The following is a 56,260-nucleotide window of genomic DNA, read 5'->3' on the forward strand; positions in this document are numbered from 1 at the left end:
CCTTTGCCAGATCGATGCCGATTGTCGTAATCTTCATGATGACGCCCCCCTCGATGTCGTGGTGAGTTGACACTTCCACTTTGGCACATCGATGCCGTTTCGGGAGGGGGCGTCCATCCCATTGCCTAAAAAAACGGCCGGATTGGCTGTCGGCATGCCGGCCGTCGATGGATGCACATCAGGCTGCGTGCGACAGCTCCTTGGCTTGCGCAGCGCAAATTTCGATAGCACTAGACTGTTCCGGCAAGGGCTTCCCCGGTGAGGTGCAGAATGCGTACGCGGCGTTGGCAGCGGCGCGCGGTCGTCCCGGCGCAGTGCAAAATACGTATGCTTCGTTGGCTGTTTGCCGCGGCTGCCCCGGCGAAGTACAGAACGCATATGCAGCGCTGGCGGCTTCGAGTGGCTTTCCGGGCGAGGTGCAAAATGCAGTGACGGCAGCTTTGCGCGGCGCTCCCGGCGACGTGCAGAATGCGGACACGGCGTGCGCGGTCGCCTGGGCACCGAACTCTGCCTCGTAGATTGCGCGCATGCGTTCGCCGCCGGCGGCGTGGTCGGCTTCGTTCGCACCAGCGCCGATGCCGACGTAGGGGTAGTGGTGCAGGAAGTAGCCGAACAGCGCTTCGCAGTCGCGGGCGTATTTCTGCGTGTCGAGGATGTGATAGTGCCAGAAGGTGTCGACGTCGACGGTCGGCGAAGCCTCCGCGTCGGGGTATTTCTTCATCAGGAACAGGAAGCGGCGGTATTCCGTTTCCACTGCATTGGCCCGCACTGTGGACCAGCCTTCGCCGGACGCCACGTGCATCAGTTTCATTTTGATCGGGGCAAGATCAAGCGTTTCGAACGCTGCGAATTCGTTGGTCGACATCGTTATCACCTTTTGTTTTGAACTGTTTAAGTAGGCATTTCTATTTTTATCCCTAGTTTGAAGCGGTACTCCAGAAGATCCTCCTGAGCGAACGGTCCGGGTTAATCGGTAGCCAAGGACAGCGTCTTGACCGGTGGCAGTGATAACAATTGTCCTGCGGTCGGTCAGGCTGAACGTTGCGTTCAATCAAGCAATAAACTGCTGTGTAGCTACACGACAACACTGATGGGAGATGGTGTGCGGCGCCTGCCTCAGGCCAATGCCGACACCATGAAATCGCTGGCGAAGCCGGTGCCGATGGACGCTCCCGCCATATGTCGATTCAATGGAATGGTGACCACGATGGTGGTGCCGGTATCGGGGCCGCTGCTGATCGAAAAGCTGCCGCCGAGGATGTTGACGCGTTCCTCGATGCCGACCAGCCCGAAGGAGCCGTTGCGGGTGCGGCTGCCCGGCTGCATGCCGACGCCGTTGTCGCGGATCGTCATGGTCAGCATCTCGGCGTGCTGGTGCAGGTCGATGCGTACCTTGGTGGCGCGCGCGTGCCGCGCCACGTTGTTGAGCGACTCCTGCAGGATGCGGAAGAAAGCGGTGGCGCAGTGGTCGTCCAGGTGGTGCTCGCTTTCGTCCTCGACCAGCTCGCATTCGATGCCGGTGCGGCGCGCGAAGTCGCTCACCTGCCAGTCCACCGCCGCGTTCAGGCCGAGGTCGAGCACGTTCGGGCGCAGGTCGTTGATGATCTGGCGCACGCTGCGGATGGTCAGGTCGATCTGGCGCACGGTGGCGGCGGCGCGTTCGTGCAGTCGTCCATGGCGGTCGCGCGTGCGGTTGGCCAGGAACTCGGCCTCGATCTTCAGCGCCAGCAGGTTTTGCGCCAGCTCGTCGTGGATCTCGCGCGCGATGCGCTTGCGTTCGGCTTCCTTGATCTGTTCCGCATGCGCCGCGAGCTGGCGCAGTTTCTCGTTGGTGGCCTGTAGCTTGCCCTGGCTGGCGCGCAGTTCGCGCGTCATGTCCTCGGCCATGCGCAAGGCGCTGCGGCGCGAGGAGGCCAGGGTCTGGAACAGCGCGTAGAGCAGGGCGGTGCTGAGGGTGCCGGCGAGGGCGGCCAGCCAGGGGTAGTAGAAATCGAAGCGCGTGTACAGCGCGGACTTGTCGATGCTGAAGTCGGCGCGCCAGTGGCGCTGGTTGAATTCGATCGGCAGGCTGGTCCTGAGGAGGCCGGCTTCTTTGGCCATTGGCGGACGGGTTGTTTCGGTCGCCCGGCTATCGTAGATGATCGCGCTGGGCTGGCTCTCGCCCGGCTCCGCCGGCACGTTGTCGAGGTCGGAAAGTACCAGGCGCGCGCCATCGATCGGGAATCCCTCGAGTACGCCGGTGACCATCCTGTTGACGCCGAAGCCGATGCCGACAGAGCCGATGTAGGCTGCGCGGCGCTGGGCGACGGTATCGGCCGGCATGTCGCTGCGGTATACCGGCAGGCGCATGGCGAGCACGTTCTGGATCGGGCCGGGCATGACCCTGACGCGGATGCCAGAAGCGGCGATCGTGTTGTTATCACGCGACTCTGACGCCGTACGACGAGCATAACTGCGCGCTTCCAGGTCGAGGCCGAGCTTGTCGAGCGTTTGCGGGGTGGCGGGCTCCATGTAGACGAGGATCGTGTAGCTGTCACGGCCGGGCACGGCACGCAGTTCCCTCGTCGGCTCGGGCATGCCATACGCGCGCAGGCGGCGGCGCACGTCGGCGTCCACGGCAGGCAGCTCGGCCGGGCCGACGGTGCGCGCAAAATTCATGACCTCGATGCCTGGGAAATTGCGGGGCGTGTCGAGTTGCTCGACGTATTCGCGGAATTCGTCGGCGCTGGCCGTCGGCTTGGCGTGGAACAGCCCGGCCATGCCGCGCAGGACGTCGGTATAACTCTTGATGCGGGCTTCGATCGCGAGCTGGGCGGTGCGCGCCATGCCGCGGAAGCGCATCGTGGCATCGCTTTCGATCGCCGTGGCGGTGGCCATGTAGAGGGCGGTGCCGACCGTGATGGACAGCAGTGCCCCGGTCAGCATCGTCGTCGGCATGGCGACAAGATGGGTGGAGGGACGGCGGGGGGGCATGGTCCGTAATCTCGTTTGCTAAGTGAATTCGTCGCGATAATGCGACACACATTCACAAGCTAAGCCTCTTTACGGAACGAAGAACCTATCAGGTTTGGTAGGTATAGCAGATCTGCAACGAAATAGACAAGATGTAAAGATTTTGTCCCGGAAATGAAAACCGAAGGGGAACGATGCCGGGTGGCATGGTTCCCCTTTGTTTTGCATGCAGGCTACCAAGCACATGCTCGGCAGCCCGGCGCGGGAAGAATTACTTCCCCCAGCTGTCCTTGAGCGTGGTCACGCGGTTGAACACCGGTTTGCCCGGTTGCGAATCCACACGGTCCGCCACAAAGTAGCCGTGGCGCTCGAACTGGAAGCGCTGGTCGGCCACCGCATTCTTCATGCCCGGCTCGAGGTAGGCCGTCACGGTCTCGAGCGCGTTCGGGTTGAGCGCGGCCTTGAAGTCCTTGCCGCCGGCGTCTGGCTGCGGTTCCGTGAACAGGCGGTCGTACAGGCGCACTTCGGCCTCGAGCGCGGTGGCCGCGCTGACCCAGGTGATGTTGCCCTTGACCTTGTAGTTGTCGGCGCCCGGCGTGCCCGATTTCGAATCCTCGAAATACTTCACGTGCACTGCCGTCACCTTGCCGTTCTCGTCCTTGTCGTAGCCGGTGCACTCGACCACGAAGCCGTACTTCAGGCGCACGCGCGCGCCCGGCTGGTCACCGACCGGCGGGGTGAAGCGGTGGTAGCCCTTGGCCGGGGTTTCCATGAAGTCTTCCTGCTCGATCCACAGCTCGCGCGTGAACGGGAACGTGCGCACGCCCATGTCCGGGTGGTGCGGATGGACCGGCGAGCTGCACTCGACCGACTCGCCTTCGGGGAAGTTGTCGACGATGAGCTTCAGCGGACGCAGCACGGCGATGGCGCGCGGCGCCTTCGGATCGAGGTCGTCGCGCAGCGCGCCTTCCAGGGTGCTCATGTCGATCCAGCCGTCGGCCTTGGAGACGCCGATGCGCTCGCAGAACAGCTGGATCGATTCCGGCGTGTAGCCGCGGCGGCGCAGGCCGACGATGGTCGGCATGCGCGGGTCGTCCCAGCCGGTGACTACACCCGTATCCACCAGCTCGCGCAATTTGCGCTTCGAGGTGACCACGTAGGTCAGGTTCAGGCGCGCCATCTCGTACTGGCGCGGCACCGGACGCGGGAAGAAGCCGCCGTCGGCCAGCGTCTCCACCAGCCAGTCGTACATCGGGCGGTGGTCCTGGAACTCGAGCGTGCAGATCGAATGGGTAATCGACTCCAGCGCATCCGAGATCGGGTGCGTGTAGTCGTACATCGGGTAGATGCACCAGGCGTCGCCGGTACGGTGGTGATGCGCATGGCGGATGCGGTACAGCGCCGGATCGCGGTTGGTCATGTTCGGCGAAGACATCGCGTCTTCGCTCATCTTCGCGCGCAAGATGTGCTCGCCGTCCTTGTACTTGCCGGCCTTCATGTCGCGGAAGAGTTGCAGCGATTCTTCCACCGGACGGTTACGGAAGGGCGAATTGGTGCCCGGCGTGCTGAAGTTGCCGCGGTTCTTCGCCATCTCTTCGGGGCTCTGGCTGTCCACGTAGGCCTTGCCTTCGCGGATCAGGTATTCCGCCATCTCGTACAGCTTGTCGAAATAGTCGCTGGCGTAATGCAGGTATTCGCCGTCGCCCTGTTCCCAGGTAAAGCCGAGCCACTTCACGGAATCCATGATGGTGTCGACGTATTCCTGGTCTTCCTTCTCCGGATTGGTATCGTCGAAGCGTAGGTGGCAGCGGCCGGCGTAGTCGCGCGCCAGGCCGAAGTTCAGGCAGATCGACTTGGCGTGGCCCACGTGCAGGTAGCCGTTCGGCTCCGGCGGGAAACGGGTGATCACGGGCGGCATGCCTTCGCGCGCATGGGTGCCTGCCGCCAGGTCGTTTTCGATGATGGCACGCAGGAAGTTCGACGATGGGGCATTGCCCGCAGCCGCCGGGGGTTTTTTTTCGTTGCTCATGAAAAAGTTTTGGATAGGTAAGTTACGGACATTTTACCGTAACGAAGGGGGTACTCGGCCCAGTATGTGGTGAAGCGCACGGTACGTCGTCTTGGCTGACTTCATACTTGGGGTAACTCGGTCCGATCGCAAGGCTCTGCCATGAAAACCCTCGCCACCCATCCGGAACTGGTCCGCGCCTGGCTGCTGGCCCTGGCCGGCATGCCGCTGCCGCCGCAGCCACAGCCGCCGGCCCATCCGCAGGCGGCGCGTCCCGTACCGCCGCCGCTGCAGCCGGTCCGCCGCTGAGCGGCAGGGCTTGTGCAGCCCGTTCTGGTCACATTCTCGTTTTCTATAGGATAATCTCACTTTTGCCGCTTTGCGTTTGCTTGCGGCATTTGCTTTTGCGGCTTTAGATTGTCGCCAATTCTCGGGAGAATTCCAGTTGGAAAATTTATACGCGATCCTCGGCGTCGCCCCGAATGCCAGCGACGACGAGATCAAAAAGGTCTACCGCTCGCTGGCGATGCGCTACCACCCGGACCGCAACCAGGCGCCGGGGGCCGAAGCACGCTTCAAGGCCGTCACCAAGGCCTACGAGGTCCTGTCGGACCCGGTCAGGCGCGCCGAATACAACCAGAGCGTCAACCACCGCATCGTGCTCGACGCCGAGGCCGAAGCCTTCGAGCTGTGGCGCTCGCTGTTCGCGCTGAACGGCGTGAATCTGCAGCACTGAGCTACAGCAACGAATCAACAGGACACATAATGAAAAACGTACATCCCGAATTCTCGTTCCAGTCGCGCGAACTGGACGGACAAATCGAGGGCACGCTGGGCGATCCGCCCAACAAGAAGAACTACGACATGATGGTCGGCGCCCTGGTCTCGGAATACGCGAGCGGGTCGGGCCTGGACGACGTCAACCTGATGGCCTTCGCGCTCGTTGATTGCATCAGGTTCAAGGACCCGAAAGGCCTGCTGCGCGAGGCCGCCGACTACGAAAGCGACGATCCGGCGCGGGTGTTCGCGATGGCCGAGTGCGAGGGCGAACAGGGACGCGCCATGCTCGATGCGATGACCGCCAATTACCCTGAGCTGGCGCGCCAGGCCATCATCACGGCCTTCCTGTACAAGAACCAGGGACGCTGGGAAGACGAGGACCGCGACTTTGCCCGTCTCGGCGAAGGCGACGAAGGCGACGACGACATGGAAGACAGCGCCGCCACCGACGACTTCACCCAGCTGTTCGATGCGGATGGAGAGCGCGAATGAGCGACGAGAACAAAGCCAACCTGCCGGCATTGACGAAGCAGGTCAGCGAACTGGTGCTGGCCGGCTCGCTCGAGCACGCCGAAGAGGCGTTCTCGCAGGCCGCCGACGAGCACGGCGACTACGCGGTGGTCGAAGTGCTGTCGACCCTGCCGCCGCAGGTCACCGCGCTGCACCTGTCCGGCTTCGACGGCGCCAAGACCTCGCTGGCGACCATGCTGGTGCCGCCCAGGGCCTGGGCAGAGAGCCTGGCCTACATTGCCGCCACCTGGCCGGATAACCTGATCGAGGACGATCCGGAACGCATCGCCGAGAACCTGTTCAACCACGTGCACGGCATCGTCTACGCCAATGACGACGAAGACCGCCGCCACGAACTGCTGCAGGAGGCCTCGGCCACCGACCACGGCGCCACCGTATTCGCCATCCTGTGGTCGCTGGCGCCGAAGGAGATCCTCGAACTGGCCGGAGAGATCCTCTCCAAGGGCCGCTACGTCACCGCCCAGACCAGCGGCGACAGCGACATCGCGCCGCTGGCGGTCGACCTGGCCAAGGCCAGCGAGGACGGCTGGGAGCGTTCGCTGCTCGAGCTGTTCCCCGAGTTCCGCCACAGCGCCGAGATGGCCGACGTCGAGCTGCCGGACGATCCGGACGAAGAGTCGCCCTTCATGCAGCGCAGCACGCGCGAACTGCTGTACCGCCTGCGCAAGCAGGTGCCGACCGTGCGCAGCATGCCGCGCCGCGGCACCCGCCGCAGCATCGGCACGGACATCTTCTCGTGAGCGGGGCGCCAGGTACGATGCTGCCCGCAATCGTCATCGAGAAACCGCCGCGCCTGGTGCGCGCGATCAAGCTGCTGGCCACCGACGCCACGCCCGAGGAAGCCGCGGTGCTGGCGGACGAGCTGTCCGGCATCACCGCGATGGTGGCCGAGAAGTTCACCAACGACCGCACCGCCGAGGGCATCCAGCGCGCGCTGCTGCTGACCGTGGGCGGGGTCTCGCTCGGCCTCGAGCACCTGCTCGAGGCCGATGACGACCTCGAGGCGCTCGACTATCTGATCGAAGACGGCCCCGAGCTGATCTTCCAGCAGGGCTTCCGCCTGGTGAAGGAACTGGCCGCGCTGCCCGAGGACAGCCTGGTGGGCGAGTACGACGTCGATCCGGTGTATGCCCAGCGGCGCCTGAAGGAGCTGTTCATCGACCTGTGCACGGCCGACCCGGGCGAGACCTGGTCCGGCCACGAGCGCTACCTCGGCCAGCTCAAGCAGCGCCAGGGCGTGCAGGCGATCGTGCGCGCCGCCCAGTGGCTGCGCCGCCACCACTACGCGGGCCCGATCAACGATCCGGACCTGAACGCCGAAGGCGTGATCGCGCTGGCGATCATCTTCGCGGTCGAGGGCGGCGGGCGCATCACGGCGCGCACCGGGCAGAAGGAATTCGAGCGCTTCGTGAAGTCGGTGCGCAAGAACAATCCGGACTTCGAAGCCGGCTGGGCCGCGCTGATGGCGCAGATCCCGGCGGCGCACCAGCCCATCATCGCCGAGCGCATCGCCACCTACCGCGAGCACTGCACGGTGCTGCAGCACCTCGGCAGCAAGGCCAGCATGAAGCAGCTCTTCACCGAGCTGGAAAGCTACGCCGGTTCCGAACTCGATCCGGACCTGCCATAACCGGGCCGGCCGTGGCGCTTCTTTCATGAACCTTGTGCGCGGACCGATCGCGGCGGGAAGCCCTGAATTCCGCCGCATCAACCGCGCCATGGCCTTCGGCGGCTTCTCCGTCTTCGCGCTGCTCTACTGCGTCCAGCCGCTGATGCCGCTGCTGGCGCAGGACTTTTCCCTCACTCCCGCACAAAGCAGCCTGGCGCTGTCGGTCTCCACCGCCACGCTGGCGCTGGCGCTGCTGCTGTCCGGCAGCGTGGCCGAGCGCATCGGGCGCAAGCAGCTGATGGTGGCCTCGATGGTCGGCGGTGCGCTGCTCACGCTGCTGTCGGCCTTCGCGCTCGATTACGCCCAACTGGTTGGCGTGCGCATGCTGCTCGGCCTGGTGCTGGGCGGCCTGCCGGCGGTGGCGATGGCCTACCTCAGCGACGAGATCGAAGGAAGCTCGCTCGGCCTGTCCATGGGCATGTACATCAGCGGCAGCGCGTTTGGCGGCATGAGCGGGCGGGTGCTCTCTTCGGTGATCAGCGACTTCGTCTCATGGCGCATCGCGGTCGGGCTGCTCGGTGTGGCCGGGCTGTACGCGGCCTGGGAGTTCTCGCGCAGCCTGCCGCCCTCACGCCATGGCGAATCGAAGCGGGCGAAGGGACCTGGCATCGTCGATGGCTTGCGCATCCACCTGGCGGACGAAGGCCTGCCCTGGCTGTTCGTGCTGCCCTTCCTCCTGATGGGCTGTTTCGTCAGCCTGTACAACTACATCAGCTACCGCCTGCTGGCGCCGCCCTTTGGCCTGAGCCAGAGCGCGGTCGGCGCGGTGTCGCTGCTGTATTTGCTCGGCATGTTCAGTTCGATGTGGGCGGGCAAGCTGGCCGACCGGCTGGGGCGGCGCAACGTGCTGTGGCTGTTCATGGGGGTGATGATCGCGGGGCTGCTGGTGACCCTGCACGACTCGGTCATCGTCATCGTGCTTGGCACCGGCCTGGCCACCTTCGGCTTCTTCGCCTCGCACTCGGTAGCCAGCAGCTGGGTCGGGCGGCGCGCCCGGCCGCCGCAGGCGCTGGCTTCGGGCATCTACCTGTTCTGCTACTACCTGGGCTCGAGCGTGGTGGGCTGGCTGACCGGCTACGTATGGGAAGGGTGGGGCTGGCCGGGCGTGGTGGCCGTGCTCGGCGCGCTGCTGGGCGTGGCGATGCTGATTGCGCTGCGGCTGCGCCGGCTGGCGCCGGCCGCTGCAGTCCCGTGAAATCGGCTGCCGGCACGAGCACTGATGTTCTTCGTGGCAACACATTTTTATGCTGCAATGCATGCATACCCTGGTATGGGGTTGGTATCAGATGGCTTACCGATGAAATAATGCCTGCGCCCTGATGACAAGACCCGGAACATGCAGACATTCTCAGCCCTCCTTGCCAGCCTGATGCTCCATGCCGCCCAGCCCGCCGTGGCCGCCGAATGCATGGACCTGTCCGGCACTGGTCTCAAGACCGCCGGCGGGCGCCTGGCAGCGGAGCGATCGGCCTGTGGGTCGGCCCGGGATCGGTCGCCCACTTTGCCGAGGTCTGCGTGATGCGCTGAGCGCTGCCCCAGGCTGGACGCGCGCACGCCAGAAATGCGTGCTTGCTATCCCTGCCGGGAGGACTAAAGTGATTGCTCCGAGCGGTTCACCGCATTACTTTCAGGAGGTCAATCATGTTGCAAGCTGCCGAAATTCAACAACGTTTCAGCCAGATCCAGCAGACCGTCAACCAGGCTGAAGAGGTTACCCGGAACGACCAGGGTGCACCGAGCGAGATCCGCGACTGCATCCAGAAGATCGCCCACGAAATGCCGCAGGCCCAGCGCGTGATGCAGTCGAACGACCAGTCGCGGATCGTCGAGTGCATCGACCGGCTGGAAGAGATGGGCGACGAAGCCAAGCGCATGTGCCGCAGCCAGCAGCCGTCGCCGCAGGTGGCGTCGGTGGTGACGCGGGTGCATGATGTGTTGTCGGATTTGAAGCATCAACTGCATTGAAATGCAGTTCGTAGGGTGGGCGGCTTTTCCGCCCACCCTACACGACACCTTTACCGCGCAATGCGGCAATCGCCCCTGCATCCAGGCCCAGCACATCGTGGAGCACTTCATCGGTGTGCTGGCCCAGCAGGGGCGGGGCCTGGTCGCTGGTTGCCGGCGTGGCCGACATCCGGATCGGGTTGCGTACCAGTTTCACCTTGCCGGCCGTCGGGTGCGGCAGTTCGATCGCGACCTGGCGCGCCTGCACCTGCTCGTTGGCGAACACCTCCTTGATGTCGTTGATCGGCCCGCAGGGCACGCCCTTCGCTTCGAGCAGGGCGATCCATTCGTCGCGCCGCTTTTCCTTCACCATCTGCGCCAGGATCGGCACCAGCACGTCGCGGTTCTGCACGCGCAGCGGGTTGGTGGCGAAGCGCGGGTCGCTGCCCAGTTCGGGCCGGCCGCCGGCTTCCACGAACTTCTGGTACTGGCCGTCGTTGCCGGTGGCGACGATGATGTGGCCGTCGAGGCAGGCGAAGGTCTGGTAGGGCACGATGTTGGCGTGCGCATTGCCCCAGCGCTTGGGCGGCTTGCCGCTGTTGAGGTAGTTGCTGCCCATGTTGGCCAGCATCGCCACCTGCGTGTCGAGCAGGGCCATGTCGATGTGCTGTCCCTGCCCGCTGCGGTCGCGGTGGGTCAGCGCGGCCAGCACGGCAACCGTGGCGTACATGCCGGTCATCAGGTCGGTCAGCGCCACGCCGGCCTTTTGCGGGCCGCCGCCCGGCAGGTCGTCGCGCTCGCCGGTGACCGACATCAGGCCGCCCATGCCCTGGATCAGGAAGTCGTAGCCGGCCCGGTGGGCGTAGGGGCCGTCCTGGCCGAAGCCGGTGATCGAGCAGTACACCAGGTCGGGCTTGATTGCCTTGAGGGTGTCGTAATCCAGCCCGTAGCGCTTGAGGTGGCCGACCTTGAAGTTCTCCAGCACCACGTCGCAATGCTTCACCAGTTCGTGCAGCAGGGCCTGGCCTTCGCTGCTGGCAATGTCCACCGTCACCGAGCGCTTGCCGCGGTTGGCCGCCAGGTAGTAGGCGGCCTCGCTGGTATCGCGGCCTTCGGCGTCCTTCGCGTAGGGCGGGCCCCAGGCGCGGGTGTCGTCGCCGTTGCCGGGACGTTCGATCTTGATCACGTCGGCGCCGAGGTCGGCCAGGTTCTGCGAGCACCACGGGCCGGCGAGCACGCGCGACAGGTCGAGCACGCGGATGTGGCCGAGCGCCTTCGGCAGCGCGCTGGAAGGGGAAGCAGCTTGCGTCATTCTGTTCCTGCAGGGTTGTCTGGACAAGCTCCGGATTATAGCTGCCCACGCGCGATGGTTCGTACCGAGCGCGTATTCGGCCTGAAGGTCGCGTCGATGACCTCGAGCGCGCGCGCCGGCTGGGCTTCGCCGCACATGAAGATGTCGGCCGCGGCAAAGCCGTGCTCGGGCCAGGTGTGGATCGAGATGTGCGATTCGGCCAGCAGCAGCACGCCGGTCACGCCCATGCCAGGTCCAAAGGCATGGAAGTGGCTGTGCAGGATGCGCGCCCCGGCGGCCAGCGCGGCGTCGCGCAGCAGGGCGTCGATCGCCTGCGCATCCGTCAACAGATGCGCATCGATGCCGGCCAGGTCGGCCAGCAGGTGGATGCCGGCAGGACGGTGCGGCGTGGTCACTTGTGCCCGCCGCCCGAGTAGCCGCCGGCGCCGCTGCCGTAGCTGTGGCTGCGCCAGCTGTTGCCGCCGCCGGTGCGGGCGCTCGAGGCCATGCTGACCCAGCAGACGATGGTGGTGACCAGGGTGACGACGATGGCGTAAAGAAGGAAGTTGCGGTTCATGCGGTCGGGGTCAGGATTGCTTGTCGGGCGCGAGCATCATCGGCAGGAACAGCGCCACCAGGCCGAGGGCGATCAGGAAGAAGGTCGCGGTGAAATTGAAGAGCAGCGGGATGAAGTTCAGGCCCAGGATCCACAGCAGGGCCTTCCAGGCGATGTCGCGCTGGCGCATCGGTTCCCTGGCGTTCTTCGCTGCCCCGGCGGCGGGCAACTGGAACCAGGCACGCACCTGGTCGTCCGCCACCGGCGAGGAACGCGACCAGGTGAGTTCTTCCTGCGTGTACTCGGCCGCCAGCCCGTTCTGGCCGTGTTCGTATTCGGCGACCTGCACCACGTCGCCCGCCTTGACGCGCCAGTTGAAGGCGCCCGCGGCGTACAGCACGCGCGCCGGGTATGCCCAGCTGCGGGTGTAGGCGACGCCGTCCACCTGCACGTTGCGCATGTCGGGGAGGGGCGGCGTCGGCCAGTCGTCCAGCGCCTCGGAGCGCGACCAGCCTTCGCTCGTCTCGACCAGCCAGAAGAACGGCCCCTGGGTCGAGTACAGCAGGTATTCGTCCCAGGTCTCGCCTTCGTCGTCGGCGCGGCGCAGCGCGCCCAGCACCTGGTAGGTCTGGGCGCCGATCTTCGCCACCGCACCCAGCGACAGGGTGAACCGGACACGCTCGTGCTCCTCGCCCTTGAGCAGCACCTCGACCTCGGGCGAGGACGCGTCCATGCGCGTCGCGCAGGCCGGGCAGACGCAGTTGGCCGCCAGGCCGGGCAGGTAACGGATCGAGGTGCCGCAGGATCGGCACTGCAGCACGTCGACCTTGCCGCGGACCTTGCCGGCGCTGGCCTTGATCTGCTCGTCGTCGCGCAGCAGCTGGCATTTCATGCCTTCCAGCGTCACCGCCGTGCCGGCGTACAGCAGGGGCGCCGGCTGTTCCACGTTCGCGTCGGAATAGTCGAGCGTGGCGAAACTCGGGCCGCGCCGAAAGTCGGCCACGCGCGCTTCCCAGCCTGCGCCGACGCGGAACGGCAGCTCGCCCTGGCCGCCGATGCACTTCGCCACCCGCTTGTCCGAGGCCACGTAGGGCCCGAAGCCGACGTCGTACTGGCGCGTGACCTGGATCGCCTCGAACGCGGGCCAGCCCGGCGCCGGCTCGCGCCGGGTGGTCATCACATACTGGCCGGATGCGTCGCCCAGCCAGCCGTCGCTGCCGTCGTCGAACAGCACGTACCACTCGTTCCACATGCCGGCGTCGTAGCGCAGCTGGATGCGGCCCACGACCGTGAAGCTGCGCCCGCCGTGGATGCCGGAAGTGCCGAGCTGGATGCGCGAATAGTCTTCCAGCACCTCGGACATCTTGCCGAGGTCGCGCACCGCATCGCGTTCCTTCAGGACGGTCGCGCGGCAGTATTCGCACACCGCCAGCACCGAGGCGTGCGAGCGGAAGGCGACCGGCGCGCCGCAGGAAGGACAGGCAACGGTCTGCATCAGCCGATCAGTTTCTTGAGCAGCTCGGCCTTGGTGCTGTCGTAGTCACCCTGCGAGATCAGGCCCTTGTCCAGCAGGCCCTTGAGCTTGGCCAGGCGGTCCTCGATCGACTCGCTGGCCGCTGGCACGCTGGCCGGCTGCGGCGGGGCGAAGGCTCCCTGCATGCCCTGGGCCATGGCCTGGCCGATGGCGATGCCCGCGCCGGCGCCGGCGCCGATGCCGGCGATGCCGCCTTCGTTCTGGGCCGCCAGCGGGATGCTGCTGGCCACCTGGAACTGGGTGAAGCCGCCCATCTTGTCGGCGCCCAGGCTGGCCTTCATGCCGGCCGAGATGCGCTCGTCGAGCGCGGCCTGCAGCTCTTCCGGCAGGCTGACGCTGGCGACGTTGAACTCGTCCAGTCCGATGCCGTAGCGGCCGAAGGCGGTCGCCAGGTCGCCGCGGATCTGCTGCGCCATCAGGGTCTGGTTGGCGGCCATGTCGAGGAAGGCGATCCTGGATGCGCCCAGCGAGTTGGCCATGGTGGCCAGCATCAGGCCGCGCAGCTGGTCTTCGACTTCCTCGCGGGTGTAGACGGCGCGGGTGCCGCTGATCTCGGTGAAGAACAGGCGCGGGTCCGCAATGCGGTAGGAGTACATGCCGAAGGCGCGCACGCGGATCATGTCGAAATCCTTGTCGCGGATCGTCACCGGCTGCGGCGTGCCCCACTTGCGGCCGGTCTGCACGCGGGTGCTGAAGAAGTACACGTCCGACTTGAAGGGCGAGGCGAACAGCTTGTCCCAGTTCTTCAGGTTGGTCAGCAGCGGCAGGGTGGAAGTGGTGAGGCGATGCGTGCCGGGCCCGAACACGTCGGCCACCCGGCCTTCGTCCACGAACACCGCCACCTGCGACTCGCGCACGACCAGGGTGGCGCCGTTCTGGATTTCGAAATCCTCCATCGGATGGCGCCAGGCGAGAACCCCTTCGCCTTCCTCGTTCCACTGCAGGACGTCGAGAAACTGCTTCTTGATGAATGAGCCGAGAGACATGATGGTTCCTCTTGAGGTGACTTATGCGATGTGGGTAACTAGCGGTTTCAGGAGATGCTGCCGGCGTTGACCAGGCCGATCGACAGCGAGATGGCGCCGAGCAGGGTGCCGAAGCCCAGGTTGTTGTGTTCGATCTGGTCCTTGGACATGCGCAGCAGGCGGGTGGCGACCACGAAGACCAGCACCTGGATGAGCATGGCCAGCGCGGCCCAGCCGCAGAATTCATAGTAGTCGTCGGTATGCATCAGCGCCGACGCGATCGTCACCGAAAAGCCGAGCAGGGTGCCGCCCAGCGAGACCGCGGCGGCGCAGTTGCCCTGGCGGATGAGCAGCACTTCGTCGTAGGGCGTGACCCGGGTGTACACCACAAAAAATGCCAGAACCAGCGCGATCGCCGTCGCAAGATGCAGCACATAGTTTAGGATGGCGGGCACAAGCTTCTCCAAAGAAAGTAGACAGGGTCGCAATACTGCGGCAGCTGCGATCTTAGAACAAAAGCCGTTTCATGACCAAAAGAATTCTTATACTCTCGGTATTCGTTGTCGCTTCCTGTGGCCTCGCCTACGAACTGATTGCCGGGGCATTGTCCAGCTACCTGCTGGGCGATTCGGTCCTGCAGTTTTCCACCATTATCGGCTGCTACCTGTTCGCCATGGGCGTGGGCGCGCACTTCTCGAAGTACGTGCGCGACGAGGACGTGCTGTCGCGCTTCATCGACATCGAGCTGGCCGTCGGCCTGATCGGCGGGGTCTCGGCGGCGGCGCTGTTCATGACCTTCACCTGGATGGGCGCGCCCTTCCGCACGGTGCTGTACCTGACGGTCTTCATGATCGGCGCCATGGTCGGCATGGAGGTGCCGCTGGTGATGCGTGCGCTGAACGAGCGCCGCACCGGGTTCGCCGAGATCGTCAGCCGCGTGCTCACCTTCGACTACCTCGGCGCGCTGGCGGTGTCGCTGCTGTTCCCGCTGGTGCTGGCCCCGCAGCTGGGCCTGGTGCGCACCGGCTTCCTGTTCGGGATGCTGAACGTGGGCGTGGCGATGTGGACCCTGTACGTGTTCCGCGCCGAGCTCGAGAACCTGCGCGGCAAGGCGATCCGCGCCTGCGCGGTGCTGTTCACGCTGGTGCTGGGTTTTGGTTTGTCGGACCGGATGGTGGAGTGGGGCGAGCACGGCCTGTTCGGCGACGACGTCGTGTACTCGACCACCACGCCCTACCAGCGCCTGGTGATCACGCGCTGGAAGGACGACCTGCGCCTGTACATCAACGGCAACCTGCAGTTCTCCTCGCGCGACGAATACCGCTACCACGAAGCGCTGGTGCATCCGGCCATGCAAGCGCTGCCCTGGGCCAGGCGGGTGCTGGTGATGGGCGGCGGCGACGGCCTCGCGCTGCGCGAGATCCTGCGCTATCCGCAGGTGCGGGAGGTGACCCTGGTCGACCTCGACCCGGCCATGACGCAGGCTTTCGCCACCCGGCCCGAACTGGTGAAGCTGAATGCCGGGGCACTCAAGGACAAGCGGGTGAAGATCGTCAATGCCGACGCCGGCATCTGGCTGCAGAAGGACGCCGGCATGTACGACGTGGCCATCGTCGACTTCCCCGACCCGTCCAGCTTCGCGCTCGGCAAACTGTATTCGGTTCCCTTCTACGGCATGCTGCGCAAGCACGTCGCCGCCAACGGCCTGATCGTGGTGCAGTCGACTTCTCCCTTCTTCGCGCCGAACGCCTACTGGACCATCGAGGCGACCCTGCGCGAAGTCGGGCTGCGGACCTGGCCCTACCACCTGTACGTGCCGTCCTTCGGCGAGTGGGGCTTCATCATGGCATCGCCCCAGGGCCGCTTCGTGCCCCCAGGCGCCTACCGCCTGCCGATGCGCTATCTGACCGGCGAGACCACGCGCGCCATGTTCGACTGGCCGCCCGACATGCCGCGCCGCCCGATGGTGCCGAACCGCCTGGATACCCAATCGCTGGTGCGCGCATTCGAGGAAGACTGGCGCCAGGTGATCCGCTGATGGACCGCCGTTCCTTCCTGGCGACGGCGGCCGGCGCCGGCGCCGCCGGGCTGGCGACTGCCGCCGGTTTCATGCGCTGGCAGGAGATCGCCCCGGGCGTCCACATGCCGGGGCAGGCGGAAGGGCATTTCCTGCGCGATCGCCGGGCCTTGCCGCCGCCGTCGGAAACCATCGAGACCGACGTCGTCATCCTCGGTTCCGGCATCGCCGGCCTGAGCGCGGCCTGGAAGCTCGGCAAGCTGGGACACCGGGATTACCTGCTGCTCGACGGGCCGGAAGCCTTCGGCAACGCGGCCGGCAGCCGCTATGGCGAGCTGGCCTGCCCGACTGGCGCGCACTACCTGCCGCTGCCCGGGCCGGAGTCCAGCCACGTGCGCGAGATGCTGGCGGACCTCGGCATCCTGCTGCGCGACGCGGACCAGGACAAGCCGTACTACGACGAGCGCTTCATCCTGCACGGGCCGGAAGAACGCCTGCTGCGCGACGGCGCCTGGCATGAGGGCCTGGTGCCCACGGATGCGCGCGACGCGGCCGAGCACCGGCGCTTCTTCGACGAGATGGCGCGCCTGCGCCACGTGCGCGGCAAGGATGGCCGGCACGCCTTCGTGTTCCCGCTGGCGCTGTCTTCGAGCGACCCGGCCTTCGCCGCGCTCGACCGGCTCGGCTTTGCGCAGTGGCTGGACGGACAGGGCTACCGTTCCGCGACCCTGCGCTGGTACCTCGACTATTGCTGCCGCGACGACTACGGCGCCGGCACCGAGCGCGTGTCGGCCTGGGCCGGCATCCATTATTTCGCCGGCCGCTGGGGCCAGGCCGCGAACGCGGACGAGAACGCGCTGCTGACCTGGCCGGGCGGCCTGGCGCCGCTGGCCGAAGCGCTGGCAAGCAAGGCCGGGCCGCGCCGCCGCGCCGGAACGGCAGCTTCCGTGCGTGAGGTGGACGGCAAGGTCGAAGCGCTGTGCTTCACGCTGGAGCAGGGGGAACCGCGTTCTTTCCTGATCCGCGCGCGCCGCGCGATCTGCGCGATGCCGCTGTTCGTCGCCAGCCGCGTGGTCGAGGGCATCGAGCGCTATGGTTTCGACCCGCGCCGGCACTTGCCGGACTACGCGCCCTGGATGGTGTCGAACTTCCTGATGCGCGATTTCCCGCGCGAGCTGCCCGAAGCTCAGCTGGCCTGGGACAACGTGGTGTACCAGGGTAGGGGCCTCGGCTACGTGGTCTCGACCCACCAGGACATCCGATCGCGTCCGCCCGAGAAAACCGTGTTCACGGCCTATACGGCGCTGTCGAGCCGCACGCCGGCCGAGGCAAGGCGCTGGCTGCAGTCGGCCAGCCCGGACGCGTTGCTGGACCTGGCCGCGTCCGACCTGAAACAGGCCTACGGCTGGGCCTTCGCGCCCTGCGTCGAGCGCGTGGACATCACGCTGCGCGCGCATGCGATGGCGGTGCCGCGGCCGGGCTTTCGCGGCAATGCCGGCCTGGCGGCCCTGCGCGATCTTGCCGGCCCGATCCTGTTCGCCCATGCCGACCTGTCCGGCCTGTCGGTGTTCGAGGAGGCCGCTTGGTGGGGCTGCCGCGCGGGGGAACGGTCGCTGGTCTAGAAGCCGGTGTCGCGTGCACGGCGATCGGACGAGTCGTGGCATGCTTGGCCCGCATAGTCCATCCGAAAGGAGTTTGCATGGCCCAGCGTCCAGGAATCTTTCCCACCTTCTTCCTGTCCGGTTTCGAATGCTCGAATTTCTTGTGGGGCGAGCAATGCGTGCGGCGTAACCTGGTGGCCGAGACCGCGCACGACCGGCGCGCCGCCGAGGATTACCGGATCCTGAACCGCCTCGGCATCGCGGTGGCGCGCGAAGGCATTCCCTGGCCCATGGTGGACCTGGGCGGCAGGCTCGATTTCTCGTGCATCGATCCTTTCATCGAGGCCATGAACGCCTCGAAGATCATGCCGATCTGGGACTTGTGCCACTACGGCTATCCGGATGACCTCGATCCGTTTTCCGACGCCTTCGTGGCGCGCTTCGCGGCCTATTGCCGCGCCGCGGCCGAGTATGTGATGCCGAAGGTGCGCGGCCCGCACTTCTTCACGCCGATCAACGAGATCACCTTCTTTTCCTACTGCGCCGGCGAATGGGGATGGGCCGCGCCCTACCGCCGCAGCCGGGAAGACCGGATGCGCCTGCGGGTGGCGTTGTGCCGGGCCGCGATCGCCGGCGTCAAGGCGATCCGCGACGTCGATTCGACCGCGCGCATGGTGCACATCGATCCGCTGGTGCGGGTGGTGGCGCCGCGCGACCGTCCGGACCAGGTCGAGGCGGCGCGCCACGAGACCGAGTCCGACACCTTCCTGGCCTGGGACATCATCGCGGGACGCGCGCATCCCGAATTCGGCGGTTCGCCCGAGATCCTGGACATCGTCGGCGCCAACAATTACTCCTTCGGGCAGATGGAATACCGCGAGAGCGGACCGCATGCGCCGCTGCCGCCCGGCGACGACCGCATCGCGCCGCTGTGCGACATGCTCGATACCGTCTGGCAGCGCTACCGCCGGCCGATGATCATCGGCGAGACCAGCGGCCTTGGGCATGGCCGTCCGGACTGGCTGCGCGACGTGATGGGCGAGTCGCTGGCGGCGGTGCGCCGCGGCATGGACCTGCAGGGCGTCTGCCTGTTCCCCGGCATCGACATGCCCGACTGGCATACCGGCGAATGGGTGCACAACGGCATCTGCGACCTGGTCGAGGAAAACGGCGACTTGAAGCGGGTGCCGCACCAGCCCTATGTGGACGAGCTGCGGCGCTGGCAGAAGGAGCTGAACCGCGTCACCGCACTGGACGAGGATCCCTACAGCGACCCGGTGGAGCTGCAGGACGTGATCGATGCGGCGCACCGGCTCAACATGCGGCCCGATAAGGATTGGCACTGAGGGACTGGCACTGAGGGAGCGGCGCGCTCAGGCCCGTTCCGGGGCCAGCAGCTTGGCCGTGAACAGCTCGCGCTCGTGGTCGACGATGCGGTCGATCGTGCGGTCGTCCAGTCCCATCGCCTCCAGCACGAAGGCCGACAATTGCAGGCTGGCTTCCAGGGTCTCGGGCACCACCACGCTGGCGCCGGCCTGGCGCAGGGCGCGGGCGTGCTTCTCGTCGCGCGAGCGCACGAACAGGCGCGCGTGCGGGAATTCGCGGTGGATGCCGCGCACCGCCTGCAGCGCCGAGGCCGGGTGATCCATGGTCAGCACGATCGCAGGCGCCTCGTCGGCATGCACGCGGCGCAGCAGTTCCGGGCGCGCGGCGTTGCCGAAATAGACTGGCTTGCCTTCGGCGTGCAGCTTCGACACCAGCTTGGCGTTGCACTCGAAGGCGACGAAGGGGATGTGCTGCTCGCCCAGCAGCTTGGCCAGCTGCTGGCCCACGCGGCCGAAGCCGGCGATGATGATGCGGCCGCGCGCCGAGGCCAGCGCCCCGTCGTCGGCCGCAGCTTGCTGCTCGTCGCGGGCCTGGGCGTGGCGCTCGCCGATGGCGCGGCCCAGGCGCGCCAGCATCGGCGTGAGGAACAGCGACAGGCCGACCACCAGCATGACGCGCGCCCCCAGCGTCGGATCGAGCACCTTCGAGGTCATCGCATAGCCGATCGCGACGAACACGAATTCGCCGCCCTGGCCCAGCAGCAGGCCGCCCTCGACCGCGCGGCTCCATGGATGGCCGCCGAGGCGCAGCACCACCGCCACCACCAGCGCCTTGATCAGCACCAGGCCGGCCACCAGCGCGGCCAGCAGGAGCGGCGCTTCGAAGATCTGGCGGGTGTCGATGCTCATCCCGACGGTCATGAAGAACAGGCCCATGAGCAGGCCCTTGAAAGGTTCGATCATCAGCTCGACTTCGTGCTTGAACTCGGTCTCGGCCAGCAGCAGGCCGGCGATCAGCGCACCCAGCGCCATCGACAGGCCGGCGGCGGCGGACAGGCCGGCGATGCCGAAGGTGCTGAGCAGGATCAGCGCCATGAACACGTCCGGCTGGCGGTGCTCGGCAAAGGAGCGGAACAGCTTGTGCACGACCCGGCCGCCGACCAGGTAGATCAGGCCGATGGCGACGGCGGCCTTGGCCAGGGTGACCACGGCCAACAGCGCAACATTGTCGTCGCCGCCGTTACCGCCGCCGAGCGCGCCGATCAGGAGCAGGATCGGCACCACGGCAAGATCCTGCAGCATCAGGATGGCGAAGGCGGCCTGGCCGAGCGGGCTGCCGGTGGCCTGCTGCTGGGCCAGCAGCTGCATCACGACCGCGGTAGACGACAGCGACAGCACCAGCCCGACGATCAGGGCGCTCCGGGTGTCGAGCCCATAGGCGAACAGCAGGGCGCTGCCGAGCAGGGCGGCGCTGGCCAGCACCTGCGCGGTGCCGGCGCCGAATACCCAGCGCCGCATCGCCCACAGGCGCGCGGCCGAGAGCTCGAGGCCGATCATGAACATCAGGAACAGCACGCCGATCTCGGCCAGCGCCGCGATGCCCTGGTCGCGCGGGAAGGTGAGGAAGGCCAGCCAGGGCAGCTCGCCGGCCAGCAGGCCCAGGCCGAAGGGCCCGACCAGGGCGCCGACCGCCAGAAAGCCGACCACCTGGTTGATGCGCAGGCGTTGCAGGGTCGGGATCAGGATGCCGGAGAGGATCAGGAAGAGGAGGATCTCTCGCAGGAAGGGGAAGGCGTGTTGCTCTTGCACGGTGGGTGGGCGGTGAGGTTGTTGGTGCCCGGGATTGTAGCGTGGGAGCGCGGCTGGGAGGCAAGTGGCTGCAGTAGGAGCCTGGGTTTGCGCCTGCGCGGGAACGACGGGTCGACGGAGACCGTTCAAGCATGCCTGGTCACCGCTCCCGGTCAAGGTCGTCCCGGCGCAGGCCGGGACGATGCCACTGGCATTGTCCCGCCCAGGTGTGCGTGTGGACCGCTAAGGTATCAGCAATTCCCCGCCTGCACCGCCTCCGGCGGCGTCTCTTCCTGCTGCCGGTGTCCGCTGGCCACCGGCTGGCGGCTTTCGGCGGTGTGCTGCAGCTCCTCGATCTCCGGATCGTGCACGTTGCGCAGTTCGAGGTAGCGGTCAAGCGCCTGGTCGAGGCGAGGCAGCAGGATGCCGCGCTCGCTCGTCAAGGCGCAATAGCTTGGTCGCGCCGCCGGGTAGGCGATCGTGCGCGCCTCGAGCCGGCTGGCGTCGATGCCGGCCCGTTCGGCCGCCTTCAGGGCCAGTTCGGCCCAGGTGAGCGCGCCGCCGTTGGCCAGGTGCCAGATGCCCGCTTCGCGGTCGATCGCCAGGTCCAGGCAGGCGTGCACCAGGTCCGGCACGTAGGTCGGCGTGATGACCAGGTCGTTCGAGGCGGTGAAGGACTCGCCGCGCTCCAGCGCATTCAGCGCCAGGGTGACGAAGTTGTACTGGTCCCAGGGGCCGAAGAAGGCGCTGGTGCGCACCACCAGCGCGTTCGGGTGCTCGTCCAGTACCGCCGCCTCGGCCTCGGCCTTGCTGCGGCCGTAGACGTTCAGCGGCGCCACCGGGTCCGATTCCACGTAGGGGCGGCTTTGCTTGCCGTCGAATACCAGGTCGCTCGAGAAGGTGGTCAGGTGGATGCCGTGGCGCGCGCAGGCCGCGGCCAGGATCGCCGCGCCGGCGGTGTTCTCGCGCAGGCAGCGCTCCACCTCGTTCTCCGCATCGTCCACGCGCACGTAGCCGCAGGTGTTGATGACCGCCCACGGTTGGTATTCGGCCAGGGCGCGCTCGACCGAGGCGGCGTCGGCGATGTCCATCTCCTTGCGCGACAGCAGCCGGTAGGACAGGTTGCGCTTGCGGCAGACGCGGGCAAAAGCGCGGCCCAGGGTGCCGGTGGCGCCCAGGATCAGGATCGGCGCCGCGCTGGTGCCCACCAGGCGGTGGCCGTCGGCCGAGATCGAGGTCAGTGCCGCCGGGGTGGCCACCGGCGGGTGGCACAGGAAGCGGCCCTGGCGCCGCCACCAGCCCTGGCCGCGCAGCACCGGGTGCGACAGCGGCGCGCCGCTCGACAGTTCTTTCATCATCCTGGCCAGCGCGGTCGGGCGCGGCATGGGCGAGCGCACGTCGAAGGGGCCGGGCTCGTAGTAGCCCTTGTTCTGCGTGACCAGGCTGTTCCAGTCGAAGGAACCGAGCAGCGACCAGACGGTGACGGCGCGCACGTCCACGCCGTTCTGCTGCGACTGCTGGGCCGCTTCCCAGATTTCGAGCAGCCAGCGCAGCTGGTCTTCGCGGTTGGCGTCGATGTGGGCTTCGGTGATGGCCAGGGGGATGCCGTAGCGGTCCCAGATTTCGCTCAGCAGCGGGGCGATGCCCGGGGTCGGCGTGGCCAGCACGCGCGACGCTTCGATGTCGGCGCAGGGAATGCCGTCGGCCATGCCGCGGTGGTGTTCCGGAAAGCGTTCCGGACGATGGTCGAGCCAGCGCTCCGAGGTGACGTAGTAGTTGACGCCGATGATGTCGGGCGGGCAGGGATTGTCGCGGAACCACAGGAGTTCTTCCGCCGCGATGCCGGTCTTCGTCAGGTACTTCCACAGCGCGTGCCCTTCATCGACCATGCCGCACAGCAGGTCCCAGGCCAGCCAGCGGCGCTCGTTGTAGAACTCGGCCACGTGGGCCAGCTCCGGGGTGCCGTAGGTCTTGCCGAGGTCGTCGGTCTGGACCAGCTTGGCGTTCGGGTTGACCGCGCGGATCGCGCGCATGGCCAGCACCACGGCGCGACACTGGATCAAGAGGGCTTCGATGAAGGTGCGGTCGTCGCGGCCGTGCGGGTACCAGACCCCGTACAGGCCGGCGAAGCGGGCGGTGGTGCAGGGCTCGTTGACCGGGGTGTAGTACTCGATCCAGGGATAGCGCGCGGCCACGGCGCCGGCGTACTCGGCCAGGCGCTCGGCAAAGGCCGGGTCGACCAGGCTGGTGTCGCGCGGGCCGCTGCCGTGGTGCACCAGGCCGGCGATCGGCGTCACGCCGGCGTCGCGCAGCGCGTTCAGGCGCTCGTCGGCCCAGCCCCAGTCGGCCTTGGACAGGCCCTCGGGGGCGGTACGTTCCCATAGCACGGGATAGCGGATTGCGCGGATGCCGGTGGACGCGAAACGTTTGATGTCGCAGGCGCGGCCGTGGTGGCCGTTGCGCTCGAGCTGGCTGAAATATTCGTCGCGGACACGGTTGACCGTGCATTCGAGGCCGCCCCAGAGTTCGAGTGGGCGGAGTTGGCTGTTCGTGCTCTTTTGTGGATTCATCTATTTCACCATTATTGATTTTCTAGCAACAAATTCCCTGCAGCACAGCATCCCGGGGTTAAAAATGTCGAAAGGGGAGCCGGCCCGCAGGCCATGGGCGAGGTTGCGGTTGACATCGGCGCGCCAACCTGCAACCATGCGGTCATGAATTTTCCGAAAGCACATCATCTTTTCTTGACCTGGTGGCGCCGCTCCTAGCGCGCGGCCACAGGAAATGATTTGCATTTCGACTAACGCCGCCTCGATCCGGGTGGCGTTTTCGCATCTAGCGCAGGAGGGTCGGGGCAACCAACAAGCAATAAAGGAAACCCGATGAGCTCCCCAACCCCTTCCACTTCCGCACCTGTCATCCTGACCGGCGACCGTCCTACCGGTCCGCTGCACCTGGGCCACTTCGTGGGCAGCCTGCGCAACCGCGTTGCCTACCAGGACAGCTACAAGCAGTTCGTCATGCTGGCCGACGCCCAGGCGCTGACCGACAACATGGATGACATCGGTAAGGTACACCGGAATGTGGTCGAAGTGGCGCTCGATTACCTCGCCTGCGGCATCGACCCGGCCCGCACGACCATCCTGATCCAGTCGCAGATCCCGGAACTGACCGAGCTGACCTTCTACTACCTGAACCTGGTGACGGTGGCGCGCCTCGAGCGCAACCCGACCGTCAAGCAGGAGATCATCCTGCGCGGTTTCGAGCGCGACATCCCGGCCGGCTTCCTGACCTATCCGGCCAGCCAGGCCGCCGACATCACCGCCTTCAAGGCCACCGTGGTCCCGGTGGGCGAAGACCAGATCCCGATGATCGAGCAGTGCAACGAGATCGTGCGCCGCTTCAACCGCACCTACAGCCCGAACAAGGACATCCTGCTCGAGTGCAAGGCGATCGTGCCGGAAGTAGGCCGCCTGCCAGGCATCGACGGCCGCGCCAAGATGAGCAAGTCGCTCGGCAACACCATCAACCTGGGCGCCAGCGCCGACGAGATCCGCGCCGCGGTCAAGCAGGTTTATACCGACCCGCTGCACCTGAAGGTGTCCGACCCGGGCCACCTGGAAGGCAACGTCGCCTTCATCTACCTCGACGCCTTCGATACCGACAAGGAAGGCCTGGCCGAGATGAAGGCGCACTACACCCGCGGCGGACTGGGCGACAGCGTGGTCAAGAAGCGCCTGGAAGGCATCCTGCAGGACCTGCTGGCGCCGATCCGCGCCCGCCGCGAGGAGTTCGCCAAGGACCGCGGCCAGGTGCTGCAGATCCTCAAGGAAGGCACCATGAAGGCGCGCGAAGTGGCGGCCCAGACCACCGACGAAGTGAAGAAGGCGCTGGGACTATCGTACTTCTGATCCCTGCGGCGCGGGCGGTAGCGCGCCCCGGTACCCCGGGTATCGAGGCGTAGCGCTCTTGCGATCCATGCTGGCCCGCAATGCCTTCCGGTGGCAAGCTGCAGGCTTCATCGTCATCGGAGGGTTGACCCCATGAGCAAAGGCCTGCGCCTGACAGAAAAATGGATGCAGCGCGCCCTGTGGCTGGTCGCGTTCGCGTTCGCCGCCTTCCTGATCGGCCTGGGCGGCAAGATCGTGGAAAACCTGTGGGACGTCGAGCAGCCGCTGACGCTGGAGCAGTTCATGGATCCGGCCCAGGTGGCCGCGCTGCGCGCCGGGCAGGATGCGGCGCAGGCGCGCCGCGACCAGGCCCAGCTCGCGCTCGAGCAGGCCACCCAGCAGCATGAGGTGGCACGCTCGAACACCCGTTCGGCGCGCGAGACCTTCAACAACTGGCTGGCGACGCGGCGCGCCACCGCCCGGCCCGAGCAGGATCCCGAACTGATCGACCGCACCCGCACGCTCGACGTGCTTGAGGCCGACGAGCGCAAGGCCCTGGGCGCGATCGAGGCCCAGCGCCAGGTGCTGCTCGACGCCAACCAGGCGATCGAGCGCGCGCAGGAGCGCTGGCGCCGGATGGAAGGGCCGGCGTATGCGGCCTACGTCAAGGCCTCGTCCAGCAAGGAACTGCGGGTGTTCCTGTACCGGCTGGCGCTGACCCTGCCGCTGCTGTTGCTGGCGGGCTGGCTGTTCGCGCGCAAGCGCCACGGCCAGTACTGGCCCTTCGTGTGGGGCTTCATCATCTTCGCCCTGTTCGCGTTCTTCTTCGAACTGGTGCCCTACCTGCCCAGCTACGGCGGCTACGTGCGCTACCTGGTCGGCATCGGCGTCACCGCACTGGTCGGGCGCTATGCGATCCAGTCGCTGCAGCGCTACCTGGCGCGCCAGAAACAGGCCGAGGCGCTGCCCGACGTGCAGCGCCGCCAGACGCTGCGCTACGACGCCGCCCTGGCCAGGCTGGCCAAGGGCGTGTGTCCGGGCTGCGAGCGGCCGGTCGACCTGAAGGACGCCAGCATCGACTTCTGCCCGCACTGCGGCATCGGCCTGTTCGACCGCTGTGCCTGCTGTACCAGCCGCAAGAACGCCTTCGCCCGCTTCTGCTTCTCGTGCGGGACGGCGACGAACACGTCGCTGGCCGACTGAGGTTTAATCGCGCAGGTCGGCCGGCACCTTGCCGCCGTTTGCCGCCAGCTTGTTCATGACCTGGCGATGCAGCCAGATGTTCATCGCGGCCGAATCGCCGGTGTCGCCGGTGTAGTGCAGTTCGGCGGCCAGTTCCTTGCGCGCCTGCAGGCTGCTGTCCAGGCCGAGCAGCTTGAGCAGGTCGACGATCGAGGTGCGCCAGTTCAGCTGCTGGCCGGACGACTTCTGCATGTTGGTCAGGATTTCCTCGACGTCGACCTGTTCCATCGCGGCCGGTGCGGCCTGCGGCTGGGCGTGTGGCTGGACCTGCGGCTGGGCCTGGGGAGCAGGCGCCGCGGGTGCGGACGGCGCCGGCGCTTGTGCTGCCGGCCCCTTGTTGGCGGCGTGTGCTTTCGGGAAGATCTTGCCGAAGATATTGCTTAGGATGCCCATGTCATTTCCTTCGTGGATGGTGGATTGGGAACGCATGCGTTGTGCCACATGGCCAAGCGCCAGCGCCAGCGCGGCGCCGCCGATTGCCTTGACCAGGGTCGGGTGTTCGGCATAGAACGCGCTCATGCGCTCGACGATGCCGGGATTCTGCTGTTCGGCCTGTTCGGCCAGTTCGCGCACCTGCTCGGGCGAGACCTGCGCCGCCTGTTCCGGCGTCACCTGCCCGCCGCCGAACAGCTTGCCGAAGGCGCCGCCGGCTACCGAACCCAGCAGGGACGGATTCACCGACCCCAGCAGCTGGTTCAGCATGCCGGCGCGGCCCTGCGCGTCGCTCTGTCCGAACAACTGGCTGACGACCTGCGGGAAGGGGGGAGTCTGGTCGGAACGCAGGGCGTTGGCCACGCCCTCGGCGACCGTGGCGCGCGGCGCATTCTGGGCCACGCGGTCAAAGTCGTCCGCTGCCCGGTCCTGGTTGCCGCCGCCCAGATACTGCGACAGCAAATTACCCAAATCAAATGCCATTTTCTTCTCCTGACGACATACGGTTGAATGTCGAGCGTAGGGCTGTTGTCGACACCGCTCTGTTCGCTACCCAACCGTGAAGGGATGAAAGCGGCGTTCGCAGGACTGGATCATTGGCGGCGCATGTTCTGCGCCATATGGCCCAGCGCGATGGCAAGGGCGGCGCCGCCGATCGCCTTGACCAGGGTCGGGTTCTGGGCGTAGAAGTCGCCCATCCGGTCGACGATGCTCGGATTCTCCTGTTCGGCCTTTTCGGCCAGCTCGCGCACCGCTTCGGGCGAGACCTGCGAGGCCTGCTCCGGCGTCACCTGGGTCGGGGCGTTGCCGCCGCTGAACAAGCCACCAAGGCCACCAAGGCCGCCGAGTCCGCCCAGTCCGCCGCCGCCGCGGTTGGCAAGCGACGCCAGCACCGTCGGTCCGAGCGTGGCCAGCAGCTGGTTGAGCATGCCGGCGCGCTGGTTCGGATTGCTCTGCCCAAACATCTGGCTCACCATCTGGGGGAAGGGTGGGGTCTGGTCGGAGCGCAGCGCCCCGGTGACGCCGCGGGCCAGCACATCCGGCGGTGCGTTCTGCGCCACGCGGTCGAAGTCGTCGTGGGCCTGCTGCTGGTTGGCGCCCATGGCGCCACCCAGGTACTGGTTCAATAGATTGCCAAGGTCAAATGCCATTTCGTCCTCCCTCGTTCGCACATGGTCGAAGGTCGAGGCTAGGCGCTTCGAGATCGCTTTCTCTGTTCGGTATCCAACCGTCGATGGTCAAAAGCAGTATTTTGTTTCCATGTAGACATCAACGCACGGCGCGGGTTAAGCTCCCCGTATACCCTGGCTGCCGCTGCTGCCGTTCGCCGTCGCGGCAAGCGGCGCATGACCTGACGCAGTCCTGATTCCCGCACGGAGGAGTGGAGCATGTGGCGATATCCCCGGATCCTGGCGCATCGCGGCGGCGGTACGCTCGCGCCCGAGAACACCTTCGCCGGTTTGAAACGCGGCATGGACTTCGGCTTTCGCGCCATCGAGTTCGACGTCATGCTGGCGCGCGACGGGGTGCCGGTAGTGATGCATGACCCCTACCTGGGCCGTACCGTGAGCGGCGCCGGCCACGTGTTCGACTACGACGCCTTCGAGCTGGCGCGCATGGACGCCGGCAGCTGGCTCGGCGCCGATTTCCGTGGCGAGCCGGTGCCCCTGTTCGTCGAGTTCGCACAGTACTGCAAGGCGCACGGCATCTGGATGAACATCGAGGTCAAGCCGGCACGCGGCTTCGACCGCGAAACCGGCGAGACGGTGGCGCGCATCGCCCACGCCATGTTCGCCGACGAGTTGGCGGCCGGCGAGCTGGCGCAGGTGCCCCTGCTGTCCTCGTTCAGCCTGGCCGCGCTGGAAGCGGCGCGCGACGCCGCGCCCGACCTGCCGCGCGCCTTCCTGATGAGCGAGCTGCCGCCCGGCTGGGAGCCGCTCGCGCGTTCGGTCGACGCGGTGGCGATCCACGCCAACCACCGGCACCTGACGCCGGCCCTGGCCAAGGCCGTGCGCGACGCCGGTTTCGGCCTGTTCTGCTACACGGTCAACGAGCCCGAACGGGCCCGCGAGCTGCTGGACTGGGGCGTCGAGGCCTTCTGCACCGACCGCATCGATTTGATCAGCCCCGACATGCGGTGAATTCGTCGTATAAATAAATCAAGTCCGCCCTTCAGAAAATTGACCAGTTGTCGATAAGCTCTGACAACTGCCGAAAGGAATGACGCTGATGTCATTGTCAATCAATAACAACGTGCTGTCGCTGAACACCCAGCGCAGCCTGGGCAAGCACCTCGCCGCCCAGGAAACGTTGATCAACCGCCTGACGGCGGGCACGCGCATCAACAAAGCCGCCGACGACCCGGCAGGGCAGGCCATTGCCGCGCGGATGGATGCGGGCATGCGCGGCGCCAGCCAGGCGATGCGCGCCATCAGCGACGGCGGTTCGATGCTGCAGGTGGCCGACGGCGCGCTGGCGAACGTCGCCGACAGCCTGCAGCGCCTGCGCGAACTGGCGGTGGCGTCCGGCAACGGCAGCTACGGTGCCGACGACCGCGCCACCTTGCAGCGCGAGGCCAACGAAATCCTGAATCACATCAACCAGGTCGGGGCGCAGACCGCCTTCAATGGCGAGGCGGTGTTTTCGCAGGACCGCGTCAGCATCGGCGGCGACGAGAAGAAGCGCGCAGTGCTCGACGGCCTGCGCAGCGGCTGGCTGAGTTCCTCGGAAAAGATGCTGAAGGACCTGTTCGGGATCCAGGCCGACGGGGTCAAGCTGACGGTCAACCTGGACCAGACGACGTGGACCCCGGGCGTGCTGGCCTCGGTATCCGGCACCGTGACCGGCGACGGCAAGTTCACCGACGTGCGCCTGAACATCAACATGGACCACTTCGGCACTGCCGCCACGGCGGACGGCGGCAGCGCCCCGGTGTACAGCGACCGGATCATCGCGCACGAGATGGCGCACGCGATCATGTCGCGCTCCATGAATTTTGATCCGCTGCCGCAATGGTTCAAGGAAGGGGCGGCGGAGCTGATCCATGGCGCGGACGAGCGGGTGGCCGGCGCTCTTGCAGGCGGGGCCAGTTCGCAGGACGTCGTCGACGTGGTGGCCGACGGCGGCTTCAGCTACGAAGGCGGCTATGTCGCGGCGCGCTACCTGCACGAGCGCCTCAAGGGCCTGGGCGTGGAAGGCGGGATGAAGGGGCTGATGCAGTACCTGACCCGCAACCAGGGCGCCGATTTCGACACCGCCCTTAACGTCGTCTCGAAGGGCGAGTTCGCGAGCGAGACGGCGTTCCTGGGCCAGTTCAAGAGCGGCGGCGCCAATTTCGTCGACAACCGGATGAACCTGGCCAACGCGGACACCGGCGCCATCGGCGGCTTCGATGCGGACGGCGGCCGCGTGCTGGATGCGCGCGGCGTGGTGGCCGACAGCGGCGACAACAATGCCGACGACGGCCTGGGCGGCTTCGTGGTGGACTACCCGGAACTGGGCGGCGCCACCGGCGTGCGCCGGGTGCAGGTGCAGGCGGGCGCCGGCGCGGGCGAACTGATCGACCTGCAGTTCAGCGCCATCAATGCGGCGGCGCTCGGGCTGGCGGACCTGGACATGCAGCGCGGCGCGGTGGCGCTGCTGCATTTGGACCAGGCGCTGGCGTTCGTGAACCAGCAGCGCGTGGTGGCGGGCGCTTCCAGCAACCGCCTCGACATGGCGGCCGGCGCGCTGCAGACCAGCCAGGTCAACATGGCGGCGGCCAAGGAACGCATCGAGGGCATCGACTATGCCGGCGCCTCGGCGGGGCTGACGCGCGCGCAGATCCTGCAGCAGGCCGCATCGGCGATGCTGGCCCAGGCCAACAGCCAGCCAAGGGCGGTGCTGTCGCTGTTGCGCTGACGTGCGCAGTAATCGACGGGCGTTACATGGGGCTCCGGCCTGCGCCGGGGCGGCGTGCTCGAGGCAGCGATTACCGTCGAATATCCTTGGCCTGCGGCTGAAAAGCTGTCGTCCCAGCGCAGGCCGGGACCCGATTCCGCTGCGTTCCTGCGGCGCCAGGCTCCCATCGACGGTAAATATCAGCCGAACTAATAATCCTGCAAGCTACGCTATAATCGATTTTTTATAGCGCACGCTCCCTCATTCCGCCCCTACGACATGAAATCCTCCGAAATCCGCGAAAAGTTCCTCAAGTTCTTCGAGTCCAAAGGCCACACCATCGTCCGTTCCAGCCCGCTGGTGCCGGGCAACGATCCGACCATGCTGCTGACCAACAGCGGAATGGTGCAGTTCAAGGACGTGTTCCTGGGCCTGGATACGCGCCCGTACTCGCGCGCCACCACCGTGCAGCGCTGCGTGCGCGCCGGCGGCAAGCACAACGACCTGGAAAACGTCGGCTACACCGCGCGTCACCACACCTTCTTCGAAATGCTGGGTAACTTCAGCTTCGGCGATTACTTCAAGCGCGACGCCATCAACTACTGCTGGGAGCTGCTGACCAAGGTCTACATGCTGCCGGCCGAGAAGCTGACCGTCACCGTCTACTTCGAGGACGACGAGGCCTACGACATCTGGGCCAACGAGATCGGCGTGCCGAAAGAGCGCATCATCCGCATCGGCGACAACAAGGGCGCGCGCTACGCATCCGACAACTTCTGGCAGATGGCCGACACCGGCCCATGCGGCCCGTGCACCGAGGTGTTCTACGACCACGGCGCCGACATCTGGGGCGGTCCTCCGGGCTCGCCTGAAGAAGACGGTGACCGCTTCATCGAGATCTGGAACCTGGTGTTCATGCAGTTCAACCGCGACGAAGCCGGCGTGCTGACCCCGCTGCCGAAGCCGTCGATCGACACCGGCATGGGCATGGAGCGCCTGGCCGCCGTGCTGCAGCACGTGCACAGCAACTACGAGATCGACCTGTTCCAGAATTTGATCCGCGCCGCGGCCCGCGAAACCGGCGCCACCGACCTGGAAAACAACTCGCTGAAGGTCATCGCCGACCACATCCGCGCGGCGTCCTTCATGATCGTCGACGGCATCATCCCGAGCAGCGAAGGCCACGGCTACGTCCTGCGCCGCATCATCCGCCGCGCACTGCGCCACGGCCACAAGCTGGGCCAGACCAAGCCCTTCTTCTACAAGCTGGTGGCGGACCTCGACATCGAGATGGGCGAGGCCTATCCGGAACTGCGTGAAGCGAAAGAGCGCGTGGCGCAAGTGCTGAAGGCCGAGGAAGAGCGTTTCGGCGAAACGCTCGAGAACGGCATGAAGATCCTGGAAGCCCAGCTGGCCAAGGATGCCAAGAACCTGGACGGCGCCACCGCCTTCACCCTGTACGACACCTACGGCTTCCCGCTCGACCTCACCGCCGACATCTGCCGCGAGCGCGGCGTCACCCTGGACGAAGCGGGCTTCGCCGCCGCGATGGAGCAGCAGAAGAAGACCGCGCGCGCCGCCGGCAAGTTCAAGATGGCCGCCAAGGTCGAGTATGCGGGCGAGAAGACCAAGTTCGTCGGCTACGAGTCGCTGGCCCACAACACCCACGTGCTGGCCCTGTACGCCGAAGGCGTCTCGGTTCAGGAACTGAAAGCCGGCCAGGAAGGCATCGTGGTGCTGGACACTACCCCGTTCTACGCCGAGTCGGGCGGCCAGGTCGGCGACCAGGGCGCGATCCGCGGCGGCGGCGCCCTGTTCGAAGTCGAGGACACCCTGAAGATCCAGGCCGAAGTGTTCGGCCACCACGGCGTGCTGCGCGAAGGTTCGCTGAAAGTGGGCGACACCGTGGATGCGCAGGTCGATACCGTCAAGCGCGCGCGCACCATCCGCAACCACTCGGCGACCCACCTGATGCACAAGGCCCTGCGCGAAGTGCTGGGCAGCCACGTGCAGCAGAAAGGCTCGCTGGTCGACCCGGACAAGACCCGCTTCGACTTCAGCCACTCGGCGCCGATGACGGCCGAAGAAATCGCCCGGGTCGAGGCCATCGTCAACCGCGAGATCCTCGAGAACCACCCGACCCAGGCGCAGCACATGTCCTTCGACGACGCCGTCAAGCACGGCGCCATGGCGCTGTTCGGCGAGAAGTACGGCGATACCGTGCGCGTGCTGGACATCGGCTCGTCGAAAGAACTGTGCGGCGGCGTGCACGTCACCCGTACCGGCGACATCGGCCTGTTCAAGATCGTGTCGGAAGGCGGCGTGGCCGCCGGCATCCGCCGTGTCGAGGCGGTGACGGGCGAGGGCGCGCTGGCGCTGGTGCAGTCGATTACCCGCAAGCTGAACGAAGCGGCCGGCGCCCTGAAGACCAGCCCGGACGAGCTGGCGAGCCGTATCGGCCAGGTGCAGGACCAGGTCAAGTCGCTCGAGAAGGAAGTGGCCGCGCTCAAGTCGAAGCTGGCCGCAGGCCAGGGCGAAGAACTGCTCGCCAAGGCAGTGGACGTGAACGGCATCAAGGTGCTGGCCGCGACCATGGACGGCGCCGACGTCACCGCGCTGCGCGAGACCATGGACAAGCTGAAGGACAAGCTGGGCACCGCCGCCATCGTGCTGGCCAGCGTCCTGGAGGGCAAGGTCAGCCTGATCGCGGGCGTGACCAAGGACGCCACAAGCAAGGTCAAGGCCGGCGAGCTGGTGAACTTCGTCGCCCAGCAGGTGGGCGGCAAGGGCGGCGGTCGTCCCGACATGGCCCAGGCCGGCGGCACCGATCCGTCCGGCCTGCCGCAGGCGCTGGCCGGCGTGGCCGGCTGGGTGGGCGAACGCGCCTAAGCGGCGCACGCTTGCTGTAGAGACGCCGCCTGCGGGCGGCGTTTTTTTCGGCGCTGTCATCGTTCACTATGGATGACGCCGACTGCGATGCGCAGCAATTGCTCGGCAGACGTGATCCGGTTGCCGTCGAGCCCCCGGCGCCAGCCCAGGTAATTGGGCAGGTAGCGCGAGTAAGGCAGGCCGTTGCACCGCACTGGTGCCCGCGCATGCGGCCCCGCGCGGGCGCTTGCCGCGCGCCGGTGCATAAACATGCTCCACTTCACAATCGGTTGTGGTCGTGCAACAATGTGTGACTATTTTGGTGCGCTGCGTCATACTGCCGGAAAAGGAGTAGTATTCGACTTCCTAGCACCATCTACTTTGCAGGCATGCGATGAGCGACACCACTATCGACATTGATACCATGGAATTCCAGAGAGACCTGGATGCGCGCGGACTGAATTGTCCGCTGCCGATCCTGAAAGCCAAGAAGGCCCTCGCCGAGATGGAGAGCGGGCAGGTGCTGCGCATCGTGGCCACCGATACCGGTTCCGTGCGCGACTTCCAGGCGTTCGCCAAGCAGACCGGCAACGCCTTGCTGGCCCATTCCGTCGAAAACGGCGAATTCACCTTCCTGATGCGCCGTAAGTAAGCGTGTGCACGGGCGCGCCGCACGCGTGCCCGGCGCCGCGCAAGCGCGCGCAGCCTGTGCCGTCAAGCGCGGCGCAAGCAAGCGGGGCGGGCCTGCGCCAGCCCTGTGCAATCTTCCCCAAAAACTGTCATGATCGCAATTTAGTCGGAATCCTCTAACTAAAAATCGCACGATCGTGCTTTAATTTCGACCTGAAGCCGAATTTCTCTTATAATCTAGGCCATTTTCGTCTGTCATCCCATTCATTTTCTAAAGGCACCCTATGAAAGTCCTGGTACCCGTCAAACGCGTGGTCGACTACAACGTCAAGGTCCGCGTCAAATCCGACGGCAGCGGCGTGGATATCGCCAACGTCAAAATGTCGATGAACCCGTTCGACGAGATCGCGCTGGAAGAAGCCACGCGCCTGAAGGAAGCCGGCAAGGTCACCGAAGTGGTCGCCGTGTCGGTGGGCGTGCCCCAGTGCCAGGAAACCCTGCGTACCGGCATGGCGATCGGCGCCGACCGCGGCATCCTGGTGGAGACGGGCGTCGAGACCGAGCCGCTGGCCGTGGCCAAGATCATGAAGGCGCTGGCCGACAAAGAGCAGCCGCAGCTGATCATCCTGGGCAAGCAGGCGATCGACGACGATTCGAACCAGACCGGCCAGATGCTGGCCGCGCTGCTGGGCTGGCCGCAAGCCACCTTCGCCTCGAAAGTGGTGCTGGAAGACGGCAAAGTGACCGTGACCCGCGAAGTCGACGGCGGCCTGGAAACCGTTGCCTTGACTCTTCCTGCCATCGTCACCACCGACCTGCGCCTGAACGAGCCGCGCTACGTGACGCTGCCGAACATCATGAAGGCCAAGAAGAAGCCGCTGGAAACCATCAAGCCGGAAGACCTGGGCGTCGACGTGAGCCCGCGCCTGAAGACCCTGAAAGTCACCGAGCCGGCCAAGCGCTCGGCCGGCGTCAAGGTGCCGGACGTGGCGACCCTGGTGCAGAAGCTGCGCACCGAAGCCAAAGTCATCTAATCAGATTAGGAAAAGAACATGGTCGCACTCGTCATTGCTGAACACGACAACGGCTCCCTCAAGGGCGCTACCCATCACACCGTGACCGCTGCCGCCCAATGCGGCGGCGAAGTACACATCCTGGTCGCCGGATCTGGCTGCGGCGCCGCTGCCGAAGCCGCCGCGCAGATCGCAGGCGTTTCGAAGGTGCTGGTCGCCGACGCGCCGCACTTCGCCGACGGCCTGGCCGAGAACGTCGCCGAGCAGGTGCTGGCCATCGCCGGCGGCTACTCGCACATCCTGGCGCCGGCCACCGCCTACGGCAAGAACATCCTGCCGCGCGTGGCCGCCAAGCTGGACGTGGCCCAGATCTCGGAAATCACCAAGGTCGACTCCCCGGACACCTTCGAGCGTCCGATCTACGCCGGTAACGCCATCGCCACCGTGCAGTCGAGCGACCCGGTCAAGGTCATCACCGTGCGCGGCACCGCCTTCGACTCGGCCGCCACCGGCGGCTCGGCAAGCGTCGAGCAGATCGCCGCCGTGGGCGACTTCGGCAAGTCGGCCTTCGTCGGCCGCGAACTGGCCAAGTCGGATCGTCCGGAACTGACCGCCGCCAAGATCATCGTCTCGGGTGGCCGCGGCATCGGCTCGGCCGAGAACTTCAAGCTGCTCGAGCCGCTGGCCGACAAGCTGGGCGCCGCCATGGGCGCTTCGCGCGCAGCGGTGGACGCCGGCTTCGTGCCGAACGACTGGCAGGTCGGCCAGACCGGCAAGATCGTCGCCCCGACCCTGTACATCGCGGTCGGCATCTCGGGCGCGATCCAGCACCTGGCCGGCATGAAGGACTCGAAGACCATCGTCGCCATCAACAAGGACCCGGAAGCGCCGATCTTCTCGGTGGCCGACTACGGCCTGGTGGGCGACCTGTTCGAGGTCGTGCCGCAGCTGGTCAAGGAACTGGGCTGATTCGTCCGGTGGGCGCGCAAGAATGCTGCTCCCACCTTCGATAGCGCATGCACGTCGTTCCGGCGCAGGCCGGAACCCAATTTCGAAGCGTACCTGTAGCGTTCGACGTTATCGGCAACGCAGGCAAACCTGGGTTCCCGCCTGCGCGGGAACGACGTTTTAGCTTGTAACGTACATTGGCTGTGGCGTTCGACGCCCGCAGCGCGAACCAAAGACATACCCGTCACATCAGGAGACAAAGGTGAGCTATCAAGCCCCGCTGAAAGACATGCAGTTCGTCCTGAACGAACTGGCCAACCTGGCCGAGATCAACCAGCTTCCGGGCTGCGAAGACGCGACCCCGGACACCGTCGATGCCGTGCTCGAGGAAAGCGCGAAGTTCTGCGGCGAGGTCATCGCCCCGCTGAACCACGCCGGCGACAAGGAGCCGAGCTACTGGCGCGACGGCAGCGTCACCACCTCGAAGGGCTTCCGCGAGGCCTTCCGGGCGTTTGCCGAAGGCGGCTGGCAGGGCATCCAGCATCCGAGCGAGTTCGGCGGCCAAGGCCTGCCGAAGCTGGTCGCGACCCCGTGCATGGAGATGCTGCATGCGGCCAACCTGTCGTTCGCGCTGGCGCCGCTGCTGACCGACGGCGCCATCGAGGCGCTGCTGACCGCCGGTTCCGACGAGCAGAAGAAGCTGTTCCTCGAGCCGCTCATCAGCGGCAAGTGGACCGGCACCATGAACCTGACCGAACCGCAGGCCGGTTCCGACCTGGCCGCCGTGCGCACCCGCGCCGAGCCGCAGGGCGACGGCACCTACAAGATCTTCGGCACCAAGATCTTCATCACCTACGGCGAGCACGACATGGCGGAGAACATCATCCACCTGGTGCTGGCGCGCACTCCGGATGCGCCGGCGGGCGTGAAGGGCATCTCGCTGTTCATCGTGCCGAAGTTCATGGTGAACCTTGATGGCTCGCTGGGCGCGCGCAACGACGCCCACTGCGTCTCGATCGAACACAAGCTGGGCATCAAGGCCTCGCCGACCGCGGTGCTGCAGTTCGGCGACCACGGCGGCGCCATCGGCACCCTGGTGGGCGAGGAGAACCGCGGCCTCGAGTACATGTTCATCATGATGAACGCGGCCCGCTTCGGCGTCGGCATGCAGGGCGTCGGCCTGGCCGAACGCGCCTACCAGCAGGCAGTCAGCTTCGCCAAGGACCGCGTGCAGTCGCGCGAAGTAGCCGGTTCGCCTGGCCCGGTGGCCATCATCAACCACCCGGACGTGCGCCGCATGCTGATGTCGATGCGCTCGCAGACCGAGGCGGCGCGCGCGCTGGCCTACGTCGGCGCCGGTCTGTCGGACATCGCCCACAGCCACGCCGACGAAGCGACCCGCAAGGCCAACCTGGCGGTCTACGAATACCTGGTCCCGATCATCAAGGGCTGGTCGACCGAGATGAGCGAGAACGTGGCGCGCGACGGTGTGCAGGTGCACGGCGGCATGGGCTTCATCGAAGAGACCGGCGCGGCCCAGCACTACCGCGACGCCAAGATCCTGACCATCTACGAAGGCACCACGGCGATCCAGGCCAACGACCTGGTGGGCCGCAAGACCGTGCGCGACGGCGGCGCCGTGGCCAAGTCGCTGATCGCACAGGTGCGCGCGGTCGAGGCGCAGCTGGGCGAAGTGCAAGGTGAAGAATTCGCGGCGATCCGCCGCCAGCTGGCGCTCGGCTCCACCGCGCTGGAGCAGGTGGTGGACTTCGTCGTCGCCAATGCCAAGCTCGACGTGCGCGCCGTGTTCGCGGGCAGCGTGCTGTACCTGAAGCTGGCCGGCATCGTGCTGGGCGGCTGGCAGATGGCGCGCGCGGCGCTGGCGGCCCAGAAGAAGCTGGCGGCAGGCGAGGGCGACGCCTCCTTCCTGCGCGCGAAGATCGCCACTGCGCGCTTCTTCGCCGACCACGTGCTGTCCTCGGCCCCTGGCCTGCGCACCGCGATCGTCGAAGGCGCGCCGGGCGTGCTGGCGCTGGAAGTCGACCAGTTCTGACGGCATCCCGACCGTCTTTCCGAAGCGGCCTGCAGGCCGCTTTTTTCATGGCGACGTCGGCCGCAGCGGCTGTACCTGCGCGCTGCACACCCATGATGTGACGGGGGGGGGTACCTCGAACAGCAGCGCAAGCCCATGAACCGTCGTTCCGGCGAAGGCCGGAACCCGGGTTTGCGTGAGCAGTATCAGCCGTACGATCCACCCGTGTACAGCAGGTCGAACACCCGCGCGATGGTCCCGATCAGCACGATCGCTCCCACTCCCAGGATCAGCACCAGCACCAGCGCCAGCATCCAGTTCGAGCGCGACTGCTTGCCGCTGCCCTTGTTGACCTGCGCATCCCAGGCTTCGTCCGGCGTCAGGCCGATGACCAGTCCCTCGACGAAGCCGGCGATGTAGGACACCAGCAGCGGCAGCAGCACATAGAAGGGATGCGGCTGCACGGCGCCCCACAGGATACCGGTGAGCGGCAGGCTGCACAGGTGCAGCAGCCCGAGCCGGTCGGCGCCGCCTTTCAGGTAGAAGCGGTGGATGCCGAAACCGCCCAGCAGCAGGGCGAGCAGGGCGGCGAAAGTCTTGTTCTTGTGTGCGACTGCCATGAGCGTTGTCAAAAGTTCAGGAAAACAGGAGTATGGTGCAAAATGACAAGGAAGGCACGCATTGCGTGAACCCGGCCATTCGCCGCCTGTCGAAGCACGCAAGCCCATCGATCGCGCCCGCCATGCTCAAGACCCGCTCTTACCTCGCAGAAATCCAGCGCAAGCCGACCGCCCCGGTCGAGCCGCCGGTATTTCCTTTTACCTTGCCGGCAATCCGCTCCCTCGAGCGCCTGCCGCTGCATCCGAACGTCACCTTCCTGGTCGGCGAAAACGGCTCGGGCAAGTCGACCCTGCTCGAAGCCATCGCGGTCGGCATGGGCTTCAACGCGGAAGGCGGCAGCCGCAACTTCAACTTCGCCACGCGCGCATCGCATTCGGATTTGCACGAGCATCTACGCTTCGTGCGCGGCGTCGAGCGTCCGCGGGACGGCTTCTTCCTGCGCGCCGAAAGCTTTTATAACGTCAGCAGCGAGATCGAGCGTCTGGACGAGCACAGCAATGGATCGTTTACGCGTTCCTTCGGCGGCGGCAGGTCGCTGCATGAGCAGTCGCACGGCGAGGCTTTCCTGAGCCTGTTCATGCATCGCTTCCGCAAGGACAGCTTCTATGTGCTGGACGAACCCGAGGCCGCCCTGTCGCCCCAGCGCCAGCTGGCCCTGCTCAGCCGCCTGCACGACCTGGTCGGGGACCGCTGCCAATTCGTCATCGCCACCCATTCGCCCATCCTGATGGCCTACCCGAAGGCCCTCATTTACGCTTTCGACGAGCAAGGCATCCGCGAGATCGCCTATGAAGATACGGAACATTACCGCGTCACACACGACTTCCTTGCCAATCCGGCAAGAATGCTGCGCGTCCTGTTGGGCGACGAGTAGGGAAGAACGGTCAACGGTGGCGGCGTCGTCAAAAATCGGCGATAATGCTCAATTCGCCGAACCTCACGTTGCGTGTCCGCCGTGTTGCTATAAACGCTTGCCCCTATCTAGGCTTACGCGCTATAATCGTCGGCTTTCTCCGTCCAATACAACTTTTTGGAAATATTATGGTCGTTATCCGTTTGGCTCGTGGCGGCGCAAAAAAGCGCCCGTTCTACAACATCGTTGCAACCGATTCGCGCAACCGTCGCGATGGCCGTTTCATCGAGCGCATCGGTTTCTACAACCCGATGGCTTCGGGCGCTGAAGTCGGCCTGCGTATCGCTGCTGACCGTCTGGCTCACTGGCAAGGCGTTGGCGCACAACTGTCGCCGACCGTCGCTCGTCTGGTTGCCAACCAGGCCCCGGCTGCTTAATTCAAGCAAGCAAGGTAGCAAGGTTTGACCGATTCAGCAGCAAGCAAGGACGCCGTCCCTGACGACCTGGTTCAGGTCGGCTATGTGTCCGGCGCATTCGGGATCGTGGGTGGCCTGCGTGTCACCCCTTTCTCGGCCGACGCCGACGCGCTGCTGAAGGTCAAGACCTGGTGGCTCGACAAGCCGGCCCTGCGTTCCGTTTCGGTGCGCACGGCAAAGATGCATGGCGGCGACGTGGTCGCCACCCTGGTCGGCATGCGCGACCGCAACGACGCCGAAGCGCTCAAGGGTGCAGCGGTGCTTGTGGCGCGCAGCGAGTTCCCGAAGCTCGAAGAAGACGAATACTACTGGTCCGACCTGATCGGGCTGGATGTGGTCAACCTCGAGGGCGAAGCCCTCGGCAAGGTGACCGACATGATGCACAACGGCGCGCAGTCGATCCTGCGGATCACGCCCGCTGCAGATGCTACCGGTGCTCCCGACGCGAAAGTGTCGGAGCGCCTCGTGCCGTTTGTCGACCAGTTCGTCAAGAACGTCGACCTGGGCGCAAAACTGATTACCCTGGACTGGGGCCTGGATTATTGACCCGCGCCGCGCAGTAGGGCAGGGGAAGCGAGGTCCCGATGCAGTTTGATGTCGTGAGTCTGTTTCCGGAGATGTTCGCCGCCTTGACGCAGTCGGGCGTGACCCGGCGCGGCATCGAGCAAGGGCGCTGGGGCCTGACGATCTGGAACCCGCGCGATTTCACGCAGGACCGCCACCGCACCGTTGATGACCGCCCTTACGGCGGCGGCCCGGGGATGGTGATGCTGGCCAGGCCGCTCGAAGCCGCGATCGCCGCAGCGAAGCAGCGCCAGGTCGAGATGGGCCTGCCGGCGCCGCGCGTGGTGTTCATGTCGCCGCAGGGCAAGCCGCTGACGCACGAACGGGTCGCGGCGCTGAAGGACGAGCCGGGACTGGTGGTGCTGTGCGGCCGCTACGAAGGCGTGGACCAGCGTCTGCTGGACCGCTGCGTGGACGAGGAAATCTCGCTCGGCGACTTCGTGCTGTCGGGCGGGGAACTGCCGGCGATGGCCCTGATGGATGCGGTGGTCAGGCTCCTGCCTGGCGTGCTGGGCGACGAAGCCTCGGCGGTCGAAGACAGTTTCGTCAACGGCCTGCTCGATTCGCCGCACTTTACGCGTCCGGAAGTCTACGAAGGCGAACCGGTGCCGCCGGTCCTGATGGGCGGCAACCATGCCGAGATCATGAAATGGCGCCGCCAGCGCATGCTGGAGGCGACATGGAAGAAACGGCCGGACCAGCTGGAGCGTGCGCGTGCCGCCGGCCAGCTGAGCAAGGCTGACGAAAAGTTTCTGGCGGAGCTGAACCAGCCTGCCGAGTAAGAATGTACTTTGTGTACATGTAACGGCGGGCATGTTGCCCGCATGTTCAACCCCATCCTCTACTGGGCATCCTGTACAGCGCCAGCAAGATGGTTTTTGGAGTAATAAAAATGGATCTGATCCAACAACTCGAGCAAGAAGAAATTGCGCGCCTCGGCCGCAAGATCCCTGACTTCGCACCGGGCGACACCGTGGTCGTCAGCGTCAACGTCGTCGAAGGCAACCGCAAGCGCGCCCAGGCGTACGAAGGCGTCGTCATCTCGCGTCGTAACCGCGGCCTGAACTCGAACTTCATCGTTCGCAAGATCTCGTCGGGCGAAGGCGTCGAGCGTACCTTCCAGCTGTACTCGCCGCTGATCGCTTCGATCGAAGTGAAGCGTCGTGGTGACGTCCGCCGCGCCAAGCTGTACTACCTGCGTGAGCGTTCGGGCAAATCGGCACGTATCAAAGAAAAGCTGCCGCAGCGCAAAGCAGCCACCGTTGCTGCTGCTGAGTAATAGCGTCTGTGCTCTGAGAAAGGCATCCGCAAGGATGCCTTTTTCTTTTCCGCCAAAGGAAATGTGATTTGGTCAAGCCCATGTTCGATCCCACCCTGATGCCCGTCGAAGGCCTGGCAGGCGAGCCCGCGCTCGCGCTCGAACTGCTGAGCGTCGAGGCGGTGCGCGCCCGCTTTGCGCGCACCTTGCCGTGGGACCCGGAAGGCTCCGACGAAGCGCTGGCCGCACCGAGCCTGCGCCTGCGCCGCGCCGCCGTGCTGGTGCCGCTGGTCGCGCGTCCGGAAGGCTTGAGCGTGCTGCTGACCAAGCGCACCGAGCACCTGTCGAGCCATGCCGGCCAGGTCAGCTTCCCGGGCGGCCGCGCCGAAGAGCTGGACTCCTCGCCGATCGAGACCGCCCTGCGCGAGGCGGAGGAAGAGATCGGCCTGCACCGCCGCCATGTCGAAATCATCGGCGTGCTGCCCGACCACGTCACCATCAGCGCCTACCGCGTCACGCCGGTGGTGGCCCTGGTGCAGCCGCCCTTTGCGCTGAGCGCCGATCCGGGCGAGGTGGCCGAGATCTTCGAGGTGCCGCTGGGCTTCCTGATGGCCGGTGACAACCACCAGCGCCGCTCGATCGAACTGCCCGACGGCGGCGGCAAGCGCCGCTTCTATGCGATGCCCTACCAGGACTATTTCATCTGGGGTGCGACGGCAGCCATGCTGCGCAACCTGTATCACTTCCTGCGCGCCTGAGCCGCACCAGTTTCGGCCTTAGCGGACCGGCGCCGGCGGCTTGAGCACCGCCCGGAACGCCTTCAGTGCGGCGGGGTGGTAGATGGTGGCGTGGGTCTCCGTGGGCCACGCTTCGTAGTGGAAGTTCACTCCCCTCAGCTTGCCGAACGCGGCGCCGATGCCGGCCGCTTCCAGCGCGCCATGGGCGTCCGCGCTGCCCGCGATGTACAGGGTTTTCGGCAACAGGCCGGCGACATGGAGAAAATCTTCCAGCATGCCGCCGTCCGGCATGACCATGAGGGGCAGCGGGGTTCCGGGCGGTATGCCCGCCGGGAGATACACGTTGATCCGGCGTGTCTCGCCCAGGACCGCGGAGTCGAGCGTCCAGCTCTCGCCGATCGTCAACGGCGCCGCCACCGAGGCGGGTGGCGCGGCATGCGCCAGGCAGGAAAAACAGATGGCGAACGCGAGAACAAGCTGGCGCAGGATGGGCATGGGCGGCACTTTCTGATGTTGTGGACAGGAGACCAGGGAGCGGATCCGCTTGCATGGATTGTATGAATGGTAACGACATTGCGCGTGCAATGGGAAACCGCGTTGCGATCCGGTCTTTTATCCTGCACCGCGCCATGGCCGGGGGCCGCCCCCAGGGCTGCCGGGTGAAGGAATTCCCGATTTGATTCCGGGCAGCTTCTCCGCTATCGTAGCGGGCAGCATGGAATTGCCAGAATAAAAAAGGATCCCTGAATGACATTTTTCTCCATCCTCGTCGCGCTGATCATCGAGCAGCTGAAGCCGCTGCGCGCCGACAACCAGGTCTATACCGGCATCAAGGGTTTCGCGATGCGCATCGAGGGCTGGTTCAATGCGGGCGAGCAGAAGAATGGCCGCATGGGCTGGATCCTGATGATGCTGGCCCTGATGCTGCCGACCTGGCTGGTCTACTGGGTCTTCATGCGCTACAACCTGGTGCTGCTGGCCTTTGCCTGGAACGTGCTGATCGTCTACCTGACCCTGGGTTTCCGCCATTACAGCCACTATTTCACCTCGATCCAGCTGGCCCTGAACCAGGGCGACGAAGCCACCGCGCGCCAGCTGCTGGCCGAATGGACCCGGCTCGACACCGTGGGCATGGACGCCACCGAGATCTGCCGCGTCGCCGTCGAAAAATCCCTGATCACCACCCACCGCAACGTATTCGGCGTATTCTTCTGGTTCCTGATGCCGCTCGGGCCTGCGGGCGCGGTGATGTACCGCGTGTCCGAATACCTGGCGCGCGCCTGGAACGAACCCGACCACATGCGCAACGAGGCCTTCGGCCAGTTCGCCGCCACGGCCTTCTACTGGATCGACTGGATCCCGGTGCGCCTGACGGCGGTGGCCTTTGCCGTGGTCGGCAACTTCGAGGATGCGATCTATGCCTGGCGTAATTTCGCCGGCCGCTGGGCCGACGAATCGAAGGGCATCATCCTGGCGGCAGGCGGCGGGGCGATGGGAGTCAGGCTGGGCACGCCGAACGAGAACGCACCCCAGTTGCTGCCGGTGGACGCGGCCACGGTCGACCTGAGCGACAGCGACACCGAGGTCTTGCCGGGCGAGGAGCCGAACCTGCGCGCCCTGCAGAGCACGGTCGGGCTGGTGTGGCGGGCGCTGATCCTGTGGATGATCCTGCTGCTCCTGCTGTCGAGCGTGGTGTGGCTGGGATGAGACGATCGGGCGATCGGTGCGGAATTGGTTCGAACTGGGCCTGAATTGCACCTGAATTGTATCGAAACGTACGGCGGGTCTCGTCGGTCAGTCTTCTATAAGATATAATACTGCGCTGAGGTTGTTCTCATCCACGCAGTATTCTTGTTTCAGCAAGCAGCACTATGGCCGAGTTACCGCACACCAAGGATGAAAAACTGAAGGACGAGTTTTTCATCCTGGGCATTACGAGCAAAGGCAGGCAGTTCCGCCCCAGCGACTGGGCCGAGCGCCTGTGCGGCGTCATGTCGTGCTTTGCCCCCGGCGCCGCCGGTCGTGATTCCCACCTTCAATTTTCCCCCTGGGTCCACCCGACCGTGGTCAACGGCGTGAAGGCCGTGGTGGTCAGCCGCGAACTGCAGAAGATCGAGCCGCTTGCCTATCACTTCGTGTTGAACTTCGCCAAGGACAACGACCTGCAGGTGGCGGACGCCTGCTTCGTGCCGCCGCCCGAAGCGAAGAAAGCGGCGGGCTAAGACCCTTCCGGATTCGGGAACTGGCGCTATGATGAAAGTCATGGCGCCAGTTTTCATTTGTGCTGGCGCAAGAGAGGGGGACACCATGCACATCCGCGACATCTGCACCAGCGAAGCCGCCCACTGCACCCGCGACGAAACCGTGCAGGGCGCGGCCCTCATGATGCGCCGGCAGCACGTGGGCGACGTCATCGTCGTCGACCAGTTCGACGGCGCCCGGGTTCCGGTCGGCATCCTGACCGACCGCGACATCGTGGTCTCCGTGATCGCGCCCGGCCTCGACCCGGCCAGCCTGCAGGTCGGCGACCTGATGACCGACGACCTGCTCACCGCGCGCGAAACCGACGATGTCTACGAGACCATCGAACGCATGCGCCTGCGCGGCATCCGCCGCGTGCCCGTGATCGACGGCAACGGCAGCCTGGCGGGGATCGTCAGCGCCGACGACCTGCTCGAATTCCTGGCCGAAGAGATGGGTGAATTGTCCCGTATTAGCCCGTATCAACAAGCGCACGAGCGCAGGGCTCGCCAGTAGCGGACTGTCTGTTACCATCCTGCATTGTTCAAGAACATGCAGGGCGGAAAGTCCTGCCAACATTGACAGGACACCATGGACAGGATGACATGCAAGCGCGGCATCGCCGCACAGCTGGTTGCCGGCAGTTTCTGCTTCGTCATGGCCGGCTCCGCCTGGGCGGCCCCGGCAAGCGCGGCGGCGGCACAGCAGAAAGACCAGCCGCAGAAGCCTGCGCCCTTGCCCAAGGGCGTCGCGCTCGGCCCCTCGGCCGAGGGCATCACCGAATACCGCCTTGCCAACGGCCTGAAGGTGCTGCTGTTCCCGGACGCCTCGCGCCCGACCGTGACGGTGAACGTCACCTACCTGGTCGGCTCACGCCACGAGAACTACGGCGAGACCGGCATGGCCCACCTGCTCGAACACCTGCTGTTCAAGGGCACGAAGAAAAATCCCGATATCACCGGCCAGTTCGCGCGGCGCGGCATGGACTTCAACGGCACCACCTCGCTCGACCGCACCAATTACTACGAGGTGTTCCAGGCTTCCCCGGACAACTTGAACTGGGCGCTGCAGATGGAAGCCGATCGCATGGTCAATTCGCCGGTGGCGCAGAAGGACCTGGCGTCCGAGATGACCGTGGTGCGCAACGAGTTCGAAAGCGGCGAGAATTCGCCGGGCCAGGTGCTGTTCAAGCGCATGCAGAGCGTCGCCTACGACTGGCACAGCTACGGCCGCGCGACCATCGGCAACCGCAGCGACATCGAGCACGTCCGAATCGCCAACCTGCAGGCCTTCTATCGCACTTACTACCAGCCCGACAACGCGGTGCTGCTGGTGGCCGGCAAGTTCGAGCCGAACGCCACCCTCGCCACCATCCAGCGCCTGTTCGGCGCGATCCCGAAGCCGAAGCGCGCGCTGCCCCAGTTCTGGACCGTGGAGCCGCCCCAGGACGGCGAACGCAGCTTCGCGGTACGGCGCCAGGGCGACGTGCAGATCGTCGCGCTCGGCTACAAGATTCCTTCCGATCTGCAGAACGAATCCGAGGCCCTCGGCTTCGCTTCCGAGATCCTGGGCGACGCGCCGAACGGCCGCCTGCACAAGCTGCTGGTCGAAACCGGCAAGGCCAGCCAGGTGTTCAGTTTCGGCCAGACCGGCTATGCGCCGGGCCTGCAGTTCTACGGGGCGGTGGTGAAGAAGGGCGAGCCGATCGAGCCGGTCCGCGAAGCGCTGGTCGAGGCAGTGGAAGGTTTGGCCAAGCGCCCGCCGACCGCCGAGGAGATGGAGCGTGTGCGCCGCTCCTGGCTCAACACCATCGAACGCAGCGTGAACGACGCGCAGGGCTTCGGCGTGGCCCTGTCCGAGGCGATCGCACTGGGCGACTGGCGCCTGTACTTCCTGGGGCGCGAGCGCATCAAGGAAGTCAAGGCGGAACAGGTGGCCGACAGCGCCGGGCGCTACTTCCTGCGTAGTAACCGCGTGGTCGGCACCTTCATCCCGGACGAGGAGCCGGTGCGCGCCGTGATTCCGGCGGCGCCCAGCGTCGAGACCGTGATGAAGGACTACAAGCCGGCCGACTCGAACCTGGTGTCGGAGGATTTCGACCCGAGCCAGGCCAACATCATGAAGCGCACCACGCTCACCACCGCCGGCGGAGTGAAGCTGGCGCTGCTGCCGAAGAAGAACCGCGGCGAGACCGTCACCGTCCACCTGAACCAGCACATCGGCGACGAACAGAACCTGTTCGGCAAGGGCATGGTGTCGGCCCTGTCCTCGGCCATGCTGATGCGCGGCACCACCAGGTACAGCCGCGCCGAACTGGCCGACGCCTTCGACAAGCTCAAGATGGCGGGTGGCCCGAACAGCTTCCAGACCACGCGCGAGCACCTGGCCGAGGCGATCAAGCTGGCGGCCCACGTGCTGAAGGAGCCGGCCTTCCCGGCTGCGGAGTTCGAACAGCTGCGCAAGCAGATCCTGGTCGGCCTGGAGGCCAGCCGCGCCGAACCGCAGAGCGTGGCGGCGCGCGCGCTGTCCACGCACTTCAACCTGTACCCGCGCGGCGACATCCGCCACGCCAACACGCTCGAGGAAGACATCGAGGACGTCAAGGCCGCGCGCCTGGACGAGGTCAGCGCCTTCCACCGCGACTACTACAACACCCATCCGGCCGAACTGGCGATCGTCGGCGACTTCGATCCGAAGGAGATCGTGCCGCTGGTCGACGCGCTGTTCGGCAATTGGAAGGCCAAGGCCAAGGTGGCCCCGGTGCTGCGCAAGCACGCCGAGGTGGCGCCGATCGACAAGACGCTCGATACCCCGGACAAGGAAAACGGCTTCTTCATCGCGCGCATGAACCTGGACCTGAACATCGAGGACGCCGACTATCCGGCCCTGATGCTGGCCAACTACATCTTCGGCGAGGGTGGGCTGAAATCGCGCCTGATGGACCGCATCCGCCAGAAAGAGGGCCTGTCCTACGGCGGCGGTTCGGACCTGGCGGCGGGCGATCTCGACCGCGCCGGCGGGTTCTCGATCAGCGCCATCGCCGCGCCCCAGAACCTGCGCAAGCTCGATGCCGCGGTGCGCGACGAACTGGCGCGCGCCGTGAAGGACGGCTTCACGGCGGAAGAGCTGGCCGACGCCAAGTCGGGCCTGATGCAGCAGCGCCAGCAGAACCGCACCAACGACGCCGCGCTGGCGTCGGGCTGGACGGGCTACCTGTACCGCAACCGCACCTATGACTGGTCGGCCGAGTTCGAGCGCAAGCTGATGGCGGTTACGCTGCCCCAGCTGAATGCCGCCTTCCGCAAGGCGATCGACCCGGCCAAGCTGTCGGTGGTGACGGCGGGCGACCAGGGCAAGGCAAAGCAGGGGGCAAACGGCTCACCCTAGAAAGCAACACTTTGTGTCCCGGTTATGACAAGGAAACCGATGCTGCGTTAAAATGTTGCCTTTAGGAAGCATTAATTGCACAGCATCAGGAGCATCATGAAAGGGATATCGAAAGTGCAAGCGGCGAATGAGCTGCCGTTCGCCGGCAAGGTGGCGCTGGTGACCGGCGCAGCCAGCGGCATCGGCCGCGCCACGGCGCTGGCCTTCGGCCGTGCCGGCGCCTGCGTGGTGGTCGCCGACACCGCCATCGACGGCGGCCATGCGACCGCCGCGATGATCGTGGAATCGGGCGGCAAGGCGCTGTTCGTGCGCAGCGACATCGCCAAGGGCGACGAGGTCGAGGCGCTGGTCGAGAAGACCATCAACTACTACGGCCGCCTGGACATCGCGGTCAACAATGCCGCGATCGACGAGGAAAGCGCCCCGCTGGCCGAGGGCGACGAAGAGCAGTTCGACCGCATCATGGGCGCCAACGTCAAGGGCGTGTGGCTGTGCATGAAGGCCCAGTTGCGCCAGATGCTCAAGCAGGGCAGCGGCGCGATCGTCAACGTGTCCTCGGTCTCGGGCCTGGTCGGCGCGCCGAACCGCGCGATCTACGCGGCCAGCAAGCACGCGGTGGTGGGCCTGACCAAGAGCGCGGCCGCCGAGTATGCCCGCGACGGCATCCGCATCAACGCCCTGTGCCCGGCGGCGGTGAAGACCCCGATGCTGGCGCGTTCGGTCGAGCGCGATCCGTCCAGCGAGAAGAAGCTCAAGGCCTCGCATCCGATGGGACGCTTCGCCGAGACGGTGGAGATCGCGAATGCGGCCATGTGGTTGTGCTCGGAGGGAGCTTCCTACGTCAATGGCCACGAACTGGTGGTGGACGGCGGATTCACGGCGATTTGAATCCGCAAGTGGATTTGCAGGCTGGGCAGCAGCCCCGCCCACCCTGCGACTGACGCCTACGACGCATTCAACTCCGCCACGAAGTCATACATGTCGCCCCTGAACCAGGAGCGGCAGAACTCCACCGCCCGCCCGTCGCGGGCAAAGCCCAGCCGTTCCACGCATAGTCCGGCATCGCCCTCCCTGGTCTGCAGAAGGCGCGCCTGTTCGGCATTGAGCAGCAGCGCCGACAGGCGCTGCAGGGCGCGCACCGGGCGGTTGCCGCCGGCTTCGAGCGCTTCGTACATCGAATCGCCCACCGCATCCAGCGATGCCAGTGCGGAGGCCGCGATGGTGGCATGCTCGAGGCACATCGGCAGCTCGTCGGCGTAGCGGATGCGGTGGAAGCGGTAGACCGCGGCGCCCGGCGAGAGCCGCAGGCGCAGCGCTTCCTCCGGCGTCACCAGCCCTTCCGAGCGCTTGAGCCACTCGTTGCGGGGAATGCGGCCGCGCGCCCGCATGTCTTCGGAAAACGAGGTGAGCTTGGCGAAGTTCTTCTCGATGCGGGTATTGATGAAATTGCCCGCACCGGCGCGCCGCACCAGGAGGCCTTCCTCCACCAGCGCGTCGATCGCCTTGCGCACCGTGATGCGCGAGATGCCGAGGGCCGAGGCCAGCTGGCGCTCGGCCGGCAGGGCCGAGGCCGAGCCCCACGCGCCCGCATCGATGGCGCGCCGCAGCGCATGCTGCAGCTGCTGGTACAGGGGGAGCTTGCCGCCGCCGGCGGCCGAGTGCATCAATTCAGCAAGTTCATTCATCCCGATATTCTACTTGGGACGCGGGTCCTTCAGGCGGTGGCTGACGACCCCCACGCGCCCGGCGCGGATCTCGCGCACGGCCTGCAGCACCGCGCGCGCCACGTTGCGCACCTCTTCCTGCACCGCGCTGTCGCGGTCGAGCGCTTCGTGGCTCTCGGCATAGGATTCGTAGTAGCCGATGAAGCGGTCGAGCTGGGCGAAGCTGCCGGCGTCGACCAGTTCCATCCAGCCCAGCCAGTCGGACAGGGCGCGGCGCGTGCCTTCGATGCCGGCCACGTCGCCGTGCACCACCAGGCCGAATGCACGCCCGGCCAGGTGCTTGGGATAGTCCCAGCCCTGCAGTTCGAGCGCCTTGGCTTCCTCGGCCTTCTTGCCGTGGGTGGCGGTGGGGTCCGGATTGCCGCCGTCGGCGCACACCAGGCGGTCGATCATCAGCTTCAGCACGGCCGGCGCCTGGTACCAGTACACCGGCGTGACGATGATGACCCCGTGCGCCAGCACCCAGCGCTCGTAGATCTCGTTCATCCAGTCGTTGACCTGGCGCTCGGCGTGGTTGGGATAGCAGCTGCACGGCCAGTGGCACAGCGGCATGGCGGTCGACACGCAGCCCTTGCAGGGGTGGATATGGCGGTCGTAGTCGGAATTGACCAGGCTCAGGTCGAGCACGTCGGCCTCGACCCCCTCGGCGGCAAGCAGGTCGCGCGCCAGCATGGTCAGGCGCCAGCTCTTGGAGATCTCGCCCGGGCAGGTGCCGTCGTTGCGGGCCGCGCCGTTGATCAGCAGGATGCGGTGCGGCGAGGCCGGATCCTTCTGGTGGCGCTCGGCGGCGAGCAGGCGGTCGCGCGCTTCCTTCCACTCGATCGACAAGTCGTAGTCCGGGTCGGCGAAGCCAGGGCCGGCCTTGACGGTACGCGGGGCCTTGCGGCCGTCCTCGTAGGCTTCCCAGGCTACCTGTTCGATTGCGTCCAGTTCCTGCGCCAGCTTGTCGTAGGCGGGATCGTAGAACGCCTGCCGGAAGCGCAGGTGGAATTCGTTGCGCCCCAGCTTGGCCGGTGCCTGTCCTTTGCGTGCCTGTGGTACTTGTGCCATGACGCCTCCGTGATTTCCCGGCATTATCGAGCCGGCACGACAGGATGGATGTTCGCGCGCGCACATAGGGAGGCGACAAGCAGGACAAAGCAGGGACGAAAAAAAGCCGGACTCCAAAGAGTCCGGCTTTTCTCCTGAGGGGAGGATTACTGCGCAGCGACCGCGCCGCCCTGCTGCTGGAGCAGCACGACCCAGTACTTGGCCAGGTCGGCGGCGCCGCCCTTGCCGTTGATGCCCTGGAAGGTCTGGATCGCTTCGGCCTTCTTGCCGGCGCGTGCCTGTGCCATGCCCAGGCGCAGCTTGGCTTCGTCGGGCGCCTTCAGGCCGCCCTTGGCGATGCCTTGCTGGATGAAACCGACGCCCTTGTCGGCCTGGCCCATGGTGGCGTAGGCCCAGCCCAGGTTGACCAGGCCGGCGCCGGTCTTCGACTTGGCGGCGCTCGCTTCGCCCGAGGCGATGGTCTTGGCATCGTCGGCAGCCTGCTTGGTCGCCTTGCTGCGCAGCGCGTTGTGCGCCTTGGCGTCGCCGCCCTTGCCCAGCACGCCGGCCGCGAAGCCCGCGTCCAGCACTTCCTTGGCTTCGGCCGGGAAGCCGTCGCGCAGGGCGACTTCGGCCAGGTAGGTGTAGTGCTCAGGCGGCATGGCCTTCACGGCAGCCATTTCCAGGCGCAGCATGTCGGCGCCGTAGGTCGCTTCGTCGAAGCCGGCCTTGCGGGTCACGCCGCGGCTCAGCAGGTCCATCCAGAAGTCGTCGCTCGGGTAGTACTGCACCAGGTTCTCGAGGGCGAACAGGTAGCCTTCGGTATCCTTGGCCTTGTTGGCTTCCTGGCCCAGCAGGCGCAGGTCGTTTTCGGACGGCGCCTTGCCGGCCTTCTTGGCTTCGTTGATCGAGCCCAGCAGCATTTCCTTGGCGCCGCCGAAGTTACCGCTGTTGATCTGCGCGCGCGACAGGGCGCCGCGGACCTTGGCCGGATCGCCGCCTTCCTTGGTGTAGCGGTTGTACCACTCGACTGCCTTGGCGTAGTTCTTGGCGTTGTAGTTGGCGTCGCCCAGTGCCTGGTAATAGGTGAGCTGCTCGGCCGGCTGCAGGCGGCCCGAAGCGATGATCGCTTCCATCACCGGGATCGCGGCGGCGTTGTTGTCCGAACCCAGGGCTGCGGACAGTTTCATGCGGTTGATGACGTAGTCTTCGTACGGAGTACGGTTCGGCATCGCTTCCGCCTGGGTGATGCGGTTTTGCACTTCAGCAAAGTTCTTGGCATCAATCAGGGGCTTGAGGGCAGCCGGGTCGAGCAACTTGAACATTTCCGGACGGACGGTGTCCTTCGCCGCCGCCTGCGCGGCAGGCGCCGCGGCATCGCTCTTCTGCTGCGCGTATGCGCTGGATACCAGTGCCGGGGCGGAGACGCCGATCGCGGCGAGCATCAGGCAGAGGCGGGCAAGACGGAATTGGGCCATGAATAATCCTTCAATCAAGTCGATAATGGTGAGACATGCATACTCAGCAATATGGTGAGAATGCTATCTCGGCAAGACGTGCATTGTCCCATAAAACTGCCTATTTCAGGCCCGGCAATTGTGCCCTAGCGTGCGCGAGAATGCGCGCGTGCTTACATGTCGTTACCTCATGCATTCAGGAAAGCAGGCCTAGGCCGCTTGGTCGCCGCCCACCGGCGCGCCGCCGAAACCCGGCACCGGGCAGGCGCCGCCCGCCTCGAGCGTGCCGGCCAGCCAGTCGACCACCGCCTCGACGGCGGGCGCCGCGAAACCATAGGTCATCAGGGCCGGGGCGTCGAAGTCGAGCGCCTGGTAGGGGTTCCACAAGGCCACGTGCAGATCGGGCCGCCAGGTGGCGCGGGCATGCGGGCCGTAGCGCCGGCGCGAGGTCGAGGCCAGGATCGTGAAGCGGCCGTCCTGCGGCAATGTGCCCCAGTCGAAGCTGTCGGCATCGGCAAAGGTGACCAGGTCGACCTCGTACAGGCGGCCCAGGGCCGCGGCCACCGCGCCGGCGGGCACGCCGGCTTCGGACACGCCGTCGCTCACCACGTCGGCGCGCGCCACCAGGCGGATCTTGCTGCCGGGCGCAGGGCGGCGCGGCTGGCCGAGCGTGCTCAGGCCGGCGCGCCAGGCGCGCGCCATCAGGGCGCGGTCGTCGCTGTCGGTCGCGTAGGCGGCCGGCCCCGCGGGGTGGGCCGCGGCCAGCCTGGCCAGGCGCGCCAGGCGCGCTTCGACTTCCGCCAGCGGCAGCACGCCCTCGCGGATCGCCTGGGCGATCGCCTGCACGGTTTCCTCCTGCGTCTCGCGCGAGCCGATCGCCATCACCATGTCGGCGCCCGCCACCAGCGCGTTCACGGCCGCCTGGCCGGCGCCGTAGCGGTGCGCGATGGCGTGCATGTCCATGCCGTCGGTGATGATCACGCCATCGAAGCCGAACTGTTCGCGCAGGATGCCGGTCAGGATCGGGCGCGACATCGTGGCCGGGTTTTCCGGGTCGAGCGCGGGATAGACGATGTGCGCGGTCATCACGGCCGACGCCGCATGTTCGCCCCGGGCGGCCATGCGGAACGGGGCGAACTCGAAGCGCTCCAGTTCCGCGAGCGGCTTGTCCACGGTCGGCAGGTCGCGGTGCGAATCGACATGGGTGTCGCCGTGGCCGGGGAAGTGCTTGACGCAGCAGGCCACGCCTTCGCTTTCGCTGCCTGCCATCCAGGCCATGGCGATGCGGGTTGCGGTGTCCGGGTCGGCGCCGAAGGAACGTTCGGCGATCACCGGGTTGTGCGGGTTGTTGTTCAGGTCCAGCACCGGCGCGAAGTTCCAGTTGAAGCCGAGCGCACGCACCGCGCGCGCCACTGCCGCGCCGACTTCGCGCGCCAGTTGCGGATCGTTCGCCGCGCCCAGCGCCATCGCGCTCGGCGGCGCCGGCACCCAGGTCGCGCGCACCACCGCGCCGCCTTCCTGGTCGAGCGCGACCAGGGCCTGCGGGCCCATCGCCGCGCGCAGCGCGCCGGTGAAGCGGGTCAGCTGGCCGGCGTCCAGCATGTTCTGGCGGAACAGGCAGGCGCCGCGCACCTTGTAGCGGCGCAGGAAGGCATCGGTCTCGGCATCGAGCTCGGTGCCGAACAGGCGCACCATCATCAGCTGGCCGGCGAGGTCGAGGTAGTCGCTCATCGTGGATCCAATCAGTTGGTCTTGGTGACCTTGCTCAGGTGGCGCGGCTGGTCCGGATCGAGGCCGCGCGCTTCCGACAGGCGCGCCGCCATCATGTAGAAGGCCTGGATCGCGGCGATCGGGTCGAGGTCCGGGGTAGCGGCGGTCGGCAGCAACAGGTCGCGGCTGGCGACGTCTTCCGGGGCAGCGAGCAGCACGTGCGCGCCGCGCCCGCGCATCTCGTCGGCCAGGGCCACCAGGCCGGCCTGGGCCGGGCCGCGGGTGGCGAAGATCAGCAGCGGATAGCCTTCCTCGATCAGGGCCATCGGGCCGTGCTTGATCTCGGCGCCGCTGAAGGCTTCGGCCTGCAGGGCCGAGGTTTCCTTGAATTTCAGGGCCGACTCCAGCGCCACCGGGAAGCTGATGCCGCGGCCCACCACCATGATGTTGCGGGCCGGGGCCAGCACCTCGATCGCGGCCGACCAGTCGGCCCGGGCGGCCTGGCGCAGCGCGTCGGGCAGGGCGGCGATGCCGTCCTTCAGTTCCGCATCGTTCTGCCATTCGGCCACCAGGCGCGCGCCGGCGACCAGGCTGGCGATGAAGCTCTTGGTGGCGGCCACGCTCTGTTCCTTGCCCGCGTGCAGGGGCATGGTCCATTCGGCGGCCTGGGCCAGCGGCGAGCTCGCGTCGTTCACCAGCGCCACCGTGGTGGCGCCGCCGTCGCGGAAGTACTTGATGGGCTCGACCACGTCCGGACTCTGGCCCGACTGCGAGATCGACACCGCCAGGGTGTCGCGCGTGACCAGCGGCGACTTGTACAGCGTGACCAGCGACATCGGCAGCGAGGTCACCAGGCGGCCCATGCGCGCCATGATCAGGTAGGCCAGGTAGCTGGAAGCGTGGTCCGAGCTGCCGCGCGCGACCGTCACCGCGCTGTGGAAGCTGGTCGAGCGCAGCGCGCGTCCCAGTTCGGCATAGCGCTCGGCGTCCTGGGCCAGTTGGTACGCCACGCAGTCCCCGGCGGACAGGGCTTCCTGGTACATCAGCGAATTCGGGACGGTCACTGCATTTCTCCTTCGATATAAACGGCTTTGATATTCAGTTCGCGGTCGAGCACCACGTAGTCGGCATGGCAGCCCGGGGCCAGGCGGCCGCGCCGGGTTTCGCCGAGGTAGTCGGCGGCGTTGGTCGACACCCGCAGGCTGGCCTCGGCGAGCGGCAGCCCGATCTTCACCAGGTTGCGCAGCGCCTGGTCCATGGTCAGGGTGCTGCCGGCCAGGGTGCCGTCCTGCAGGCGCACGCCGCCCATGCATTTGTGGACCACCTGGCGGCCCAGCATGTATTCGCCGTCCGGCATGCCGGCGGCGGCGGTGGAATCGGTCACGCAGAACAGCTTCGGGATGCAGCGCAGCGCGGTCTTGATCGCGCCCGGGTGCACGTGCAGCAGGTCGGGGATGATCTCGGCGTATTCGGCGTGGGCCAGCGCGGCGCCGACCATGCCGGGCTCGCGGTGGTGCAGGCCGGGCATGGCGTTGAACAGGTGGGTGAAGCCGGCCGCGCCGTGGGCCAGGGCCTGCACGCCGTCTTCGTAGGAGCCGTTGGTATGACCGATCTGCACGCGGATGCCGGCGTCGGCGATCGCGCGCAGCAGCTCCATGTGGCCGTCGATCTCGGGCGCCACGGTGATCAGGCGCATCGGCGCGGCCGCGTTGAAGCGCTTGACTTCGTCGAGCGTGGCTTCGCGCGCGTAGGGCGGCTGGGCGCCCAGCTTGCCCGAGTTGATGTAGGGACCTTCCAGGTGCACGCCGAGGATGCGCGCCTCGCCCTTGCCGCGCGCCCTGGCGGCGCCGCCGATGGCGCCCAGGGCGCGGTCGATGTCCTCGATCGGGGCGGTCATGGTGGTGGCCAGCAGGGCGGTGGTGCCGTGCTTCGCGTGCAGGGCCGCGATCACGTGCGGCGCGTCGCCGCCTTCCATCATGTCGCGGCCGGCGCCGCCGTGCACGTGCACGTCGATGAAGCCGGGCAGGATGTAGTCGTCGCCGTTGGCCGCCGGGTCCACCTCGTGGCCGTCGACGGCCTCGATGAATGCGCCGTGGCGCAGTTCGCCGTGGATCCAGCCGCCGGGCGTCAGGATATTGCCTTTCATTGTGTCGTTCCTTGTAGACGTTGGCGGATCATGCGCAGCGCGCCGGCCGCCGAATCGCCCTGGGCCGGCACGCAGCGCGCCAGCGTGGCGGCCGGCAGCCAGGGGCGCAGGGCCTCGCCCAGGCCGCCGCACAGGGCCAGCGGCAGGGTGGCGCTGCGGTCG

General features: G+C 66.4%; 52 protein-coding genes and 1 pseudogene (1 of these 53 cut by a window edge). 30 read left to right on the forward strand and 23 right to left on the reverse strand.

The genetic code is table 11. The features are described 5' to 3' along the window. Positions 1-178: 178 nt before the first annotated feature. From AB3347_RS23665 to AB3347_RS23675, 3 genes are all read right to left on the reverse strand, one after another. Positions 179-865: a glycine-rich domain-containing protein-like gene (locus AB3347_RS23665; RefSeq protein ID WP_369094169.1), complete on the reverse strand. Its 687-nt coding sequence runs from the start codon at positions 863-865 to the stop codon at positions 179-181. 251 nt (positions 866-1,116) lie between these two features. Continuing rightward, complete coding sequence (locus AB3347_RS23670) at positions 1,117-2,973, reverse strand: CHASE domain-containing protein (RefSeq protein WP_369094170.1); 1,857 nt, start codon at positions 2,971-2,973, stop codon at positions 1,117-1,119. A 250-nt stretch (positions 2,974-3,223) separates the two neighbouring features. Continuing rightward, a complete protein-coding gene (locus AB3347_RS23675; protein ID WP_369094171.1) occupies positions 3,224-4,981 on the reverse strand; it encodes a glutamine--tRNA ligase/YqeY domain fusion protein in 1,758 nt (585 codons plus the stop codon). A gap of 141 nt (positions 4,982-5,122) precedes the next feature. Between AB3347_RS23675 and AB3347_RS23680 the strand changes: the two genes are divergently transcribed. The 7 genes from AB3347_RS23680 (at position 5,123) to AB3347_RS23710 (ending at position 9,905) form a co-directional block, all read left to right on the forward strand. Then, positions 5,123-5,269, forward strand: coding sequence for a hypothetical protein (locus AB3347_RS23680; RefSeq protein WP_369094172.1), 147 nt, complete (start codon positions 5,123-5,125; stop codon positions 5,267-5,269). A 136-nt stretch (positions 5,270-5,405) separates the two neighbouring features. Next, complete coding sequence (locus AB3347_RS23685; RefSeq protein WP_369094173.1) at positions 5,406-5,696, forward strand: DnaJ domain-containing protein; 291 nt, start codon at positions 5,406-5,408, stop codon at positions 5,694-5,696. A 29-nt stretch (positions 5,697-5,725) separates the two neighbouring features. After that, on the forward strand, positions 5,726-6,232 hold the full coding sequence (locus tag AB3347_RS23690) for a hypothetical protein (RefSeq protein ID WP_369094174.1): 507 nt from the start codon (positions 5,726-5,728) through the stop codon (positions 6,230-6,232). Beyond that, positions 6,229-7,011 carry a hypothetical protein gene (locus AB3347_RS23695; RefSeq protein ID WP_369094175.1) on the forward strand — a complete coding sequence of 261 codons (783 nt, stop codon included), beginning with the start codon at positions 6,229-6,231 and terminating at the stop codon, positions 7,009-7,011. Before AB3347_RS23690 ends, AB3347_RS23695 begins: the two co-directional genes overlap by 4 nt. Before the next feature lie 17 nt (positions 7,012-7,028). Beyond that, positions 7,029-7,901: a hypothetical protein gene (locus tag AB3347_RS23700; protein WP_369094176.1), complete on the forward strand. Its 873-nt coding sequence runs from the start codon at positions 7,029-7,031 to the stop codon at positions 7,899-7,901. A gap of 25 nt (positions 7,902-7,926) precedes the next feature. Beyond that, positions 7,927-9,135 (forward strand): MFS transporter, encoded by a 1,209-nt coding sequence (locus AB3347_RS23705; protein WP_369094177.1) that lies wholly within the window; start codon positions 7,927-7,929, stop codon positions 9,133-9,135. Between the two features lie 446 nt (positions 9,136-9,581). Then, positions 9,582-9,905, forward strand: coding sequence for a hypothetical protein (locus tag AB3347_RS23710; RefSeq protein ID WP_369094178.1), 324 nt, complete (start codon positions 9,582-9,584; stop codon positions 9,903-9,905). Positions 9,906-9,942: 37 nt separating this feature from the next. On the opposite strand, the gene AB3347_RS23715 is transcribed toward AB3347_RS23710, so the two are convergent. Genes AB3347_RS23715 through AB3347_RS23740 form a run of 6 tightly spaced genes read right to left on the reverse strand, consistent with a single transcriptional unit; the run spans position 9,943 to position 14,685 of the window. Further along, a complete protein-coding gene (locus AB3347_RS23715; protein WP_369094179.1) occupies positions 9,943-11,196 on the reverse strand; it encodes a CaiB/BaiF CoA transferase family protein in 1,254 nt (417 codons plus the stop codon). A 35-nt stretch (positions 11,197-11,231) separates the two neighbouring features. After that, positions 11,232-11,591 (reverse strand): adenosylmethionine decarboxylase, encoded by a 360-nt coding sequence (speD, locus tag AB3347_RS23720; RefSeq protein ID WP_369094180.1) that lies wholly within the window; start codon positions 11,589-11,591, stop codon positions 11,232-11,234. Then, entirely contained in the window at positions 11,588-11,752 is a 165-nt protein-coding gene (locus AB3347_RS23725) for a hypothetical protein (protein WP_369094181.1), read from the reverse strand. The genes speD and AB3347_RS23725 overlap by 4 nt, the downstream gene beginning before the upstream one ends. A gap of 10 nt (positions 11,753-11,762) precedes the next feature. Next, the gene (locus AB3347_RS23730; RefSeq protein WP_369094182.1) at positions 11,763-13,226 is read right to left on the reverse strand and encodes a DUF4178 domain-containing protein; all 1,464 of its coding nucleotides are present in this window, start codon (positions 13,224-13,226) and stop codon (positions 11,763-11,765) included. Continuing rightward, entirely contained in the window at positions 13,226-14,251 is a 1,026-nt protein-coding gene (locus tag AB3347_RS23735) for an SPFH domain-containing protein (protein ID WP_369094183.1), read from the reverse strand. The genes AB3347_RS23730 and AB3347_RS23735 overlap by 1 nt, the downstream gene beginning before the upstream one ends. A 47-nt stretch (positions 14,252-14,298) precedes the next feature. Continuing rightward, positions 14,299-14,685: a DUF350 domain-containing protein gene (locus tag AB3347_RS23740; protein ID WP_369094184.1), complete on the reverse strand. Its 387-nt coding sequence runs from the start codon at positions 14,683-14,685 to the stop codon at positions 14,299-14,301. 71 nt (positions 14,686-14,756) lie between these two features. Here AB3347_RS23740 and AB3347_RS23745 point away from each other — a divergent pair, with 71 nt between their 5' ends. The 3 genes from AB3347_RS23745 to AB3347_RS23755 all read left to right on the forward strand — a co-directional run bounded on the left by AB3347_RS23745 (position 14,757) and on the right by AB3347_RS23755 (position 19,194). After that, a complete protein-coding gene (locus AB3347_RS23745) occupies positions 14,757-16,268 on the forward strand; it encodes a polyamine aminopropyltransferase (RefSeq protein ID WP_369094185.1) in 1,512 nt (503 codons plus the stop codon). Then, positions 16,268-17,869: an NAD(P)-binding protein gene (locus AB3347_RS23750; RefSeq protein ID WP_369094186.1), complete on the forward strand. Its 1,602-nt coding sequence runs from the start codon at positions 16,268-16,270 to the stop codon at positions 17,867-17,869. The genes AB3347_RS23745 and AB3347_RS23750 overlap by 1 nt, the downstream gene beginning before the upstream one ends. 77 nt (positions 17,870-17,946) lie before the next feature. Next, entirely contained in the window at positions 17,947-19,194 is a 1,248-nt protein-coding gene (locus AB3347_RS23755; protein WP_369094187.1) for a b-glycosidase, read from the forward strand. Positions 19,195-19,221: 27 nt separating this feature from the next. Here the strand turns inward: AB3347_RS23755 and AB3347_RS23760 are convergent, their stop codons facing one another. Together AB3347_RS23760 and AB3347_RS23765 are read right to left on the reverse strand one after the other, a co-directional pair. Then, positions 19,222-20,982, reverse strand: a complete 1,761-nt coding sequence (locus AB3347_RS23760; RefSeq protein WP_369094188.1) for a cation:proton antiporter — start codon at positions 20,980-20,982, stop codon at positions 19,222-19,224. Between the two features lie 230 nt (positions 20,983-21,212). Continuing rightward, a complete protein-coding gene (locus tag AB3347_RS23765; protein ID WP_369094189.1) occupies positions 21,213-23,531 on the reverse strand; it encodes a family 1 glycosylhydrolase in 2,319 nt (772 codons plus the stop codon). Positions 23,532-23,843: 312 nt separating this feature from the next. Between AB3347_RS23765 and trpS the strand changes: the two genes are divergently transcribed. Continuing rightward, complete coding sequence (gene trpS / locus AB3347_RS23770; protein WP_369094190.1) at positions 23,844-24,872, forward strand: tryptophan--tRNA ligase; 1,029 nt, start codon at positions 23,844-23,846, stop codon at positions 24,870-24,872. Between the two features lie 132 nt (positions 24,873-25,004). Further along, a complete protein-coding gene (locus AB3347_RS23775; protein WP_369094191.1) occupies positions 25,005-26,054 on the forward strand; it encodes a serine endopeptidase in 1,050 nt (349 codons plus the stop codon). Positions 26,055-26,057: 3 nt separating this feature from the next. On the opposite strand, the gene AB3347_RS23780 is transcribed toward AB3347_RS23775, so the two are convergent. Further along, positions 26,058-26,486: a DUF3597 domain-containing protein gene (locus AB3347_RS23780; RefSeq protein ID WP_369094230.1), complete on the reverse strand. Its 429-nt coding sequence runs from the start codon at positions 26,484-26,486 to the stop codon at positions 26,058-26,060. A gap of 632 nt (positions 26,487-27,118) precedes the next feature. Next, positions 27,119-27,676: a hypothetical protein gene (locus AB3347_RS23785; protein WP_369094192.1), complete on the reverse strand. Its 558-nt coding sequence runs from the start codon at positions 27,674-27,676 to the stop codon at positions 27,119-27,121. A gap of 237 nt (positions 27,677-27,913) precedes the next feature. Here AB3347_RS23785 and ugpQ point away from each other — a divergent pair, with 237 nt between their 5' ends. From ugpQ to alaS, 3 genes are all read left to right on the forward strand, one after another. After that, complete coding sequence (gene ugpQ, locus AB3347_RS23790) at positions 27,914-28,666, forward strand: glycerophosphodiester phosphodiesterase (protein WP_369094193.1); 753 nt, start codon at positions 27,914-27,916, stop codon at positions 28,664-28,666. A gap of 88 nt (positions 28,667-28,754) precedes the next feature. After that, entirely contained in the window at positions 28,755-30,425 is a 1,671-nt protein-coding gene (locus tag AB3347_RS23795) for a flagellinolysin (protein WP_369094194.1), read from the forward strand. Positions 30,426-30,683: 258 nt separating this feature from the next. Next, positions 30,684-33,293: an alanine--tRNA ligase gene (alaS, locus tag AB3347_RS23800; RefSeq protein ID WP_369094195.1), complete on the forward strand. Its 2,610-nt coding sequence runs from the start codon at positions 30,684-30,686 to the stop codon at positions 33,291-33,293. Between the two features lie 56 nt (positions 33,294-33,349). On the opposite strand, the pseudogene AB3347_RS23805 reads toward alaS, so the two are convergent. Continuing rightward, positions 33,350-33,463: pseudogene (locus AB3347_RS23805) on the reverse strand (IS1595 family transposase); the annotation flags it as partial. A gap of 233 nt (positions 33,464-33,696) precedes the next feature. On the opposite strand from AB3347_RS23805, the gene AB3347_RS23810 reads away from it, so the two are divergent. From AB3347_RS23810 to AB3347_RS23825, 4 genes are all read left to right on the forward strand, one after another. Further along, positions 33,697-33,924 carry a sulfurtransferase TusA family protein gene (locus AB3347_RS23810; RefSeq protein ID WP_369094231.1) on the forward strand — a complete coding sequence of 76 codons (228 nt, stop codon included), beginning with the start codon at positions 33,697-33,699 and terminating at the stop codon, positions 33,922-33,924. 262 nt (positions 33,925-34,186) lie between these two features. After that, a complete protein-coding gene (locus AB3347_RS23815) occupies positions 34,187-34,936 on the forward strand; it encodes an electron transfer flavoprotein subunit beta/FixA family protein (RefSeq protein WP_369094196.1) in 750 nt (249 codons plus the stop codon). An 18-nt stretch (positions 34,937-34,954) separates the two neighbouring features. Continuing rightward, entirely contained in the window at positions 34,955-35,884 is a 930-nt protein-coding gene (locus AB3347_RS23820) for an electron transfer flavoprotein subunit alpha/FixB family protein (RefSeq protein ID WP_369094197.1), read from the forward strand. Positions 35,885-36,125: 241 nt separating this feature from the next. Then, positions 36,126-37,916 carry an acyl-CoA dehydrogenase gene (locus AB3347_RS23825; RefSeq protein ID WP_369094198.1) on the forward strand — a complete coding sequence of 597 codons (1,791 nt, stop codon included), beginning with the start codon at positions 36,126-36,128 and terminating at the stop codon, positions 37,914-37,916. 185 nt (positions 37,917-38,101) lie between these two features. On the opposite strand, the gene AB3347_RS23830 is transcribed toward AB3347_RS23825, so the two are convergent. Further along, positions 38,102-38,515 (reverse strand): NINE protein, encoded by a 414-nt coding sequence (locus tag AB3347_RS23830; protein ID WP_369094199.1) that lies wholly within the window; start codon positions 38,513-38,515, stop codon positions 38,102-38,104. A gap of 122 nt (positions 38,516-38,637) precedes the next feature. Here AB3347_RS23830 and AB3347_RS23835 point away from each other — a divergent pair, with 122 nt between their 5' ends. The 6 genes from AB3347_RS23835 (at position 38,638) to AB3347_RS23860 (ending at position 42,425) form a co-directional block, all read left to right on the forward strand. Then, positions 38,638-39,390, forward strand: coding sequence for an AAA family ATPase (locus tag AB3347_RS23835; protein WP_369094232.1), 753 nt, complete (start codon positions 38,638-38,640; stop codon positions 39,388-39,390). Between the two features lie 167 nt (positions 39,391-39,557). Next, complete coding sequence (rpsP, locus tag AB3347_RS23840) at positions 39,558-39,806, forward strand: 30S ribosomal protein S16 (RefSeq protein WP_369094200.1); 249 nt, start codon at positions 39,558-39,560, stop codon at positions 39,804-39,806. Positions 39,807-39,830: 24 nt separating this feature from the next. Further along, a complete protein-coding gene (gene rimM, locus AB3347_RS23845) occupies positions 39,831-40,391 on the forward strand; it encodes a ribosome maturation factor RimM (protein WP_369094201.1) in 561 nt (186 codons plus the stop codon). Between the two features lie 38 nt (positions 40,392-40,429). Beyond that, on the forward strand, positions 40,430-41,191 hold the full coding sequence (gene trmD / locus AB3347_RS23850) for a tRNA (guanosine(37)-N1)-methyltransferase TrmD (protein WP_369094202.1): 762 nt from the start codon (positions 40,430-40,432) through the stop codon (positions 41,189-41,191). 110 nt (positions 41,192-41,301) lie between these two features. After that, on the forward strand, positions 41,302-41,688 hold the full coding sequence (gene rplS, locus AB3347_RS23855) for a 50S ribosomal protein L19 (protein ID WP_027864878.1): 387 nt from the start codon (positions 41,302-41,304) through the stop codon (positions 41,686-41,688). An 80-nt stretch (positions 41,689-41,768) separates the two neighbouring features. Then, entirely contained in the window at positions 41,769-42,425 is a 657-nt protein-coding gene (locus tag AB3347_RS23860) for a CoA pyrophosphatase (protein ID WP_369094203.1), read from the forward strand. An 18-nt stretch (positions 42,426-42,443) separates the two neighbouring features. On the opposite strand, the gene AB3347_RS23865 is transcribed toward AB3347_RS23860, so the two are convergent. Further along, complete coding sequence (locus AB3347_RS23865; RefSeq protein WP_369094204.1) at positions 42,444-42,899, reverse strand: hypothetical protein; 456 nt, start codon at positions 42,897-42,899, stop codon at positions 42,444-42,446. 252 nt (positions 42,900-43,151) lie between these two features. Between AB3347_RS23865 and AB3347_RS23870 the strand changes: the two genes are divergently transcribed. From AB3347_RS23870 to AB3347_RS23890, 5 genes are all read left to right on the forward strand, one after another. Continuing rightward, on the forward strand, positions 43,152-44,111 hold the full coding sequence (locus tag AB3347_RS23870) for a CobD/CbiB family protein (protein ID WP_369094205.1): 960 nt from the start codon (positions 43,152-43,154) through the stop codon (positions 44,109-44,111). 164 nt (positions 44,112-44,275) lie between these two features. Continuing rightward, positions 44,276-44,626: a DUF3579 domain-containing protein gene (locus AB3347_RS23875; protein WP_369094206.1), complete on the forward strand. Its 351-nt coding sequence runs from the start codon at positions 44,276-44,278 to the stop codon at positions 44,624-44,626. Positions 44,627-44,711: 85 nt separating this feature from the next. Beyond that, a complete protein-coding gene (locus AB3347_RS23880) occupies positions 44,712-45,161 on the forward strand; it encodes a CBS domain-containing protein (protein ID WP_369094207.1) in 450 nt (149 codons plus the stop codon). 84 nt (positions 45,162-45,245) lie between these two features. Then, the gene (locus AB3347_RS23885) at positions 45,246-48,032 is read left to right on the forward strand and encodes a M16 family metallopeptidase (protein WP_369094233.1); all 2,787 of its coding nucleotides are present in this window, start codon (positions 45,246-45,248) and stop codon (positions 48,030-48,032) included. Between the two features lie 96 nt (positions 48,033-48,128). Then, positions 48,129-48,920, forward strand: coding sequence for an SDR family oxidoreductase (locus AB3347_RS23890; protein ID WP_369094208.1), 792 nt, complete (start codon positions 48,129-48,131; stop codon positions 48,918-48,920). 56 nt (positions 48,921-48,976) lie between these two features. Here AB3347_RS23890 and AB3347_RS23895 read toward each other — a convergent pair whose 3' ends face one another. The 7 genes from AB3347_RS23895 to AB3347_RS23925 all read right to left on the reverse strand — a co-directional run. Next, on the reverse strand, positions 48,977-49,717 hold the full coding sequence (locus AB3347_RS23895; protein ID WP_369094209.1) for a GntR family transcriptional regulator: 741 nt from the start codon (positions 49,715-49,717) through the stop codon (positions 48,977-48,979). A 9-nt stretch (positions 49,718-49,726) separates the two neighbouring features. Beyond that, positions 49,727-50,806, reverse strand: coding sequence for a flavodoxin family protein (locus AB3347_RS23900; RefSeq protein ID WP_369094210.1), 1,080 nt, complete (start codon positions 50,804-50,806; stop codon positions 49,727-49,729). A gap of 146 nt (positions 50,807-50,952) precedes the next feature. After that, entirely contained in the window at positions 50,953-52,263 is a 1,311-nt protein-coding gene (locus AB3347_RS23905; RefSeq protein WP_369094211.1) for a tetratricopeptide repeat protein, read from the reverse strand. Positions 52,264-52,452: 189 nt separating this feature from the next. Beyond that, positions 52,453-53,973, reverse strand: a complete 1,521-nt coding sequence (nagZ, locus tag AB3347_RS23910) for a beta-N-acetylhexosaminidase (RefSeq protein WP_369094212.1) — start codon at positions 53,971-53,973, stop codon at positions 52,453-52,455. Between the two features lie 11 nt (positions 53,974-53,984). Continuing rightward, complete coding sequence (locus AB3347_RS23915; protein ID WP_369094234.1) at positions 53,985-54,995, reverse strand: SIS domain-containing protein; 1,011 nt, start codon at positions 54,993-54,995, stop codon at positions 53,985-53,987. A gap of 17 nt (positions 54,996-55,012) precedes the next feature. Then, positions 55,013-56,098 (reverse strand): N-acetylglucosamine-6-phosphate deacetylase, encoded by a 1,086-nt coding sequence (gene nagA / locus AB3347_RS23920; RefSeq protein ID WP_369094213.1) that lies wholly within the window; start codon positions 56,096-56,098, stop codon positions 55,013-55,015. Then, positions 56,095-56,260, reverse strand: partial view of a BadF/BadG/BcrA/BcrD ATPase family protein gene (locus AB3347_RS23925; RefSeq protein WP_369094214.1) — the final stretch only. The gene runs 722 nt beyond the window's last position; 166 of the gene's 888 nt are visible here — the last part of the coding sequence; its start codon lies off the right edge, out of view; it ends in the stop codon at positions 56,095-56,097. The genes nagA and AB3347_RS23925 overlap by 4 nt, the downstream gene beginning before the upstream one ends.

Source organism: Massilia sp. X63 (assembly GCF_041023745.1).
Lineage (GTDB): Bacteria > Pseudomonadota > Gammaproteobacteria > Burkholderiales > Burkholderiaceae_D > Telluria.

Bases quoted from the DNA above. Each gene is read 5' to 3' on its own strand.
- AB3347_RS23665 (WP_369094169.1), bottom strand. From the start codon at position 865: ATGTCGACCAACGAATTCGCAGCGTTCGAAACGCTTGATCTTGCCCCG.
- ugpQ (WP_369094193.1), top strand. From the start codon at position 27,914: ATGTGGCGATATCCCCGGATCCTGGCGCATCGCGGCGGCGGTACGCTC.
- AB3347_RS23820 (WP_369094197.1), top strand. From the start codon at position 34,955: ATGGTCGCACTCGTCATTGCTGAACACGACAACGGCTCCCTCAAGGGC.
- AB3347_RS23895 (WP_369094209.1), bottom strand. From the start codon at position 49,717: ATGAATGAACTTGCTGAATTGATGCACTCGGCCGCCGGCGGCGGCAAG.
- AB3347_RS23880 (WP_369094207.1), top strand. From the start codon at position 44,712: ATGCACATCCGCGACATCTGCACCAGCGAAGCCGCCCACTGCACCCGC.
- AB3347_RS23835 (WP_369094232.1), top strand. From the start codon at position 38,638: ATGCTCAAGACCCGCTCTTACCTCGCAGAAATCCAGCGCAAGCCGACC.
- AB3347_RS23865 (WP_369094204.1), bottom strand. From the start codon at position 42,899: ATGCCCATCCTGCGCCAGCTTGTTCTCGCGTTCGCCATCTGTTTTTCC.
- AB3347_RS23900 (WP_369094210.1), bottom strand. From the start codon at position 50,806: ATGGCACAAGTACCACAGGCACGCAAAGGACAGGCACCGGCCAAGCTG.
- rpsP (WP_369094200.1), top strand. From the start codon at position 39,558: ATGGTCGTTATCCGTTTGGCTCGTGGCGGCGCAAAAAAGCGCCCGTTC.
- AB3347_RS23750 (WP_369094186.1), top strand. From the start codon at position 16,268: ATGGACCGCCGTTCCTTCCTGGCGACGGCGGCCGGCGCCGGCGCCGCC.
- AB3347_RS23860 (WP_369094203.1), top strand. From the start codon at position 41,769: ATGTTCGATCCCACCCTGATGCCCGTCGAAGGCCTGGCAGGCGAGCCC.
- AB3347_RS23765 (WP_369094189.1), bottom strand. From the start codon at position 23,531: ATGAATCCACAAAAGAGCACGAACAGCCAACTCCGCCCACTCGAACTC.
- AB3347_RS23690 (WP_369094174.1), top strand. From the start codon at position 5,726: ATGAAAAACGTACATCCCGAATTCTCGTTCCAGTCGCGCGAACTGGAC.
- AB3347_RS23680 (WP_369094172.1), top strand. From the start codon at position 5,123: ATGAAAACCCTCGCCACCCATCCGGAACTGGTCCGCGCCTGGCTGCTG.
- AB3347_RS23725 (WP_369094181.1), bottom strand. From the start codon at position 11,752: ATGAACCGCAACTTCCTTCTTTACGCCATCGTCGTCACCCTGGTCACC.
- AB3347_RS23670 (WP_369094170.1), bottom strand. From the start codon at position 2,973: ATGCCCCCCCGCCGTCCCTCCACCCATCTTGTCGCCATGCCGACGACG.
- AB3347_RS23700 (WP_369094176.1), top strand. From the start codon at position 7,029: ATGCTGCCCGCAATCGTCATCGAGAAACCGCCGCGCCTGGTGCGCGCG.
- AB3347_RS23715 (WP_369094179.1), bottom strand. From the start codon at position 11,196: ATGACGCAAGCTGCTTCCCCTTCCAGCGCGCTGCCGAAGGCGCTCGGC.
- AB3347_RS23890 (WP_369094208.1), top strand. From the start codon at position 48,129: ATGAAAGGGATATCGAAAGTGCAAGCGGCGAATGAGCTGCCGTTCGCC.
- AB3347_RS23705 (WP_369094177.1), top strand. From the start codon at position 7,927: ATGAACCTTGTGCGCGGACCGATCGCGGCGGGAAGCCCTGAATTCCGC.
- trmD (WP_369094202.1), top strand. From the start codon at position 40,430: ATGCAGTTTGATGTCGTGAGTCTGTTTCCGGAGATGTTCGCCGCCTTG.
- AB3347_RS23885 (WP_369094233.1), top strand. From the start codon at position 45,246: ATGACATGCAAGCGCGGCATCGCCGCACAGCTGGTTGCCGGCAGTTTC.
- alaS (WP_369094195.1), top strand. From the start codon at position 30,684: ATGAAATCCTCCGAAATCCGCGAAAAGTTCCTCAAGTTCTTCGAGTCC.
- AB3347_RS23730 (WP_369094182.1), bottom strand. From the start codon at position 13,226: ATGCAGACCGTTGCCTGTCCTTCCTGCGGCGCGCCGGTCGCCTTCCGC.
- AB3347_RS23695 (WP_369094175.1), top strand. From the start codon at position 6,229: ATGAGCGACGAGAACAAAGCCAACCTGCCGGCATTGACGAAGCAGGTC.
- AB3347_RS23875 (WP_369094206.1), top strand. From the start codon at position 44,276: ATGGCCGAGTTACCGCACACCAAGGATGAAAAACTGAAGGACGAGTTT.
- AB3347_RS23710 (WP_369094178.1), top strand. From the start codon at position 9,582: ATGTTGCAAGCTGCCGAAATTCAACAACGTTTCAGCCAGATCCAGCAG.
- rplS (WP_027864878.1), top strand. From the start codon at position 41,302: ATGGATCTGATCCAACAACTCGAGCAAGAAGAAATTGCGCGCCTCGGC.
- nagZ (WP_369094212.1), bottom strand. From the start codon at position 53,973: ATGAGCGACTACCTCGACCTCGCCGGCCAGCTGATGATGGTGCGCCTG.
- trpS (WP_369094190.1), top strand. From the start codon at position 23,844: ATGAGCTCCCCAACCCCTTCCACTTCCGCACCTGTCATCCTGACCGGC.
- AB3347_RS23755 (WP_369094187.1), top strand. From the start codon at position 17,947: ATGGCCCAGCGTCCAGGAATCTTTCCCACCTTCTTCCTGTCCGGTTTC.
- AB3347_RS23905 (WP_369094211.1), bottom strand. From the start codon at position 52,263: ATGGCCCAATTCCGTCTTGCCCGCCTCTGCCTGATGCTCGCCGCGATC.
- AB3347_RS23870 (WP_369094205.1), top strand. From the start codon at position 43,152: ATGACATTTTTCTCCATCCTCGTCGCGCTGATCATCGAGCAGCTGAAG.
- AB3347_RS23675 (WP_369094171.1), bottom strand. From the start codon at position 4,981: ATGAGCAACGAAAAAAAACCCCCGGCGGCTGCGGGCAATGCCCCATCG.
- AB3347_RS23830 (WP_369094199.1), bottom strand. From the start codon at position 38,515: ATGGCAGTCGCACACAAGAACAAGACTTTCGCCGCCCTGCTCGCCCTG.
- AB3347_RS23915 (WP_369094234.1), bottom strand. From the start codon at position 54,995: ATGTACCAGGAAGCCCTGTCCGCCGGGGACTGCGTGGCGTACCAACTG.
- AB3347_RS23810 (WP_369094231.1), top strand. From the start codon at position 33,697: ATGGAATTCCAGAGAGACCTGGATGCGCGCGGACTGAATTGTCCGCTG.
- AB3347_RS23735 (WP_369094183.1), bottom strand. From the start codon at position 14,251: ATGTCTCTCGGCTCATTCATCAAGAAGCAGTTTCTCGACGTCCTGCAG.
- AB3347_RS23815 (WP_369094196.1), top strand. From the start codon at position 34,187: ATGAAAGTCCTGGTACCCGTCAAACGCGTGGTCGACTACAACGTCAAG.
- AB3347_RS23785 (WP_369094192.1), bottom strand. From the start codon at position 27,676: ATGGCATTTGACCTTGGCAATCTATTGAACCAGTACCTGGGTGGCGCC.
- AB3347_RS23795 (WP_369094194.1), top strand. From the start codon at position 28,755: ATGTCATTGTCAATCAATAACAACGTGCTGTCGCTGAACACCCAGCGC.
- AB3347_RS23780 (WP_369094230.1), bottom strand. From the start codon at position 26,486: ATGGGCATCCTAAGCAATATCTTCGGCAAGATCTTCCCGAAAGCACAC.
- AB3347_RS23745 (WP_369094185.1), top strand. From the start codon at position 14,757: ATGACCAAAAGAATTCTTATACTCTCGGTATTCGTTGTCGCTTCCTGT.
- AB3347_RS23775 (WP_369094191.1), top strand. From the start codon at position 25,005: ATGAGCAAAGGCCTGCGCCTGACAGAAAAATGGATGCAGCGCGCCCTG.
- nagA (WP_369094213.1), bottom strand. From the start codon at position 56,098: ATGAAAGGCAATATCCTGACGCCCGGCGGCTGGATCCACGGCGAACTG.